Source organism: Candidatus Hydrogenedentota bacterium, from assembly GCA_019695095.1.
GTDB lineage: Bacteria > Hydrogenedentota > Hydrogenedentia > Hydrogenedentales > SLHB01 > JAIBAQ01.
On the sequence record JAIBAQ010000016.1, the window covers coordinates 1 to 57,671 of the forward strand.

A 57,671-nucleotide genomic window follows, 5' to 3' on the forward strand; every position below is an offset into this window, starting at 1 on the left:
TACATGCTGGAAGACCAGACCTACACGGAACGGCAATCCGTTGGCCAACCTGGAACCTGTATCCACTGCCATGGATCGATCTATGTGCCGTACAAGAAGCTGGGCGAAGGCGACCTGATTCGCGGATTCGAGAAGATGAACCAGATGAAGTTTCCGGAAGCGCGCAAGCTGGTGACCCATCCCATCGGATGTATCGACTGCCACGATCCGCAGACCATGGCGCTGCGCGTGACGCGCCCCGGCTTTCTCGAAGGCATAAAGGTCAAGAAGGCGCTGGAAGGCATCAACGACTACGACGTGAACAAGATGGCTTCGCGCCAGGAAATGCGCACCTATGTGTGCGCACAGTGCCACGTCGAGTACTACTTCAAAGGTCCCGAGAAACGCCTCGTGTATCCCTGGATGAAAGGTCTGAAAGCGGACGAGATTCTCGCGTATTACGATGAAGCCGGGTTCAAAGACTGGGCACACGCCGAAACCGGGGCGCCGATGCTGAAAGCGCAGCATCCCGAGTTCGAGATGTGGAGCCAAGGCATTCATGCGCGGTCCGGGGTGGCATGCGCCGACTGCCACATGCCGTATACGCGCGTAGGCGCGCTGAAGATCAGCGATCACCACGTGCAAAGCCCCATGCTCAACATCAACAACGCGTGCCAAACCTGTCACAAGTTCTCCGAGGAAGAGATGCGAGCGCGCGTCGAGAACATCCAAGAGAAGACGTTCGCCATGCGGTCCACCGCGATGGACGCATTGATGCAGCTTATCGACGGCATCAAAGCGGCCAAGGACGCCGGCGCCACCGACGAACAACTGGCCGCGTCGCGCGACTATCAGCGCAAAGCGACCTTCTTGCTGGACTTTGTCGAAGCCGAGAATTCCACCGGCTTCCACGCCCCGCAAGAGGCCGCTCGAATCTTGTTCCTTTCCCTGGAAAATGCCCGCAAAGGCGAGCTGGCGCTACCGGTCATGCAGACCAGCGCCGTCGCCGCCAGCGCTTCCCAGCCCCCTGCGGCGGTCCCTGAAACGGCCGCTCCCGCGTCTTCTATAGGAGGCCAAACGTAAAGGAGTCCTTATGTCCACAGAGACGGTGTCTACGGCGCTTAGCAGTGAAGACGTCGCCTTGGCGCAAGCGTTCGGAGCGCGCACCAAGGAGCTGCTCGAGGAGATCCACAAGGTCATTGTGGGTCAGGACCGAATCGTCATGCAGGTGCTTACCGCCATGTTCGCGCGGGGACACGGACTCATTATCGGTGTGCCGGGTCTTGCGAAGACGTTGCTCGTGCGCACCTTGGCGCAATGCATGGGGTGGGAGTTCAAGCGGATTCAGTTCACGCCCGACTTGATGCCTTCGGACATCACCGGCACGGAGATTCTCCAAACCGACTCCGCATCCGGACAACGTCACATGACCTTTGTGAAGGGCCCGCTCTTCGCGAACCTGATTCTCGCCGACGAGATTAATCGGACTCCGCCCAAGACGCAGGCCGCATTGCTCGAAGCCATGCAGGAATTGACCGTCACATCCGCCGGGCACAGCTATCACCTCGATCCTCCGTTCTTCGTGCTCGCGACGCAGAATCCCATCGAGCACGAAGGCACCTATCCGTTGCCCGAGGCGCAACTCGACCGTTTCATGTTCAGCATCAACATCGCGTATCCGACGCGCGAAGAAGAGTTGCGTATCGTCGAAGAAACGACCGCGCGCGAGATTCCGCCCGTAAGGAAAGTGTTCACAAAGGAAGAGGTGCTCAAATTCCAGGCGCTGGTGCGGCGCGTGCCCGTGTCGGCCCATGTGATGCAGTATGCGGTGGACCTTGCGCGCGCGACGAGACCCGTCGGCGCGGAAGCCGATCCCTTCGTCCGCGAATACGTCGAGTGGGGCGCCGGACCGCGCGCGTCGCAGTATCTCATTCTCGGGGCCAAAGCGTTGTCGCTGCTCCACGGCAAGCCGTCGCCCTCCGCGGTGGAAGTGAGAACGGTCGCGCCGTCCGTGCTTCAGCACCGCGTGATTCCCAACTACAAGGCCACCGGCGAAGGCATAACGTCGCTGCAGATCGTTGAGCGGCTCTTGAAGAACGCCAAAGAGCCCGACTATCGAGGCAAATGATCAACTTTCCAAAACCGCCGCCGCTCCCCTCGCGCAAGCGCGACGCGCCGCAAGACGCGTCCGCCAAGAAGCGCGCGTGGAAATACCTCGGCCCGGAAGAACTGCTGGGTCTGAAGAACCTGTACTTCGCCGCGCGCGTGATTGTCGAAGGAGCGTATGCGGGCGGGCACAAGTCGCCGTACAAAGGTTCCGCGGCCGAGTTCGTGGACTACCGCGAATACTATCCCGGCGATGAGATCCGGAGTATCGACTGGAAAGCCTACGCGCGGACCGACCGCTATTTCGTGAAGCTCTTCGAAAAAGAAACGGACATGACCGCCCATCTCCTCGTGGACCGCAGCGCCTCCATGGGATACGGCGGCAAAGACTACAAGCACGTATTTCCCACGCAGGAAATGTCCAAACTCGATTACGCGGCCTATCTTGCCGCCGCGCTGGCTTACTTGCTGGTGAAGCAGGGCGATCGTGTCGGCCTGACGCTGTTCGACAAGAAGATTACTGGACACGTTCCCGCGGGCAGCAGCTTTGCGCACCTCAACGCCCTGCTGAGTCTTCTGGAACGTCAACGCGCAGGCCGCACGACGTCGATCTCAAAGACGCTTCGAGACGCCTATGCCCTGTTCAAGCGGCGCGGAATGCTCATTGTCATTTCCGATTTCCTGGACGATCCACTCGAGATCTTTCGCGCGCTGGACATGTACCGCCACCGAAACTTCGAGATCATTCTCTTTCATATACTCCATCGCTACGAGGCCAAGCTTCCGCCGTTGGCGAATGTGAATTTCGTCGATGCCGAAACCGGTGAGTTCCTGACCACGACCCCCTCGGACATCGCGGCGCAGTACGAAAGCGAGTTGCAGTCCTTCATGGACACATTATCGTCGTACGCGCAGGCGCGAAACATCGATTACAACTGCGTCAATACCCAAACGCCGCATAGCGATGTTCTGCAACGCTACCTGTTGCGGCGGGGCGGGGTGCAGTGATGAATCTGACGAATCTCATATTCACAAATCCCGCGCTTTGGGCCGGAGCGCTCGCACTGTTTGCGCCGGTTTTGATTCATCTTCTCACGCGGCGAACGCCCCGGCGTCTGGTTTTTCCGACGTTGCGATTCATCAAGGCCGCGCAGGCGAGTCAGTCCTCGCTATTTCGAATTCGCCATCTGCTGATGCTGATTGTGCGCACGGCCTTTGTGTTGTTTCTGCTGCTCGCGTTCTTGAAGCCGGTTATGCACGCCGGTGTCACCACACCACCCGAATTGCGTGGACGTTCCGCACACGTCATCGTTCTTGACGCTTCGCTTAGCATGAGCTTTCAGGCGAGCGGAAACTCGCCGTTTGCCAAAGCACAATCCATCGCGGTGCGCATCGCGGAAAGTCTGGCGCCCGAAGACTCCGCCAACCTGATCATTGCAGGCGGTCGCCCAACGCCGTCATTCACCGCGCCCGCATCCAATCCGATCTATCTGAAGCGCGACATTCTGAGCGCAAAACCGACCATGGAGCGGGCCGATGTCGATGCCGCGCTGGCCGAAGCGGTCAACCAGCTTGGCCAGGCACCGCAGCCGTTCAAGGTGCTGCACATTGTGTCGGATTTTCAGCGCGCAAACTGGTCGGCGGCAGCCTTCAAGAATGTGCCGCCGGAAGTGAAGGTGTTGTTTCTTAATGCGGGCGACACGGCGCGGCCCAATACCGCCATAGCGGAAATCACACTGAGTCCCCGGTCGCCCGTGGTATCGGAAGACACGGAAATCACGTGCAAAGTCGCCAACTACGGGCCGGAAGACCACCGCATTCCCGTACAACTTCAGTTTGGAGAGGATGCGCCGCTGCAACGAGACGTCGATGTCACGGCGGGCGCGACGGCATCTGTCACGTTTCGGGTTCGCGCCGGCAAGCCCGCCTTTTACGAAGGTATCGTCAGCATACCCGACGACGGGCTCCCCGCGGACAACCGCCGGTTCTTCACGATGAACGTCAGCGACCGTGTTCATGTCGCGTTTCTAAACGACACCGGCGCAGGCGACAGAAACGCCGGCAGCCGTGCGTTGTTGCGGGCGCTGGACCCTTATTACGATGACGCAACCCGATCCACGGACACCGCGCAGACGCGAGGCAAGCTTCAGGTGCACGCGATGCCGTCGGACGATTTCGACACGTTTGCCGCGTCGAACGCGCACATTGTTGTTATCGAGGGTGTGCTGACCTTCTCCGAGAAGACCGCGGATACGCTCTTGGAGTACCTGAGAAACGGCGGGGCCGTGGTCTATTTCATCGGCGACGCCGCCGATGCCGCCAATCTAACCCTGATGCAGACACGGGCAGCCAATCAGTTGACCCTTCCCTTCACACCGGGGGCAGTCCGCGATTTTGGAGGCGGAGCAACGGAGCCGGATAGTCCTGCGTTGACCTTTGCGCAGGCGAATTTTGACGATCCCATGCTGAAACGTTTTCGTGACCTGCGCGAGCTTGCCGAGGTGCGCTTCACGCGCGCGCTGCAGACCGAACGGAGCAAGGGCAAAGGACAGGTACTCATACGCTTTAACGACGAGACCATCGCCATGGCCAAAGCTCCGTTAGGCGCGGGGACCATGCTTTTGTGCAACTTCTCCCTCGCGCGCAACGCGAGCGATTTTGCACGGCGGCCCCTGTTTGTGCCGTTCGTGCATGAATTGCTTCTGGGCATGCGTCCCCTCGCGGGTTCGGGTCGAGAGTCACACGTTGGACAAGCGGCTTCGGGCACTATCCCCATGCCCGCCACGGCGCAGTCGGTACGGTTTACCGGGCCGTCGGGCGTTGCGGAAAACGCGACCATCACTCGGAGCGAGACGGAAGCCGCCGTCATCATCACACAGACACGCGAACCCGGTTTCTACCGCGTATACGCGGGCGATAGGTGTATGGGGGCGATTCCCGTGAATATCGATCCGCGCGAAAGCAATCTGGAATCGTTGACCGAGGCCCAGTTGCTGGAATTGACACAGCGCAAGGACGGAGGCGTCGAAGTGGCCTCGGGAAGCGACGCATCGGCCATCATGAAGGCAATCGAAGGAAAACCGCTCTGGCACTACTTCCTGGTCGCGGCTTTGTGCGCGCTTGCATTGGAGCAAGGACTTCTCCTTGCGCTGAGGCGGTGACACGATGCAGGGCTTTTCCATACAACCTCCATTTCCAGCCGCCGCGATTCTCGGGCTTGGCGCGCTCGTGATCGGTCTCGTGGTGGTGGGCTATATGCGCGCCCCCGCCAAGGGATGGGCGCGGACGCTTCTGGCGATTGTGCGGATTGTCGCGGTGCTTGGTCTGACCATCGTGCTGTTGCGGCCCATGCGGCTGGCGCCCGACAAGCGAATCGACGAGAAGCCCGTATTCGCGGTGCTGGTGGATGCATCGCAAAGCATGTGCACGGAGGACATCGACGGCAAAGCGCGGTACCAGGCTGTGACCGACGCGCTTAAGCCCATGCAAGAGCAACTACAGCGAGGTTTTGCGGAGGAGTTCGACGTGAAGGCGTACATCTTCTCCAACGCGTTGACTCCGGCCTCGCTCGGGCAGTTGCTGAACATGCCGTCTCCAACCGGAAGTATCACCGACATCGGCACCGCGTTGACGGACTCCGCCAGCATCGCGGGGAGCCGAAAGCACGCCGGAGTGCTCCTCATTTCGGACGGACGCGAGAATTCGGGCAGCAGTGTGCAGCAAGCGGCCATGGCGCTGAAAGGGATGAAGGTGCCGGTGTGGACCGTGCCCGTTGGTAGCGTGACGCAAGCTAAAGACCTGTACGTGACGGCGCGCCTGTCGTCAAACTTCCTGTTTGTGAAGCAACCCGCGAAACTCAAAGCGGCCCTGTCGCACTCGGGCTACGAGAACTTGTACGCGACGGTCGAACTGTATCGCGAAGACGCGCTTGTCAATACGCAACAGGTGATGTTGAAAGCGAGTACAACCGACGTGGAATTTCCATTGCTGGAGGATCACGAAGGCGTATACCGGTATTGCGTGAAAGTGAAACCGCTTCCGGGCGAAGCAGACGTCAAGAACAACGAGCGCACGGTCTTTGCGCGCGTCGCCGACGAGAAGAACAAGGTGCTGATTGTGGAAGCGCGTCCCTATTGGGACACGAAGTTTCTGCTGCGGGCTTTGCAGAAAGATCCGAACCTCGAAGTGACGGCGGCGTTTTTGTTGAACCGCGAAAAGGTCTTTACCGTGGCGCAACAAGCCGCCAGCGATATCGCGGCAACCGCGCAGGTTACCTCGGGCGTAGCCATGCCGCGAACGCGCGAGGACCTCTTCAAATACGATTGCCTTGTGTTCGGACGCGGAGCCGATACGGCCTTCTCCGCCGAAGAGCTGAAACTGCTGAAGGACTACCTCACGATTCGCGGCGGCAGTGTGTTGTTTTCGCGCGGTAAGGCCTACGGATTCGAGAACATCGATTTGGCGGACCTGGAACCGGTCGAATGGTCGCAAGATGCGCTTCACAATGTGCGATTCGAGTTGACCGCGGACGGCAAGATCAATCCCACGTTTGCATTTGGCGCGGGACTGCCTGCGGACACGGTCATTCGCGAATTGCCTGCCATGGTCAGCGTGACGCGCGTGAAGGCCGAGAAATCACTTTCGGTAATCCTGGCGCGCAGCGCGGACAACACGAGCGGCGAATCGCTCGCCACGATTTCCTATCAGCGATACGGCAAAGGCAAAGTCATGACCGTCGGCTCGACGGGTCTGTGGCGGTGGGCGATGACGCCGCCGGAACTCGACAAATACGATGACGTGTTCGTGCGATTCTGGACGCAGATGATCCGCTGGCTTATTTCGGAATCGGATTTCTTGCCCGGGCAGGACATCTCGTTTCGCACGGACCAGTATTCGTACGCCTTGGGCGATCCGGTGCGATTCATCGTTGAGACCAAGTTTGTCGACACCGCGGCGTATCAGCCGCAAGCGGTTCTTACGCAGCCGAACGGCGAAACGGCCACGCTGACGTTCGAGCCCCTGCCCGACCGGGAAGGCTCGTTCGCGGTGACCTACCCTCCGAAAGACGAAGGCGAATACAGCGCCGAGTTGGCGCCGGGCCCTGCCAAAGATACGGTGCAGCGCGTCCGCTTCACGGTGTATTCGGATAGCGTCGAGAATCGCTTCGTGGCCGCGGACGAGGAACTCATGCGGCAAGTGGCTACCGTGACCGGCGGTGAAACATTGAAGCTGAATCAGCTTCCGGATTTGCCGGACAAGGTTCGCGCATTTGAACGATTGACGCGCATGGAGATAAAGCCCAAAGACGCCTGGGACACGCGGGCGATCTTCACCGTGTTGGTTTGCCTGCTGGCCTTCGAGTGGTTCGTGCGCAGGCGGGCGGGGCTGGTCTGATGAAATGGTATAGTAAGAGAGCACTTCAAAGCGGCGGTCACGCCGCGCGAGGCCGAGCATGGACAGCGAAGCACTGATACTGACGAAAGCGGTAGAAGGGTTCGCAGCCGCGCGGCGCCGGCAAGTGCTTAGGCTGGCGCTGGTTCGAGGAGTGTGGGCGGCCGGCGTGGCCATGCTTGCGCTGGTCTACGCGGATCTGCTCTTGCAGCTTTTGCCCGAAGCGCGGCTTTTCATGACTGCCACCGCCGGCGCCACGATCCTTGCTGTCGTATTCGCCGCGTACCGTTGGGCAACGCGCACGCCATCCGAGCAGCGCATGATCGCGCGAATCCTCGAAGTGCGCGACGACTCGCTTCAGAACGATCTGATCAATGCCATCGACTTCGAAGACGCCTTGAAGAAGGGCGTGACGCCAGACATTTCCAGCGATCTCATGCGCAAGGAAATCGACGTCGCGGCGCAGAAGCTCGGCTCCGTGACCGATCCGGCGGAAGCCTTGAAGCCGCCCGAATTAACGCGCGACTATTGGCGGCTCGCGAGCGTTCTTGTATTATGCCTGGCCTTAACCGCTTTCTTCCCGCGAGTCTTTGGCGCGATCATTCCGCGCTACCTCGACCCCTACGGCGACCATCCGCCCTATTGCGCAACAAACTTCGTAGTCGAACCCGCGGGCGGAACCATCGACTACGGCGAGGATTACACCGTACGCGTGACGACCTCGGGGCGCGACGTGGATAACGTCGATCTCGCCGTGGAAGACATGCAAGGGAATCTTATCTCGCGGCAGCCGATGCTCGACGGCGGCGAAGAAGGATTTACGAAGACCTTCGAGAACGTTCGCGACGACGTGCGTTACTACGCGGCGATCGAGCGAGGGCGAAGCAAGCGGTATGCCCTCACGCTCACCAAAAACCCGCGCTTCGATTCCGTCGTCGTATCGTACGAGTTTCCGCCGTACACGCATATTCAGCCGAAGACGCGCCTGCTCGGAACGCCCGCCGAAGTGAAGGCCTATGCAGGAACCAAGGTGACGCTGTCCGTGACGTCGAACAGGCCGTTGAAGGGCGGACCGTTGAACGTGTACGGCGAGGCATCGGAAATGACGCCGACTACGGACCCTAACACGGTGAGCGGCGCGTTCATGCTGAGCAAGGCCGGCGATTTCTCGGCCAAGCTGATCGACGTGGACGGACTCGAGAGTCGCGCCACGTACACCGGTGCGATAGCTGTTGTTCCCGACGAGAAACCGGAGATCGCCGTCGTATCGCCGGGGCACCATAGTTTCGCAACGCCGTCCGCAAAAGTTCCGTTGATCATTGAAGCGAAAGACGACCTCGGTATCGCGAAGGTTACGCTGTACCGCAACCTCAACGATATGCCGGATTCCTCCAAGATTCTGTTCACAAGCGATGGCGGTGAAGTTTTCGCCAATCCCATCGAGGTGTTGGACCTCGCTGATTTAGGCGTGCGCCCCGGCGACATCATCGATTACTACGTCACCGCAACGGATACGTTGCCGGACTCGCCTCAAACGGCGGCTTCTCCTTCCTATCGGCTCGCGATTATCTCGGACGATGACTACAAGGAGTTCATGCAATCGCAGACGACGGCGCAGGAACTCAAAGATAAGTACGACGCGCTGTTGAATGAGTTGGACGAAATCAAAAGCGCTCAGCAGGCCCTCGCCGAAAAGACAAAGGCATTGGAGGAGAAACTGGCGCGGGAAGGTTCCTTGTCTGCCGACGAGCAAAAGGAATTGCAGGAGGCGCAGGCCGAACAGGCCAAGTTGAAAGAGCGCGCCGACGCCCTCGCTCAGAAGATGAAGGACGAAGCCGCTGCGCCTCCCATATTCGACATCGAGAAGGACTACAAGAAAGCTCTCGCGGATATGGCGGAGCGTGTCGCGCGCGCCGGCGAGATGATGCAATCGAGTCAGGAGAACATGCAGAAGGCGGAAGCCGCGCAGGATGCGGCGCAACGGGCGGGCGCGTTGCAGCAGTCGCAAGGAAATCAGCAAGAGGCGCTGAAGGAATTGGGAGAGACCTCTCAGGAATATCGCGACCAGATACAAAAGGCGAACGAAGAATTGGCGAAGGTTTACGACCTGATGGCCGACGTGGAGGTGTTCAAGCAGTTGTTTGCCGCACAACAGGATGTGGAACGGCAAGCGCGTTCGTTGAAGAGCATAACCACGCCCACCTTGGATGAGCAGATTAGACTCAAGGAACTCGCGGACCTTCAGGACCAGATACGGCAAGGATTGGAGCAGCTCTCCAAGGATCTTCGGACGCACGCGGCGAATGTCGAGAAGGACTACCCAAAGGTCGCGCAGGATGCGCGAGATATCGCAGACGAGATGGAGCAGCGGAAAATCGCCGGTCTGATGAAGGATGCGATGGACCGCATGACCGCGGGTGATGCGCCGCAGGGACACGGCAACGCGCAACGAGCCGTGGAAGAGATGAAGGCGATGGTGAAGTTCGCTCAAATGGGACAAGGAGCAGGCTCGGCCTGCGAATTCCGGTTGCGCATTATGATGGGAATGAATCCCGGCGGGACGATGGGGCAGTTGGGCAAGAGTCTCGGTTCGATGATGGGGCAAGGCCTCGGCATGGGGGCGGGCGGTCAAGGCGGCATGTCGGCCAGTTCGGCGCAGTTCAATGTCTACGGCTCCGAATCGCCCAACGGCAAGCCCGATAAAGAAAATCCCGCGGGTTCGCGCCGTATGCACGATGCGCAGGCGGACCCGGTGGCGCCCGAATCGCTTGCGGGCAGCATCGAAGAAGCACCCATTCCCAAGAGTTACGAACTCGATTCCGAATCGGGCGGCGCGGAACGCTTCATGGATTCGTATCGCTCGCTTATCGAAGCGTACTTCCGGCGCGCCGCCGAGGAGAAATGACATGCGAACAGCGAACAGGATATGGCAAAGCGCGGTTTGGGCTTTCTGCGTAGGGGCCTTGTTGATGGGAGTGGCCGGGGATCCTCCCCCGAATCCCGTACCCCAAGATAATGCCGTGCTTTCCCCTGGGAAAGAAGACTTGGTGCGCTGCGCCAATCTCGTGTATGCGGGCTCGAAGAGTTCAGTGTGCTTCAGTGACAAGTTCATGACCGAGGTTAAGCGGAACACCTTTGTTGAGGTGGACAGTTCGTTTACCCCGGTACGCCTGGCGAAGGAAGACCTGTTCGATTTCCCGTTCGCGATCATGACCGGCGAGGGAACCTTCTCGTTACTGGAACAAGAACGCCAGAACTTGCAGGCCTACTTGAAGCGAGGCGGATTTCTGCTGGCTTCGGCGGGTTGTTCGTCGCGTGAATGGGACCAATCGTTCCGGCGCGAGTTCAAGAAGATTTTTCCGGAGTGCAAGCTTCAGACGATTCCGATCACCCATCCCATTTACCAGACGGTGTATGCGATCAAGCGAGTTAACCTGAAAAACGGAGGCACAACGCTGCTGGAAGGTCTGGAGCTGGACGGGCGGATCGTCCTCGTCTATTCGTCGGAAGGTTTGAACGATACCGGGAGTGTATCCGGTTGTTGTTGCTGCGGCGGCAATGAGGTCAAGAACTCCAAGGACGTGAACACGAATATTTTTACGTACGCATTGACGCATTGAGCTGGCGCCGCAGGGAGACGTTTGCATGAAGAAATGGGTTGTACTCATAGCGCTCACGCTGTCCATCGCGGGCGGCGCCGCCTACCTTGGGCTGGGTGGCGTCTTCGGGCGCGCGCGGACCCCCGTTGCGCCTCCCGTGGCGTTGACGCTCTTCTACACGTGCGACACGCGAGGTCATATCAATCCGTGCAATTGCGAGGCGGGAGTTGCCGGTGGACTTGCCCGGCGCGCCACCTTCGTCAATCAGCGCCGCACACCGCTTTCGCTGTTGGTCGATGCCGGGGACGTGACCTCCGGTCCACGCGAGTGGGAGTTGCTGGAACTGGACTACCTGCTCAAGGGTTATGGAATTCTCAAGTACGACGCAGTAAATGTGGGCGCGCGGGAGGCGTCCATTGCGCTGACCGAACTCAAGAAGATCGCGGCCACGTATCCGTTCTTGGTTTCCGCGAATATCCACGATGGTTCCGGTACGTTGGTGTTCCCGCCGTATCGAGTTGTCGACCTGCCGGAAGGATTTCGCGTGGGTATCCTTGGCGCGCTGGACGAAAAGACGCCAGCCGACGAACTGGGCGCGGGTGTACGTGTTCTTCCGATGCGAGACGCTATCACGCGATACCTGCCGAAGCTGCGGAAGCAAGTCGATTTCGTCGTACTGCTCGCGTTCACGGATGAACAGACCTTGCGCGCGTTGGCCGAGGAGTTCTTCGAAATCGATGTGATTGTCGGCGGAAAAGTGGAGCAACCCTCGGGGACGCCGCTTGAAGTGAACCGATCCACCATTGCGTACATCACCGACAAAGGCAAATCGGTGGGCGAACTGGAATTGAGCTTTGTGGGCGGGCAAAAGGTCGTGACCAAGAACGAAGTCACGATGCTGATGGAAGACGTGAAAGACGATCCCGCCATTGCCGATCTTATTAAAGAGCTTACGAACGAACAGGTGAAGCGCAACTATCCAACGGAGAAGGACGATGAAGAGGGCCTCTCGACCATTGCGCCCGCTGCGTAGTTTTCTGCGCGTGCTTCCGGCACTGGCGTTGCTTTGGACCTCTGCGGGCGATGCGGCGGCGGCCGAGGCCGCGATTACGTGGCAACCGACCTACGAGAAGGCAGTTGAGGAGTCGTTTGTGCAACAGAAGCCGCTGCTGCTGGATTTCACGGCGGAGTGGTGCGGCTGGTGCAAGAAGATGGATGAGGAAGTGTACGCGACGCCCGAGGTATCGGGGATTCTAAAAGACTTCGTCTGTGTGAAGGTGGATATCGAACAGAATCCCGCCGTTGCGCTGGCCTATGAAGTGCAATCCATACCGCGCACGATCATCCTTAGCGCGGATAAACGGATCATATCGGACCAGATGGGGTTCTATACGGCCGATGTATTCGCGGAATTCCTGAAAGAGGCAAAAGACTGGAAGCCGGGTTTAGAACTGCCTCCATCGGCGCCTGAGATTGCCGCAGCGCGCATTGAAGAAACCGTACCCGACACGGTAGACACCCCTGATGCAGCCGCGAAGCTTCTGAGACTGCTGGCGAGTCAGGACGTGGATCTGCGCGCAAAAGCAGAGGCGGCAGTTGTGAAGGCGCTTCCGCAGATGCTGCCAACTTTGGTGAAGGCATTGTCCAGCGAAGTCCTGGCGGAACGCATCGCCGCGCTTGAGGCGCTGCGCAAGAATGGCACGGACGTAGCTCCCTTCGATCCGTGGGCGTCGCGTCCGGAGCGCGACGAAGCCGTGAAGCCATGGCTTGCGTGGCTGGCGCAACAGCCCGCGGTCACTTTGGAAACACCGCAGACACAGACTCCGTGAAAAGGACAACGCCGGTAGTCCATTCATTGACTACCGGCGCTGCCGCTACGAAATCGCCCAGGCCTTCACATTACCGCACTCTTGCGGCCAAAAGACGATCAACTCATTGAAATCATGCGCACGCCAACTGCGCGTCCTTACGCCCGTCCGTGCCGATGGCCTTCAGGTCAAAGGTCTGCTGGAGGATCTTCAACACGTTCGGCGACACGAAGGCCGGAAGCGCGGGCCCGAGCGCGATGCCCTTCACACCGAGGTGCAGCAGGGTAAGCAGCACGGCGACGGCCTTCTGTTCGAACCACGAAATCACCAGAGTCAGCGGCAGATCGTTGACACCGCACTGGAAGGCATTCGCCAGCGCCAAGGCGACCTGCACCGCGCCGTACGCGTCGTTGCATTGACCCATGTCGAGCAACCGAGGAAGACCCGCAACGGTGCCGTAGTCATGTTCGCGAATGCGGAACTTGCCGCAACCGAGGGTGAGGATGATGGACTCCTGCGGCAAGCCTTCCGCGTACTGGGCGAAGTAGTTGCGGCCAGGTTCCGCGCCATCGCATCCGCCGATAACGAAGAAGTGTTTGATCTGGCCCGATTTGACGGCTTCGACGACCTTGTCGGCGAGGCTCAGGATGACGCTGTAGTGGAAGCCGATGGTGGCTTTCTTGGTTGCGGTGGGCTTCAGCGAACCGATTTCCTGCGCCCGCTTGATCACGGCGGAGAAATCGTTGTCCTTGATGCGCTTCGCGCCCGGAACGGCGGTCACACGCGTGGTGAAGAACTTGTCGAGGTACGTGTTCACCGGACTCGGAATCAACACGCAATTCGTCGTGGCCAGGATCGGTCCACCGAACGCCTCGAACTCCATGCGCTGCTTCTGCCACGCGCCGCCGAAATGGCCAACGAGATGCGGATAGGCGCGGAGCTTAGGATACGAATGTGCTGGCAGCATCTCGCCGTGCGTATAGACTTTGACGCCGGTTCCGGCCGTCTGATCGAGAAGGTCTTTAAGGTCGACCATGTCGTGACCGGTCACCAGGATCCCCGGGCCGTCCTGGATGCCTTCAGTCACTTCCACGGGCGTTGGCACGCCGAACTTCTCAATGTGCCCGTCATTAAGCATCTGCATGGTTTTGAGATTCATGCGACCGCATTCAAGCACGAGTTCGAGCAGACTTTCGATGTCGAAATTTACGTTTGTCACCGTTGCGAAGAGAGCTTCTTCGACGAAGGCGTCAATCTCGGAATCGACCTTGCCAAGACGGCGCGCATGATGCTTGTACGCGCACATGCCCTTCAAACCGTAAAGCAAAATCTTCTGCAGAGACTCCATATCCGGGTTCTTGCCGCAAAGCCCCGATTCCGTACAGGCAACTCCGTTTTCCGTTTGTTCACATTGGTCGCAGTGCATGAGGCTCATACGTAGTCTTCCTTTCGACGGAGTGTTCCCGAATCCGTAGCGGGCGTTCGAAACCTGCCCGCAGGGATCTCAGGCTGTTTTTGCTTATCCGCGCGCCACTCATGGCTTCACGGGTTCCTTTTTTTTGTGCTGGACTGGCGCGCCCGAATCGATGCACGACATCTTGCAGCGCACCAGTCCACGCAGGGGGGGAGATGGAAGCGTTTTTTTCTCGATATCTTCAACGGTCCATCGGCCCAACGTGCCGATGATCGCTTGGTGCAATTCCAGCATGGCCGCGTGAAACGCGCATACGACCTTGGAGCTCGCGCCGTCTTGGCAGTAATCGCCGAGAATTCGGCCTTGGCACGCTTCCACAACCTCCAGCAACGTGATCTGGCTGGTCGGACGGCTGAGGCTCACTCCCCCGTGCACACCCCGGTGCGCCAGGAGGAGATTCGCCTTCACGAGGAGCCCCGTGACCTTGGCCATATATGTGGGCGATGCCTTGAGATGAGCAGCCAATTCGCGAGGGGATACCGGTGTGATATCGTTCCGCCTGCTCAGGATGATGAGGGTCTGTACGGCGATCTCAGAAGTCTTCGTCAACATGGGGTGTCTCCAAAGTCTGACAAAGTGTATCCTATTTATACGAAAAATTCAAGCCCCTTCTTTTTTGGGGCCATTGAGCCTAAAAGACGATCTCGCCGAAAGCCTTTGTGCCACGCGGCAATTCTATAATCTTGACCAGCTTTCCCCCGAAAAATCAGATTGAAAACGCATCTCAGCCCCCCGCGCGCATCGGGACTCTGCGGCCCTCGAAGAGCGGCTTGCTTAAGGCGTCGGCAGGAGAAATTGCAGCCCCCTGAGCAAGGGCGTTGACAAACTCTTCTATCTCTGATAACCTATATCTGCTTTGTATGAAATTGCCGCGCGGTACAGTTCGCCACTCCGATGTGTTGAGCCGATCTCTTGAGAGATTGCTGATGCACTCGGACAAGAGGACGCTTCGGGAGTGACCGAAGTAATCTGGTGGGTCCTTCGAGGCGACGGGCTGAGGCGGGGCAAAAATCGGACCGCGGCGAGATTCCCGAAATACGGGACCGCCAAGGGGGTAGACATGCTACTGTCCGAGTCCGGGTCCGGCGGGAGGAGGATCATAGAACCGGGGGGCCGTCGAGGCGTCAATACGCTCGCGGCGGCGGAAAACCCCTTCCGGCGCGTGATGCGCCGCGCGCTCCCGTTCGCGGCGATGAGCGCCGTCCTCCTCATTGCAACTTCCTGTGATTCGCCAACGCCGGGAGTCGAAGCCGCGAGTCTCTTCGAACGAAAGGTTGAAGGCAATCTGTTCGACACGACCCCCGTTCGCGGCGAACTTCGTCCATTGCGCCATCGGCGCAGCGGTTTCGAATACCGTTGCAGCGAGTGCCACACGTCCATTCAAAGCCCTCGCCATCAAAACGAATTCTTGGGCGAACACCGGAATATCGTGCTTGACCACGGGGCCAATCTCTATTGCGTGAACTGCCATCACCCGGTCAATCGAAACGCTTACGTCGATCACGACGGAAGCGAAATCTCATCGACTACACCCGCTCTCCTGTGCCGCAAATGCCACGGTCCCACCTATCGCGAGTGGGAACTCGGCATTCATGGACGCCAGAACGGCTACTGGGACAAAGAAAAGGGGGAAAGGACAAAGCTGCTCTGCATTCAGTGCCACGACCCCCACAGTCCGCGCTTCAAAGCCATGAAACCGGAACCGGCCCCCGCGCGGACTCGGTTCGACCGTAAGGGCGAGGAGTCTCACTCATGACAGAAGAACCTCGAGAGGAAAGCAAGGAAATGAGCCCCAAGGGAATCGAAGTCCCTCGGCGCAATTTCCTCAAGGCCGGCTTCGGAACCATGGCGGCCATAGCCGCACTCGCGGGAGTCTCTGCCCCCTTGGCCTCCCTGACGAAAGGCTTCACCAGTGTCGACGCGTTTCTGCAGCAACACTACAAACGGCTAACTTCGGACGACCTTGACCAGATCCTGCGCCGTCTGGAAGCAGAGATCGCCCGCGACTATGGAGCGCGGGTTCATGTGAACGATGTTCGCCCCATGGATGGCGTCGAATACGGGTATGCGCTCAATCTGAGCCGCTGCAACGGTTCCCGCCGCTGCGTGGAAGCGTGCGTCAAAGAAAACAACCAGACCCGGGACCCGCAGATGCAGTACATCAAGGTCCTGGAAATGTCGAATGGTTCGCTCGACGTCGAGAAGTCCGACCACTACTACGATGTACCCGAAGTCCCCCGCGAAGGGAAATACTACTTGCCCGTACAGTGCCACCAGTGCAAGAACCCGCCCTGCACGAAAGTCTGTCCCGTACAAGCGACATGGACGGAGCCCGACGGCATCACTGTGATCGATTACAACTGGTGCATCGGGTGCCGGTACTGCATGGCCGCGTGCCCTTACGAGGCGCGCCGCTTCAATTTCAGTAAACCTGAGATTCCCGCCGAAGAGATCAACCCGGACATGGCCTATCTGGGCAACCGCATTCGGCCCGCCGGCGTGGTTGAGAAATGCACGTTCTGCATTCATCGGACACGCCGAGGCAGGTACCCCGCCTGCATGGAGGCATGCCCAACAGGAGCGCGCATCTTTGGCAACTTGCTCGACCCCAACAGCGAGATCAACTACATCCTGAAGAATAAGCGCGTGTACATCCTTAAAGAAGAGGCAGGGACCATTCCCCGCTTCTACTACTACTTCGATGTATAGGGAACGCCGATGAGACTACTTAGAAGCTACGTGGCCTTTCTGTTGCGAGCGACTCTATTGAGTTTTACGGGCTCGTGGCGCTTCTACGCGTGGATGACCGTGCTAACCCTGATAGCGGCGGCGGGCGCCTTCGCCTACGCGCGCCAACTCGAACAAGGGTTGGCAATCACCGGCATGACAGACCAGGTCTCCTGGGGCGCGTACATCGCCAACTTCACATATCTCGTAGGCGTGGCCGCGGCCGCGGTCATGCTCGTGATTCCCGCATACATCTACCGGAACAAAGACATGCACGACGTGGTCTTGTTCGGCGAGCTGCTCGCTATCGCGGCCATCATTATGAGTCTGCTCTTCGTCGTCGTAGACCTCGGACGTCCCGATCGGTTCTGGCACCTGATTCCGCGGCTAGGTGTCTTCAACTTCCCCGGCTCCATGCTCTCCTGGGACGTGATCGTTCTGAACGGATACCTGGCGCTGAATCTTCACATCTGCGGGTATCTTCTGTTCATGAAGTACATGAACCGCAAACCCACCCTTGCCTTCTACATGCCGTTTGTGGTCGTCGCAATCGCATGGGCGGTTAGCATCCACACGGTAACGGCCTTCCTCTACGTCGGCCTTGTAGGACGGCCCTTCTGGAACACGGCGATCGTTGCTCCGCGTTTCCTGGGTTCGGCCTTCACGGCAGGTCCGGGAATTCTCATTATCGCCTTCCAGGTTATTCGCCGCCTGACCCATTACGAAATCAGCGATCGGGCGATTCACATGCTGCGCAACATCGTGACGGTGTCGCTGCTGGTCAACCTCTTCCTGTTGGCTTGCGAAGCGTTCAAGGAATTCTACTCCGCCTCCCTGCACAACAGTTCCGCGCGCTACCTGTTCTTCGGACTGCACGGCCACGATGCGCTGGTGCCATGGATCTGGGCGGCAATCGGTATGGAACTGGTTGCGGCCGTAGTCCTCATCGTGCCGCCCCTCGCGCGCCGCATTTCCTTTCTCAACGTGGCTTGCGTGCTGTCGATCGTAGGAATCTGGATCGAGAAGGGCATGGGACTGATCGTACCGGGTTTCGTGCCCACGCCTCTTGGAAACATCGTGGAATATGCCCCCAGCCTCAATGAAGCAATGGTGTGTGTGGGTATTTGGGCATTTGGGCTACTGCTGTTCTCGTGGATGTTGCACATCGCCATACCAATCATGTCGGGCGAGTTCCGGCACGAAACGGCGGAAACGCGCGCCTGATCGGCGGCATACAGGATCGGGAGGAATCGGAATGCGCAAGATGATGGGGTTCAAATGGGCCGTGGCGGCAGCGTTGTGGACGCTTGCAGCGGCCGCGTGGCCGGAGACCGTGGCAGGAGCCGGCTACATGCTGCCCGAACTCTCCGCGGAATCCAAGGCGTGCGCGGAGTGCCACAAGAAGGAGAGCCCGGCTATCTACGAGCAATGGGGCTCCAGCAAACACTTCCGGGGCAACATCGGCTGCATGGAATGCCACCGTGCGGAACCGGACGATCCGGATGCCTGGGTTCACGAAGGCCAGACCATCTCGGTCATCGTCAGCCCGCGCGACTGCGCCCGCTGCCACCCGCGCGAGGTCGAAGAGTTTACGGCGTCGCATCACTCCAAGGCGGCGCGCATCCTTGGTTCTCTCGACAACACCCTTGCAGAGGTTGTCGAAGGAAACCGCGGCTTCATGACGGAAGCTTTCCCGGAAGGCGTTTCCGCGGCGGCGGTGAACGGGTGCTGGCAATGCCACGGTACGGAAGTGAAAGTGCTGCCCGGCGGAAAGCTCGATCCCGCGACGTGGCCGAACACGGGTATCGGCCGCATCAATCCGGACGGGTCAGAAGGCTCGTGCTCCGCTTGCCACTCCCGGCACGGATTCTCCGTGGAGCAAGTGCGCCAGCCCGAGAACTGCGGCAAATGCCACATGGGTCCTGACCATCCCCAGATCGAGATCTACACGGAATCCAAGCACGGCATCGCGTTCCGCGCCAACATCGACAAGATGAACCTGGGCAACGCCAAATGGGTGGTCGGCGAAGACTATAGCGCTGCCCCAACCTGCGCGACGTGCCACATGAGCGCCACGAAGAAGCTTCCCGTTACCCACGACGTAGGGACGCGAATCAGTTGGAACAACCGCCCCGCCGTGTCGGTGCGTCCCGAAGTTGCGGACGCAAAACTCGGCCTGCCCGGCAAAGACTTGACGTGGGAGACACGCCGGGCGCAGATGAAAGAGGTCTGCCTCAGTTGCCACAACACGGTCTTCTTCGACAGCTTCTACAAGCAGTACGACGGGCTGATCGAGCTGTACCATGACAAGTTCGCGAAACCCGGCCTGGCGCTCATGGAAGCCGCCAAGCCTCTTCTTAAGCCGGCTGAGTTCTCCAACGAACTCGACTTCGTCTGGTACGAGATTTGGCACCACGAAGGCCGCCGCGCTCGCCACGGCGCTTCGATGATGGGACCTGATATCACTCACTGGCACGGAACCTACGAGGTTGCCAAGCATTTCTATTCGGAGTTCATCCCGCAGTTGGAGCAACTCGCGAAGGAAGGGCAGGAATCCAGCGACGCCGCCCGGCAGAAGGCGGGGCACGATCTTGCCGCAAAACTCGAGGAGGTCCTGAACAGCGAGAATCACAAGTGGTATCTCGACAAGATGACCCCCGAAGAACGTGAAATGCGCAAGAAGCGTCAGGAAGAGTTCAAGGCGCGTTACGAAGGCCAGGGCGCAGGGAAACCCGCGCAATGACAACGGCGCAGACCGAGGCAGGATGCTGCGAAAGCCCGCCGCTGGGTGAGTGTCTCCGAGTACACGCACTCCTTGCCGCGCGGCGGGCCGTGGCCCGGCTTCATTCGCCGTTAAGCGCCGACAACCTAGGCCAATTCCTGTTGGATTCCGCGTGTCTGCGGTACCCGACCACGCTGGAGTTTGACTCGGAAGGACTTGAGTCGAATCAGTTTGCGCAGCCTTTCCTGGAGGAACGCGACGGCGTGCGATGCTGTGTATTGCGCGTGCATCCGCGCTACGAGTCGAATGCCGAAGCGATTCCCTATTTCGTGGCGTACATGGCGGCGGCGATCAACTACGGACCCTTAGCATCGCCGGACTTGTGCGAGGAGTATGGGGCATCGCTCATGGGACTGGAGACCGACGCGTTCTATACGACGCTGCTTGGATGGGTGGACGGCTAACCGTTCCAGCAAATAACGCAAAAAAGAGGGCCTTGTACCGGCAACAATCGATGCTGGCACAAGGCCCAAACGTTTGTGAGCTTACGGCGCGATCACGCCATCTCCGTCGGCATCCGGGAACGGCAGCACGAAGATCTGCTGGCAGTCCTTGCCTGCGTAGGTCTTGACGAGTGCACCCTGACGATCATACGTCGGTACCGGCTTGACGTACGCGAACAACGAACCGTCTTGCGACCAGACCAACTCCGTGCGCGGCGTATCGCCTTGCGGAGTCAGGAAGACCGATTCGCCGAATCGCGGCCCCGGCGTCACGCACGTGACCACGATGCCGCCGTTGCTCGTACACGCGATGGAATTACCCGAGGGGTGCCAACGAAGTCCCGGACCCGCGCCTTTCGGAAGACGGGTGGCTTGCACGGGGCGATTTGCAGGATCCGGGTCTTGATCGGACCCGTGCGACGGAATGATGAAGATTTGGGTGGTTCCGTCATCCGCCTTGCCGTAGTAGGCGATTCGGTCCCCTTGAACCGTGCCGCGAACAACGCCTTCGGCGTGCGTGTGGGTCAAGCGGCGAATGTTCAATCCCTTGGGCGGAGAAGGATAGCGGGTCGCGGACCCGGAGTCGGCCGTGGTGATATCAACACCAGCCGGCACGTCGACTACAAAGAGCGACTCCTCGTAATTGACCCCATCCGCGGCGCGCACCTTGCCGATGAAGGCCCGCATCAGACCGTGCTTGCCTACCCACGAATCTCCGTATGCCTTCTCGATTTCACCGGGCTTCGCCGTACCCATGGGAACCGGTTTCACCAGGACCGCGAAATAACAACGCGCGCCGTTCGGAGCCTTGGCGTTCGCTTCCATGTAACCAATCGTCCGATCGTACTTCGGTAACAGGAAATCGTCGTAGGTGAAGCCAACACGCTTGCCGTCCAGGGTGTACTCGTGCCGGTGCGTGCCACCGCGGTGGGCTCCCGGAAGCGTGTCGCGCGAGGTGTCAATGTCGCGATAGTCCAGCCAGATTCGCGCACCCGAACCATCGGCCTTAACCTGCGCACCCGTGCGGTTGGGCTTGCCATAGGGTCCCCGCGCCGCCACTTCCTCGAGCAAAGGACCGTGAATGAAGACGACTTCGTCAGTGATGGGGGCATACGACACCGCGCCCACTCCCGGAGCCGGTTTCTCGCCCGTGACCGAAGGAGGCGCGTAGAGAACGGTTTCGATACCGGTCGCAATCTCGACCTTCTCGATGCTCAGCGAATTGTCGATTCCCGGCCCCACTTGTTCGCGCGTGTCATAGCACAGAAACCGCATGTCCGGAGAGAAATTGTCGTTGTTGTCCAGGCTATGGTTATTGGGTGAATACGTGACCTGGCGTTCTTGAGCGTAGAGAGTCGAGTTCATGAAGAAACATCCTGCTGTAGTCGCGAATAGAACGAAGTTGACCAAGGTGGAATAAGGCTTTCTCACACAATTATCCTCGCGGTTGCCACCCAAACCGTTACAATTGCCCGAAATGGCGCGCCTGGGCGCGTTGCGCCGATTATACGCCCGGCGCAACCCAAGTGCACGGAACAGCACGTACTACGCGGTCGAATGGCTCGCCTGGACCGGGGGCGGCCCACAATGCGCATACTACCAGCGCATACAATAACCGTTTGATACAATGGCCGAGCGGGGATATAATTCCCGCTTATTTCGTCAAGGAAAATCGCCCTATGATCAAGGTTGGAGTAGTTGGTACCGGATATGGCGCGCGGGAACTGATCCGCCTGTTGGGCGGACATCCTGAGACGGAACTGGTCGCGGTTACATCGTCGAGTGCGGCCGGTAAGACGCTGGATGAGGTTCTGCCGGCATTTCGCGGCATGTACTCCATTGTGCTGGAGGCTTTCGACGCGAAAGCGCTCAAGGCGAAGTGCGACCTCGTGTGTATCGCGGTGCCGAGCAAGCAATCGATGCCGATGGTGTCTGCGCTTCGGCAGGAAGGCGTCCGGGTATTCGATCTTGGCGGCGATTTTCGGCTGAAAGACCCGGCCCTTTTCGCGAAGTACTACAAGGCCGAGCACACGGCTCCGGAGTTGCTCGCGGATTGCGTGTATGGCCTGCCGCCGTTCTACCGGGAAGAGCTCAAGACCGCACAATTGGTATCGGTACCCGGCTGCTATCCGATTAGTGTCATCCTTCCTCTTCGGCCACTCCTCGAAAATGTCGGCACAGACATCCCGGTAGTGGTCGATTCTATTTCCGGGATATCCGGCGCGGGACGCACACCCAGCGAGGCATACCACTTCCCGGAAATGAACGAGAACCTGAAAGCCTACCGCCTCGGCAATCACCAGCACATTCCCGAGATCGAGCAAGAACTCGGCAACAAGGTAATGGTTCAATTCACGCCGCACGTCGCCCCGCTGACGCGCGGGATATTGACGACGATTACGTTCCGGCCCAACGGCCCCGTGAATCCGGAGGCGGTTTACCGCTGTTACGATTCGGAACCGTTTGTACGTATTCTTCCCCACGGGCATCTGCCCGAGATTCGGTATATTCGTGCGTCCAATTACTGCGATATCGGCTGGACCATGGACGAACGGACGGGCAATTTGCTGATTGTCAGCGCAATCGACAATATGATGGGCGGTACCGCGGGCATGGCGTTACAATGCCTCAACGTAGCGTACGGTTTTGACGAACGCACGGGCCTGAACTTTGGAGGCATGGTTCCATGAAGACCATTCCGGGTGGTGTGACAGCTCCCAAGGGGTATCGCGCATCGGGTGTGGCGGCAGGTATCAAGCCCAAGTCGACCAAGAAAGACTGCGCCCTCATCGCCAGCGATGCCATCGCCACAGTCGCGGGCATGTTCACGAAGAACGTGATGAAGTCCCCGCCGGTCGTGTGGAACCAAAGTGTTTGCGCGGCAGGGTGCGCCCAATCGGTGTTCATCAACAGCGGCAATGCGAATGCGGCAACCGGGGAATCCGGTGCAGCCGATGTGCGGAAGACGGCCGACCTTGTAGCCGATGCGCTGGGCACGCAGCCCGGCACCGTGTGCCTTTGCAGCACGGGAGTCATCGGTGTGCCATTGCCGATGGACCGCATCGCGAAGGGTGTGGTGGAATGCGCTGCCGCGCTGTCGCCCGCAGGCAGTGCCGACGCCGCCGCGGCGATCATGACGACGGACACCGTACCCAAGGAAGTCGCCTACGAAGTACCTCTATCCTCGGGCGTTGTGCGGATGGGCGCAATCGCCAAAGGTTCAGGAATGATTGCGCCGAATATGGGCACGATGATTTGCGTGATCACGACGGACGCGACCATCGCGGCGAAGCCGTTGGCCAACCTCTTGCGCGACGCCGTCAATCTGTCGTTCAACTGCATCAGTGTTGACAACGACATGAGCACGAGCGACACGGTGTTGTGTTTTGCGAACAGCGCAGCGAACCTGCCGAATCTGGAACCGGGCACGGCGGATTACGAAGCGTTTGGAGACGCGCTTACGATCTTGTGCAGAGACGTTGCGCGGAGGCTCGTGCTGGACGGCGAAGGCGCCACCAAGTTTGTGGAAATCGTCGTCGAAGGTACGTCCACCGATTCCGATGCGAAAACGATCGCGCGGGCAATCGCGTTCTCTCACCTATGCAAGACCGCGTTCTTTGGTGAAGACCCCAATTGGGGACGAATCGTATGCGCGGCGGGGTACGCAGGCGTGCCGTTCGATCCGAACGACGTTGCCTTGTGGCTGGACGAGGTACAATTGGTTGAACGCGGGGCGGCCACGGACTACCGCGAATCGGATGCGGCAGCCGTAATGAAGAAGCGGGAATTTCGAATCCGTTTGGATGTGGGGACTGGGCCCGGCCAGGCGCTGTTCTGGACAAGCGATCTCAGCAATGAATATGTGCGCATTAACGCGGATTACCGGTCCTGACGAATTCGCATTGAAGTAAACCGCCGGGCATACCGAGATTCTACCGGGTTAAAACCCGTCTATGAGAGGGACAACGAGATTGAAAGCTATGGACGAGTATATTCAAAAGGCAGCGGTGCTGATCGAAGCGCTGCCGTACATTCGAGAATTCGAGGGCAAAACCGTCGTTATCAAATACGGCGGAGCGGCAATGGAGAATCCCTCGTTGCGCCGGAGTACAACCGAAGACATCGTCCTCATGAAATACGTGGGGATGAACCCGGTGATTGTGCACGGCGGCGGACCAGAAATTAACCGCACGCTTACTCGTCTTGGCGTGGAAACCAAATTCCAAAACGGTCTCCGCGTGACCGATGAAGAAACGGTGAAGGTCGTCGAGATGGTGCTGGCGGGCACGATCAACAAAGAGATCGTAACACTCATCAACAAGGCGGGCGGCAATGCCGTCGGTTTAAGCGGCAAAGACGCCAACCTGCTGCACGCGAAAAAAGTGCAGATGCCGGACGGTTCGGATATCGGTTTTGTTGGTGAGATCGCCAGTGTTCATTATCAGATTATCAACGTGTTGTGCGGCGCGGGCATGATTCCAGTCATTGCGCCGATTGCCACCGACCCGCAGGGCGCGACCTGGAACGTAAACGCGGATACGGCAGCGGGTGAAATTGCCGGAGCGATTCAGGCGGAGAAATTGGTGTTCCTTACCGACACGCCCGGGTTGCTTCGCGACCCGAAAGATCCGAGCTCGCTGATCCACCAGCTTTGTTACAAAGACATCCTGGAACTGACCGCGCAAGGCGTCATTGCGGGCGGAATGATCCCCAAGGTCGAAGCATGCCTGAAAGGACTCGACTACGGAGTCGTGAAGACTCACATTATCGATGGGCGCGTCCCGCATTCCTTGTTGCTGGAGATCTTTACCGATCACGGCATGGGCACCTTGGTAACGCACTGAGGTCGTTCCGCGAGACGTGGTAGGTTTGCTGTCATGTTGAGCGCGGCGGGCCTTCCGAGTACGCTTCTTGAAGCGATCCTGGATTCGATTTTCTCAACCCAACAGCGCAGGTCGAATAGATCCCGCCGGGGAATCTCCGGCGATGATGAACACCAGACGTAATCGGCGTGCTCCTTGCGCCGAGGAGGTAGTGCATGTCGTTGACGGATTATGGCTTTACTTCTCCGATGGACATCATGGAGAAGGGGGGTGTCCTGATGTGGCCGATCCTGGCCACGTCGGTCGTTGCATTGGCCATCGCGCTCGAGCGCTTCTGGTCGTTGCGCCGCGCCACGCTGGACACGCGGGAGTTCATGGATGCCATGCGCGGCACCTTGCGACAGAACCGCATCCAAGAAGCGATTGGGATGTGCGAGGAAGCCGACGCGCCGGTTGCGCGCATCATTCGCGCGGGACTGTTGAAACACGACCGCGGCAAGGACGAAATTCGCGAGGCGATTGAGAATGCCGGTCAGCTTGAGATTCCGCGACTGGAGCGCTTTCTCGCGGCGCTCGCCACGTGCGTGAACATCGCGCCGTTGTTGGGCCTGTTGGGCACGGTGCAGGGCATGATTCTGTGCTTCGCGCGCATTATGCAACGCCAGGGGCAGGTGGTTCCGGCAGACCTCGCCGAAGGTATCCAGAATGCGCTGTTGACGACGGCCTTCGGGCTGACCGTCGCGATACCCGCCATGATTGCGCACAATTACTTCATTACGCGCGTCGAAGGCATGATCCTGGAGATGGAAGTCAGTTCAACGGAATTGTTGGATATTCTGACACAGACTCGCGGCGAGCGAGACGTTTAACAACATGATACTCATCGGAAATCAGGGACTGACCCAAGCGCAGCGAAGCGGAGACGGGTCTGTCCCCGATTTCTGGGTACGGTGAGGGTATGAAATTTCAACGAGTCGGAAGCGGAAAACACCGGGTGCGCGCGAGTCTGGATCTCACGCCCCTGATCGATGTCGTGTTCAACCTCATCGTTTTCTTCATGCTGTCGTCGACATTTGTTGTGCAGACGTCCATTCCGATCGAAACACCGGAGGCTCCGGGTACAGTCAAAATGGAGAACCGGGAGCTGTCCGTGACGCTTCAGTACGGCGATGGCGGGCCAGACGGCAACGGACGCGTGTATGTCGAGAACGATGAGGTGACGACGTGGGACGATCTGTCGCGCAGGCTTGCGGAGGAAGTGGCAAAGAAACCGGATGCGCTCGTACTAATTCGTCCGGATGAGCGCGTGGATACGGGAAGGCTTGTGTATGTGCTGGGCATTGCCACGAGCGTGGGCATCCAGCGATACGGAATCGCCGCGGTTCCGCCGAAGGAACAGTGATGGTCCGCGTGGGCAGGCATAAGCCCGCCGTTGTGGCGTTTGCGTTCTCGGCGGCGCTTCACTTGTCCATGGTGACGGTGTTTACCATCTACATCGACATCCCTGTGCCCCGTCTTCGTTACTACACCTTCGACATAGTTAATCCCACGACGCACGAATCCTACCTGGGACCAATCGAGCCAGATATCTTGCCCGACGCCTCGTTGCGCGAAACGCTGCGCCTGGATACCGGCGTTCAACCCCTGGCCGACGTCGCCGAGAGCATTCCGGCCGGGGTTGCTTCGGAATTCCCCACGATTACGCTGCCCACGTGGGCCGTGCCTGAACTGGAGCGGCTTCAACTACGCCAGGAGAGTCTGCGTCTTCGAGCAGAGTTCACCCGCAAGCAGAAGCAAAGTCCGTTTTCGTTCTTGCTGGGCGAATCCGGGTTCCTTCGCGAGACGCTGGGGCGAATCACGGACTCAGACGATGAGACAGCGGCGCCTCCCACGACCTCGGCCATTCTGGTGGGGCGGCCCGTGGAAGGTGTCGTGATGTACATCGAGTGGATGGCAGACCCGCGTAACCGCGAGATCCTGTTTTCGCCACCCGTTGAGAGCCTGTGGCGGCTTGGGCCGTCCTCGCTGCAACAGCCCTTGAGCCTGCTGTTTAAGGTGGCGGCTACGGGCGAAGTCACCGAAGTGCTGACGCCTATCGAAGACGACAACGAACTGGCGGCCAGCGCAGGCAAAGCCCTGCTCAAGTACCGGTTTGCGCCGCTTCTCGAAGGCGGCGAGAGGGAACAATACGGGACGCTGATCATCGCGCCGGAAAGCAAGGACTCGCCGTGATCGCGATCGAGCTGAAATGGGCCTTGCTGCTCTACGCGAGTATCCTCGGCGCGATGGTGCTCTTCGTCTGGGTGTACACCCAGGTGACCGTGTGGCGTCCGCACCGGTACCTGGGGCAACAGTTCCTGTGGCGATGCTCCTTCTGCGGATACACCTACCTCGACGAATCGCACGAGCACATCTCGCAGTGTCCGCGGTGCCAGAGTTTCAATTCCGCTACCGACGCCAATGTGAGGTTCGTGCCCGCGAGGGGAGAGACCGCTCCGGAAGCCATGACCGACGACGCCCTCGATTCGCGCCGGAACCCATCGCGCCGAAAACGTCCCCACCAACGCCGCCGGGGTCCTCGCCGCAGGTAGTCCTCTCGTGATCGCCGTTTGCTCGTTGGTTGCATGCGACGCCCAAGTCGGGTACCGTCTCACGTGCTGGTCCAGTCCTCAAGCTGCAACCCAAGATGGAGGCCCCTATGCCGGCCAATCCCGTGCAGTACCGTACCGAGCATCGCATGGTAGGAGATCTGTTTCGAGCCGAGGCGGCAAGTCCCCCGCAGCGTTTTGCGCTGAGTGCGGCGCAGGTCGCCGAGTACCGGGAACGCGGATACGTTCGTGGGCCGCGCGTGTTGGACGACCGGCAAATCGAAGCGCTGCGCGCTGGGCTAGAGCAGATTCGTACCGGGACAAATCCCCGGCTAGCGGAACTGTACGAAATCGACGACGCGTGGAAGAAGGCGCCCGAGAAGAACGTCTTCCATTTTCTAGGCGCGTGGCGCATCGACGAGGCATTCCACGATCTCCTGTTTCATCCGGCGATTGCCGTTCCCGTCAGTCAGTTGCTCGACACGCCGCGCGTGCGTTTCTGGCACGACCAGGTGTTCTACAAACCGCCGCGGCATCCCGGCGTTGTCGCGTGGCATCAGGACTACTCGTACTGGACGCGAAGCGTGCCCGCGCGTCATCTGACGGTCTGGATAGGGTTGGACGATTCGACCTTGGCGAACGGGTGCATCCATTTTGTGCCGGGAAGCCATCGCTGGCCGTTGCTGCCAAAACTGCAACTGCTCGAAAACATGGATGGCATCAGGGACGTGCTTACGCCGGAGCAGTTGGAGCAGTTCAAGCCGGAACCGCTGGAGTTGAAGGCGGGCGAGTGTTCGTTTCACGATTGCATGACCTTGCACGGTTCGTACGGAAACAATTCGGATATCCCTCGGCGCGGCGTTGTGCTGAATTTCATGCATCCGGAAACGAAGAGCGCGGATGGGAAACATCCGCTGTTGGTACACACACCTGTTATTCCTGAAGGGGCGATAATTGAAGGGGATGACTTCCCGATTGTGTATGATGCGGCATCCAAGAAGTAGTGACCGGTAATTCGATGGAGAGCGAACGATGATCTCAAAAGAACGCAGACAGGAAATCTTCCAACGCGGCAAGTCGACGATTCACTGGCAGGGGGAGCCGAGACTGGGGAGTTCCTACGGCGAGGAAGAGGTCGAAGCGGCGGTCAGCGCGATTCGCGATGCGACCGTGCCGAGCCGTGGATTCGGATTTAGCGGGTATCCCATTCCCGAGTTCGAGAGAGCTTTTGCCGATCACGTTGGCACGAAGCACGCCGTTGCGTTGAACAGTGCCGGTCCGGGCCTGGACATCATGATGAACTACCTCGACCTGCAACCGGGCGACGAGGTAATCGTGCCCGCCATCAATTTTGTGGCCGCGCCGCTGGCGGTGTTGGGCGCGGGCGGGCAAATCGTCTGGGGCGAGGTAGACCCCAAGACCTTGCAGCTCGATCCCAGCGACGTGGAGAAACGCATCACGCCGCGAACCCGCGCCATCTTCCCGGTACACATGAACGGGCTTAGTTCGCCGATGGATGACCTTATCGAATTAGCGCAACGGCATCCGCACGAGAAGCACGGGCCGTTGAAGGTCATCGGCGACGCGGCGCGCGCCTGCGGCGGCGGGTACAAAGGCGAACAGATCGGGAAGAAAGGCGTCGCGACGGTGTTCTCCTTCCACACGATGAAGAACATGACGACGCTCGGCGAAGGCGGCATGGTTACCACCGACGACGACGACGTAGAAGCGTACTGCCGCTCGACGCGGTTCTATGGAATGAACACCGACATCTGGGGGTCGTCGTACGTAATGACGACGGTGCAAGCCGCAGTTGGTCTCGTGCAATTGAAGAAGCTCGACGGCTTCATCGATGCGCGGCGGCGGCTGGCGCAACGTCGCAATGAGCTACTTGCGGACGTCCCGGAATTGGCGCTTCCACACGAACCGGCGGACTGCCGCCACTCCTACTACCTGTACACGTGCGTCGTATGCGAAGAATGGCGCGGCGAGAAGCGCGACCGGTTGATGAAGATGCTGGAAGAAGAATACGACGTGCGATGCATCGTGGCGAATCCGCCCGCGTACAAGGCGCGGCGCGTGTTGCGCGATTGTACTCCCGGGCAGTCGCTGCCGTTGTCCGAATCGTTGGGCGAACGGCTCTTCTGCGTACCCATCCACCCCGCGATGACCGACGAAGACAACGAGTTCATGGCAGCAGCAGTCATTGAGTGCGTGGAGCGGCTGCGGTAAGAGACGACGGTCGAGATTCACTTCTTCTGAGAAAAACGGCAATCTTCTTGCCATGTCTCTTACCCCGCACGGACAGCGTGTGCTCTTGTTCACTGCTCACACCGTCTGTTCCTCCTGCGCGCCGCACGGCGCAAAAACATAACAGCCTGGGGCAGAGTCCTCCGAAGCCCCGAGACGCAGTCGAGGGGCGAAGGAGGACGCCGCCCCAGGTAAGCAACCCACCCTAACGACCGCTCTAAAGGAGCCCCACATGCAAGAGGTTCTGCTTGTTTCTTAGGAGAGGCACGGAAGAAGACAGGCCGCACACACGGCGATTGGCACGGATTTCTTACAAGCGCACAAGTCTCAAAATGGGTTTACGTGTGCTCATCAAGAACGCGAATTAGGCGAGAAGGACTTCGAAACCAGCTTGCGCGAAATGGTGGTCGGCGGTCAGTGCGCTTTTCAAATGGAGCGTGTTCATCACTGCGAACGACGTACAATCCGTCAACGACCACCTTTTGTCATTTCTAATAGCGAATAATTCGACCGCATCGGACAGGAGCTTCGTCGAGCACTCGACAATTTGCGTGTAGCTATCCGACCTCAATTGAGAAAACAGATCGACGAACAGCTGCCGCGTTTCGGTAGACGAAAAGAAATTGCCCACTTCAACAAGTACGAACTCTGAAGTCACGGTCCGCCCTCGAAAGCCTTGACTGAATTCAAGTGCTGCGGAGTGAAGTGAATCCCTTGGATTTGCCAATGCCACGTAAAACGAAGTGTCGGCAAAGACAGCTCTCATAGAGAATCTTGGCTACGGGGAGCCCCATACAAATAGTGGTCGTGCTCTCGGGCGGCGTCAATGGGCAACCCCTCGGCCTTTCCGATTATGCCAGACATACGCTCGGCGAGGGTTGGGACGTTCACTTCGTCTTCCGATTGCTGCGGCGTCTCCCAGATCTCTATCTGGACGGGGGTGCCGTCCGGAAGATCGATGAGTTCCTCTACAACTATCTGTCCTTCTTTGACCAAGCCCCTATAGGTCATGCGTCACCTCGTCTCCGGCGCGGCTCGCGAACCTCGACAGTCACAGTGGTTCCGTCAGGCAAATTGACGGTGCTTTCGAGGACGATGCGTCCGTCCACTATCGTACCGCGATAGGTCATGTTCATGGCCTCCGTTCTTTGCGCTAGACTCATAATACCACGATGCGCCATTTCCATCGGATTTGAAGGCCTGCCTGCAAAACGCCCGCGCTTGCCCCGGCGAATACTGTCGGCTCGAAGACGCGCCTTGGTCTCATGTCCGCGAGAAACACCAAGATGGTCAAGACAGCAGGAGTCAGCAGAACAGGCAAATTTGCCGAGGTCCCTTTGGCCGTAAATGCACCAACTGCGTTTTACCCCCTTGACCCGATCATTGCTGCATAGTTTAGGCTTGTGTTCGAGTGTTCGGGATACACGTGGCTCGGGCGCTCGGATACCCCGGCCGGGTAGAGAAACGTCAGGAGTGAGTGCATGAGGATTGGGCAATTGGCGCGTGCGTTTGGGCTGAGCCGAGGCACGTTGCTCCACTACGACGCCATCGGCTTGTTGACTCCGTCGGCGCGAAGCGATTCGGGCTACCGGGAGTACACCGAAGCCGATGTGGAACGTTTGCGTCGCATCTGCACGTACCGCGCGGCGGGCGTGCCGTTGGCGGAGATACGGAGCGTGTTGGATACCGTCGAGCCGGAAGGATTCCGGCGGGTGTTAAGTTTCCGGCTTGCTCAATTGGGCGAAGAGATTGCACAACTTCAAGGACAACAACGCCTTATCGTGCGGCTGTTAAGGCCGTCCGAGGCGAACGAGGAACAACCGATGTTGAACAAAGACCAATGGGTGGCGCTCATGCGCGCAACCGGATTGACGGACGACGATATGAAGCGGTGGCACAAGGAATTCGAGAAGATGTCGGGTAGCGCCCACGAAGAGTTCCTGGTGTCGCTGGGAATCGGCGCGAAGGAGATAGCCGAAATCCGCGAGTGGTCGCGTAAGTAGTCGGTCGATCCAAAACACTGGCGCCCCGGGACTTACCACCCCGGGGCGCATCTATCTGAAAGCCCACCTAACGAGGCGGCGCTACTGAGGTTTTTGCGTTTCCGTTGGTTTGCTGGGGACCTTCTTGGGAAGCGTCACAGTAAACACGCCATCTTTGTAGGCGGTCTTCATGCCGGCCTCGTCGACGGCCTCGGGTAACGGCATGGACCTCTGAAACTGTCCCGACACGCGCTCCTGGCGAAGAATACGTCCATCCTTTTGCTGCGACACGGTCTGGTCACGCTTGCCGGTTATCGTCAGCGTTTGGTCCTTGATCTCGACACGGATATCCGACTGTTCAGCCCCGGGCATGTCGACCGTTATCACATACTTGTCCCCCTGATCGGCCATATCGATATTGGGACTCGTGACTAGGGTCGAGGACTGGGCCAGATTGCCGAAACGCGGGCTATCCTTAAACCGGTCAAGGGACTGGTTAAACAACTGATCCATCTGCTGTCGCATCTTGGCCATTTCCTGGAACGGGTCCCAGTTCGTGGGATCGGACATCGATCCAAATGGATCGGGCAAAGAGCCCATATTCGGAAACGGGGTGTCGGGCTTGCCGTTGCTGTCCTTGTTGGGGTTCGGAATGACCGTCCAGCCGTCATCCGACTTGGCCGTCGCCATGGCTTTCGACAGTTTCTCGTGCATGGACCACATGTACGCGCCTTGAATACACACGGCGACGATTAAGGCGCTCAAGACACCGACGAGGAGCTTTGAGCGCTTTTTCTCAGAAGTTTCGTTCTGAACTTCGCTCATGGCACGTATCCTCCTAACATCAGAACAAGGTCAAGAAGCGGGGCAATGGGTTGCACGCTCCTTACGTGTTGGGATATAGCAATAGATTTGCCAAGATCGTGTGAGAGGCGTCCTGAAGTTCTAAGATACTGTAAAACAATATGTTACGAGTTGCGGGCTGCCCGCGCGAAGTCTTTGGCCGGGTGTCGCAAATGCCGAAATCGGGAAACGGAGCCGGAGGATACCCGATTTGGGGAACGGAAGAGGTTGAATGTGTGCTTGGGCTACCGGTGTTCAAACCGGCCGAAACTTGCCTGAGGAACCGAAGATCTACTCGTTGGCGGCCGCTTCTTTGGGAACCAGCTTGGCATAGACGCGCGGATAGTCAGCATTGACCCATTCGGCAAACGGCTTCGATCCATCGTACAGGTCGAGAAGGGTGCCTATGGGGGCATTGTCGAAAAACGGCCCAAACTGCTTACGGGCCTCGTCTACCGTTTTTCCCTGCAACAAGAGGTAGACGGCAGAAGCGACGCCGCTACGGTGGGTGCCTCCCTGGCAGTGAACGAGAATGGGCTTCTCGGCCGATAAACACCATTTCACAAACTGGGCGAGGGACTCCGGCTCCGGGAGCTTCTCCTTCGACCACGGTAGGTCAAAGTGAGCCACGTCATGACGTTCGCACGCTTCACGTTCTTCCCGGTACCATCGCGAGTCCGGGTCAGGGTGCCGGAGACTGATCACCGTGCGGATGCCATCGTCCTCGATTGCCTTCTCCAGCCGGGAGGCGGGAAGTTGGCCCGACCTGTACAGTGTTTGGGCTTCTACCGTCCGAAAATTGTGATCGAGGTACGCGCAGCAGACAAGGTGCGTGACAGCAAGCGCGGCAACTACGGCAAATGAGGATCGCACGGGCTTGCGGAGAGTATACAATGAGCGGTACTGCATGAGGATTCCGCAACTCCAGAAACCGAAACCGAAGGAAGACTGCTTTGATACTACAATCCAAAGTGTCATTTATAACGCTGGCGGCATTTCTGGCTTTGAGCGCAGCCGGCCAAGAGAGCATAGACCAGTCGCGCCGGACGGCCATTGTCACGGCGATTGAGAAGGTTTCCCCGGCGGTCGTGTCCGTGAATGTCATCGAGCTTCGCGCTCAGCGGCAGCTTCCCCCGCGCCTGCGCGACTTTTGGGACATGTTCGACCTTCCTGGCCCCTACACGGTGCAACAGCGGCGTTTGAATTCGGTCGGAAGCGGGTTCTTCTACCGGGAAGGCTACATCATCACGAACTACCACGTCGTGGAGGAAGCGGATCAAGTAGCCTCGGTGACATTACCTGATGGCCGGGAACTCGAAGTCGCGCTGGTCGGGATAGACGAACGCACGGACATCGCTGTTCTGCGCGCCAGTGGCGCAAACCTGCCCCCCGTTTCGCTGGGGAACTCGGATGACTTACTGACCGGCGAGTGGGCGATAGCCATCGGCAATCCGTTTGGCCCGCTGATGAGCGATTCCCAACCGACCGTCAGCGTCGGCGTGGTATCCGCGAACCACCGCCGGATCAGTCCGCGCGTGGGAGGCGGGGAACGGCTGTATCAGGGGATGATCCAGACGGACGCGGCCATCAATCCAGGCAACAGCGGCGGTCCGCTGGTGAATTCGCGCGGCCAGGTAATTGGCATCAACACCATGATCTTCAGTGAAAGCGGCGGAAGCGTGGGCCTGGGATTCGCCATTCCGATCAACCGCGCGAAGCGCGTGGCCGAAGAGATCATTCAGTACGGGCGCAGGCGCGATCCCTGGGCGGGATTCAAGGTTGAAGACGTCGCAAACCTCACCCAAGGGATTATCTCCCAGCTTGGCATCCAGTCGCATGCGGGGTGTGTCATTCAGAACATTCTCAAAGACTGCCCTGCCTACGCCGCGGGATTGCGGCCGGGAGATGTGGTCATCGGCGTGAATGGGCAACGCGTCGAGACGAGCAGCGATATCGACTTTGCAGTTTGGGATTTATTCGTCGGCGATCCGATCACCGTGACCGCAGAGCGCTCGGGGCAGGTGAGTGAGTTTAAATTCGTCATTCAGGAACTGGCCAAATAGACTCAGGCTCGCGCACGTGAACCAGATTCACCGGGAGGGAAGGAATGAGGGAGGAAACCAGTCGGCTGGATAGACTGCGTTCCGAAGGAGATCTCAATCTGTCGCCACTTCGAGCCGCGTGGGCGGTCACCAACCTCGGCCATGAAACCGAGGAATTGCTGGATCGAGATGCCGACTATTTTCTCCACCAGTCGCTTTCCACGCCGTGTTTGAATGTGCTGAAAGGCTGCGAAGGAATCTACCTCGAAGACCTTCAAGGCCGGCGAATCATGGACTTCCACGGCAACAGCGTCCATCAGGTGGGGTACAAGAACCCGCGCGTGATGGCAGCCATCCATGAACAACTCGAGACGTTGCCCTTCTGTCCCCGACGATATACGAACCGGACAGCAATAGCCCTTGCCGCCAAACTCGCGGAACTCGCCCCCGGCGACCTGAACAAGGTGCTGTTTGCGCCTGGAGGGACTACAGCAATCGGGATGGCGTTGAAGCTGGCGCGAGCGGCCACGGGGCGCTTCAAGACCATATCGATGTGGGAATCGTTTCACGGGGCCTCGCTCGACGCGATTTCCATCGGAGGCGAGGCCATCTTTCGCAAGGATATGGGGCCGCTGCTTCCGGGCGCCGAGCATGTGCCTCCGCCCGACCCGGCGCACTGTCCCTTCGGTTGCGGCAAAGAATGCACGCTGAAATGCGCGGACTACATCGAGTACGTGCTCGAACGCGAAGGGGACGTCGCCGCGGTCATCGCCGAGACCGTGCGGTGCACGCCGTTCATCCCCCCGCGCGAATACTGGACGAAGGTGCGCGCCGCATGCGACAAACACGGAGCCCTGCTGATTCTCGATGAGATCCCGACTTGCCTGGGGCGTACGGGAAAGATGTTCGCGTGCGAACACTACGGCATCGTGCCCGACATGCTCGTCATTGGCAAAGGGCTGGGCGGCGGAGTCATGCCCTTGGCCGCGCTCATTGCGCGGGAAGGGCTCGACGTGATGAAAGACCGCGCACTCGGCCACTACACCCACGAGAAGAATCCCGTGGCGTGCGCGGCGGGTCTCGCCACCATTGCGTGCATCGAAGAAGACGGATTGCTGGAACACGCAACGCGCCTCGGAGAGCACGCGCTCAATCGCATGCGCGGGATGATGGACCGCCACTCGATTATCGGCGACGTACGCGGACTGGGGCTTTTGCTCGGCATCGAACTCGTGAAAGACCGCGCGACTCGCGAAAAGGCCAACGAAGCCGCGGAGCGTGTGCTCTACGCCGCCTTGGCGCGGGGACTCAGCTTCAAACTAACCATGGGCAACATCATTACCCTGACCCCGCCGCTTACGATTACACAAGTGGAACTCGACACGGCGCTGGACATCATCGAGGAGTGCCTGCCTTAGGCATAGTCTCAGTCAACAAGTCATGGGTCTGGCCTGCGCAAGCAGAAGTGTTGGGCGAGGCTCCGAAGAGCCTCGCCCTCCGCCTTAACTCAAGTACCGGACGATGTTGCTTGTGTTGAGTGGATTCTCCGAAGGACTACCGCAGTCCCAATCAGTAGCAGCGCAACCAACGCGAGCCCCGGATACAACGGAACCGGCGGGACATCATTTGCATCCGTGGGACTGGCTCCTAACGCGACTTCGAGACCATCCGAGAAACCGTCGCCGTCGCTGTCTGTGACAAAAGGATCTGATCCATACTGCAGAATCTCATCACCGTCGTTGAGTCCATCGTCATCGGTGTCCGCTACATACGGATCTGTCCCTGTGTCATGAGGCCCAACGTAATGCCCCGTGTTTGATTCATGGATGTCCAGCAGACCATCCCCGTCCGCATCGCCCCATTCACCCGCCAAGATGAAGTACGAGTAATCTCCACTTGAGGTCGCTTCAATCTTGTTTGTCGTAGGTTTAACACTGGACGGCAATTCGACGAATGGGCCCTCGGACGAAGTTGCTCCATACACTTTCAGAGTGGCTTCTCCAATGCCAAAGACTTCGGAGTTCAGGTACGTAAATCTCAACGTGCGGCTTCCCGCATTCAGACGATTGGAATTCACGTGCCATGTAACATCCGCAACCTTTGTTAAGTCGGGCATGTTCACGTCCAGGTCATTTCGCGTGAGCAGAACCGTGGTCTGGCTGCTGGCATCTCCCTGCGCGAAATCAATCGATGCGCGTGCAGTCCCGAACGCTTGTGGGAGAGGATCGCCAGAGTGGCTCCAACGGCGAACCTCGGCGGTATCGGGCAAAGCGTCCCTGCTGAATGCGGTCGAGCCAAAGATCACGAATGCTTCACCGGCGGCCGTTCTGTTGTTGAGAGGTCCGTTGCCGCCGTAGTCTCCAATCACGAGATCGTTCATCCCGTCGGCATTGACGTCACCGCCCATGCGATAGGAATGATAGGGCCCAACGCCATTGTAAAAGCGCATGTTCTCATCGCCTGCGGCGAAATCGATGCTTGCAGGAAGGTCGGATGAGCCGAATACAACGAATGCCTCAAAGAAGATCGAGCCATTGGGTTCATGGGCCGCCGCAAAAATATCTGCCACTCCATCCGCATTGATGTCTCCGGACGTGATCCATCCGTCATGCCCCAAATAAGCGGCCAATCCTCTTCCGTAGAAGCGTGTGTCCGGAGGGGTGGTGGCGAAGTCTACCGAGGCAGGCCATGTGGGCCGTCCATACATGATTAGCAGTTCGCCGCAATTCGAGCGTGCATTATCCGGACCGTCCGCTTCCGAGGCGGCCATGATTAGATCCTCGATGCCGTCTCCGGTGACGTCGGCTATGTCTATGCCGGCCTCGTCGGTCAGATAATCACGCTGATCTGCGCCGATGAGCGTAACGTCGGCGCCGCCATCTACAACGTTTAACGTTGAAGGAAGGCTCGGCGAACCGAATATGATGCACGCTTCACCGCAGTTGTACTTTGTTCCAGACAGGCCGTCGTACGAGTCCAATCCGAATACGATGTCTTCGATTCCATCGCCATTTAGATCGCCCAAATTGACGTTGGCCCATCCGTTCACGAAATGCACATCGCTTTCTCCACCGATTACGTCGATCAGGGCGGGCAAGGTTCTGGACCCGTAGACTGCATACGCGTTGGAAGAGTTTCTGCTGCCTAAAACGAGATCGTTGCCGCCGTCTCCGTTAATATCGCCAGCTCGCAGCACACCGGAGCACCCCAGCATCCACACGTCTTGCTCATTGTTTGCCAGGTCGACAACCGAAGGAAGAGCAGATGAACCATAAATCACGTAGGTACATCCGTCCTGTGGATGGGTATTCCCAGGACCATCCGCATACTCGGCAGCAGCAATAAGGTCTTCAATACCATCCAAATTGAGGTCTGCAAGCAACATCCAGCCCGGACTGGAAACATGGCTGGGATAAGCCAAATGGTCGTCGGTCTCCGCGCCGTAAATCGTGACGCTTTGCTCATTCGCGGCAATGCTTATGGTCGATGGCCAGGAAGTCCTACCGTAGAGAACGTATATCTCCCCGGCATCTTGCCGCGCATTGGATGGCCCATCCGCCCACGGGGCGCCGAGCACCACGTCCTTGATCCCATCGCCGTTCAAGTCCCCGAGCTTTACCAGGCCGGAGGTAGCCATCAAATCCATGGTATTCGCACCGGTAATTATTACGTCGGGTTTTGGACCAAACTGCCCGTAGACGTCGCGAGTGCCGGAGAAACCAGGACCGCCAAAACAGATGTAGGCGTGGCCGCCAGAGGTCGGCCCGGAGGTGTCCTCCTCAGCGCCCAAGACGAGATCGTCGTATCCGTCGCCGTTTACGTCGCCCATGGCGATGGCTCCTCCCATCGTCATGCGGTCTTGATCCGGTCCACCGTAAACAACGGAATCGCTGTCCGTCTGCAGGTCGAACTCGTTTTCAGCCTTGGCAGTGTAGGTCACTCGGTTGTCGACGCTCGTTGAGGGCGCGTTGGGATTGCCGCCGACATCAGAACAGGCTCCTGCCGGAACGGACGCTATAATCTGGCCACCGTGCTCCGCCCCGGTGATAGAGATTCGGAACCGGTCATTCCCGCTGATCGTCGTTACGGTAAACGTGACCTGTCCGGCTGTCCCCGAAATAACCACATCCGACGCATCGAAGCCGGTGACATCCTCACTGAATGTCACGTCAAATAGAATTGGAAACACGAAAGTCGGATCTTCCTGGCCAAAGGACTGTTCCACCGTAACCGTGGGCGGAACCGGATCGACATATGCAACACTGTTGTCGGCGCTTGTCGACGCCAGGTTGGTATTTCCCGCCAAGTCAGTACAACGGCCAGAAGCAATACTGGGTACTAGCGTGCCCGGAGTTTGGGCGCCCGTAACGAGGAGTGTGTACGCCGCCGAAGGCCCTGTCGGAGTGACACTAAAGGCGACACCTGTGGCAGTACCCCCCATTGTGATGTCGATTTTGTCGAAGTTCGTCACGGCCCGTTCAAACTGAATATCGAACCGGATGGGCACGTCCGAGGTCGGATCCGCCTGACCAGCGCCTTGCTCGACAGTTACATGGGGATGCGCCGAGGTTGTGATGCTGAAGTCCGCGTTACTGAGGTCATTGACGTGCGAATTACTCTCAGAGACAACCTTGATTCGATAATCGTTGCCCAGCACTACGTCCGAGGGAATACTCCAGTTCCAGCTCCCCGCCGAGGCAGCAACGCCCGAGCCGAGAGTGCGGACCACCGCACGATGTTTCAGCAGATCAATACGAATCGTGCCCGTCACTCCGGAATTGGCCCATGTGATTGCATAACTCTGGCCCAAATTCCACGTTTCGGATCCGTTTGGAGTCGTGACGGACAAAGGATGCGCGTCAACGATTTGCGGATCCGTTCCATTTCCATACTCTTCCGCATTGCCGTAGCCGTCTCCGTCCGGATCGGCGTCAGGCCCGTTTGCGCCAGTACCCACATACGGATCCAGTCCCTGTTCAGATTCCCATTCGTCGGGCATTCCATCGCCGTCGCTGTCTGTATCCATGAAATTGGGTAGCGCGTCTCCATCGGGATCCGACGCCCCCTCTGAGCTGTCAGGCAGCGAATCGTCGTCAGAATCCGGATCAAGATAATTGGGAGTTGTATCGCCGTCGGTGTCGAGCGTGGATTCGATTACATCTGGGATGCCGTCTGCATCAGAATCGATCTGCGTTGCATCGAACACCCACAACTCCTCGCCATGCACACCGTCGTTTGCCAGGAAGTACACAAGATTCCCGATAGTGCAAAACGCATACGGGTTGCTATTGAATACGCCCGGGGCAATGTCTTGGAGCAATCGCGTACCCGCGGGTGTCCCGTCGGTCCACCAGAGTTCCACCCCGCTGTCGCCATCACTGGCGGCGAACAGCGCAAAATCCCGGTGTGTGCCGACAGTGCCTACGATGATCCGGGCAATCGGGAGCGGTATGGGGAGTTCTGGGTATTGGATAGAGCTGGAGGCGCCGGAATAGATGTCTCCAAGCAGAATCGTGCCCGCTGATGTGCCATCGGTTACCCAGACTTCACGGCCATGATCCGGATCGTTGGCCGTGAAGAGGAGCCTATTGCCCAGCCTTGTCAGATCCCGCGGATCGCCAGCCGTTGCGCCAGGGAACAAGTCTGCAACCATTGCGGTGCCCGCTTGGGTGCCGTCTGACTTCCAGAGTTCCCGTCCATGTGGATTCGGTGCCCACGGAGATAGGCCGTCCTCTGCAGAGAAGTAGACCGTGTCGTTTACTTGCGTAAATTTGTCGGGTCGCGAATCCAATCCATCCGGGGCGATATTCTTCACCAGAACGGTCCCGGTGGCCGTGCCATCGGTTTTGAACAATTCGATACCGACGTTGTTGCCGCCATCCCCCTCGAAGTAGATGGAATCGCCGATCGCGGTAAGCAGATCTCCCGCGCCCAAGCGCTTGACGAATCCCGTTCCCAAGGCTGTCCCGTTACTTCGCCAGAGGTCGAATCCCGATCCTCCTCCATGCGCGTCAAAGTAAAGATAACCGTTGAGGTAAGTCAAATTTGATGGCGACGAACCTTCCCCGGCGGTCCGGTTAATATCTTTGACGAGAGTGGTGCCTGCGGCAGTTCCGTCACTGGACCAGACTTCATAACCGTGGATGCCGTCGTCGGCGGCAAAATATGCCTTTCCATCCACATCGGTGAAGTCGGGCGTATATGTGCTCAGGAACGACGCCACGGAACTCTCGCTCCCGGAGCGAATGTCTTTTACGATACTTGTTCCCGCCGAGGTGCCATCGCTGGCGTATACTTCGTATCCAGTTGCGGGCTCGTATGCAGTGAAGAATACTTTTGAGCCAACTCGTTGCAGGTATTGCGGCCCCGAAGAATCGGTCCCCGGTCTCAAGTCCTTGACAATCAGAGTGCCGGCCGCCGTTCCATTACTGCGCCATAACTCGGTGCCGTGTGTGAAATCGTTTGCGGAGAAATAGAGATTTCCGCCCATATCGATAAGACCGCTAATATAGGATCCCGGTGCGCCGGACCGAATATTGCGCACGCGAACCGTACCTGACACGGAGCCGTCCGTCTTCCACAGTTCGATCCCCCTTGTGCCGTCATCCGCGGCGAACATGACTGAAGCTCCCACGGTCGTGAGTTGAGTCGGAATAGAAGCGGCAGTCCCCGGGAAAATGTCCTGGACTCGTGCGGTTCCAGCGGAGGTGCCGTCAGTACGCCAGAGTTCGCGGCCCCCCGAAGCGTCCGCCGCGGGAAAGTAGAGGTAGCCGCCCAACACCGCAAACGAGGGAGGAAAGTGCGTAGTGTCCAGCGAGCTACTGCTTCCGGCGGCGATATCTTTCACCATCGCCGTTCCCGCGACCGTCCCGTTACTGATCCAGAGTTCGCGCCCGTTGGCGGCAGTACCTGCCGCGAAGTACACATTGGAGCCAACAGCGTAGAGATTGGTGGCCCCACTACTGCCCGTGCCGGCCACTATGTCGGAGACGAGAACCGTTCCAGCAGAGGTGCCGTCGCTTTTCCAAAGTTCCTGCCCAGACGCTTCGTTTATTGCCGAGAAGAAGAGCGTTCCGTTCGCATTGACCATATCGCGAATATACGAATCCGCTGCGCCAGGGTTGATGTCCTTGACCATTACCGTCCCGGCAGATGTACCATCGCTTTTCCAGAGTTCGAAACCATTTGTAAAGCCGTCTGCAGCATAAAAGAAGAGCGTGTTGCCCACCACAGTGAAGTTTTCGGGTTGAGAAATGGCAAACGCCTTTACAGATACGGTGCCGGCCTCGGTTCCATCGCTTTTCCAAAGTCCAATTGGCTGGCTGACGCCATTGTGGGCGGCGAAGTAAACAGTCCCATTCATAACGGTCAAGTCGCGAGGATCGCTGCTGCCGGTAGAAGAAACGTCTTTCACAAGGACAGTACCAGCTTCCGTGCCGTCCGTCTTCCAGAGCTCGCGACCGTGCGTGCCATCGTTGGCAACGAAATACAAAACCCCGCCCGAAAGGGCAAACTCGGCCGGTTCCGAACCGTCGGGGCCAGGGAGTATGTCCTTTACACGGACAGTCCCAGACCGGGTACCGTCGGTGCGCCACAACTCCTTACCCGATACGCCATCGTTCGCACAGAATAGTACGTATGGCGTAAGTGCAATGAGACGTGTGGGTTCCGAACTTGCCGTGCCCGGATAGATGTCGCGAACAAGACCGGTGGTGCCTTCTGTTCCATCGCTTTTCCACAGCTCGCGCCCCTCTCCGTCCGTTTGACTGCTGAAGAATAGGCGGTTTCCCAAGACAGCGAACTGTTGAGGAGACGATCCGAGGTCCGAAGTCGGCTGAGGCAGAATATCCTTGACGAGAGTCGCCGATTGGGCCCAAGCGACGGTTAGTGTGGAGACGCACAAGAGAATGAGGAGTCTCAAAAGAAACTTACACGGTTTGGGCCGAAGGATATACGGCGACACAATGACACGAAATCCAATTTTATAAGGCATAAATCCCCCTAATCAGCGAGCGATCAGATCCACACAACCCGGTTCCACTCGCGTTGACTGCACCGAGGCGAGGCCCCCAGACTTCTGAGTGGCAAATTCCCCTTAAGAGCAACGTATAAGTACTTCGGCGTCCCCAGAATCTGCCAATAGCAGCCGATTACGTTGGACAAGTAATACTGTAGCGTGGCCCAGACTCTGCAGGAACACATCAATGGCGTCTGGTATATGGCAGGCGAACGAGCTTACGATCAAACTACTTTAGTCCGCCATTTGCGGCGGCGCGATTGGACGCCGACGCAAGTTGCTCACGTGCAAGACTTTGAGCTTGTGCCATGAGGACTTTTCGCGAACGCACCCTGCTTTCGGGATCTGCAATGCCCTTCACCGTACGTCCCGCAAACGACCTGAATACGAGAGCAGGTTCGCGGGAAATCCGAGTCGGGCAGTGCGCGGAGACCGCGTGGCAAATTGCCTACACGTTTCCCGATTCGATGCTCGCGATGGCCTTCTGGCCCAGGATGCCGACCATGAAGATCATGGAAGCGAAACGGGGGTCGTGGGTGAGGCCCTGTTTGTAGCGGTAGTAGATCTGTTGGACGATGACGGCGAGTTTGAAGAGCGCAAAGACGTAGTAATAGAGGATGTTGGAGATATCGCGTCCGGTGCGCGCGGCGTAGGCTTCGGCAAGTTGACGGCGCGTGAGTGCCCCGGGCTCGGTGGTCAGGAAGCACTGGACGACCTTCATGGCATCGTCGTTTGGTTCGATCCAGTACGCGAGGGATGCGCCGAGATCGGCGAGCGGATCGCCAATCGTTGCCATTTCCCAATCAAGCACTCCGATGATGCGAGTGATGTCGCTGGGATCCAGGACGATGTTATCGAACTTGTAGTCGTTGTGGACGAGGACCGCGGCCGTGTCTTGGGGGATGCGTCGCATCAACCATTCAATAACGGCTTCGATGTCGGGGATGTCGTCGGTCTGCGAATCCTTGTACCGCTTTGCCCAACCGGTAACTTGGCGTTGGACATATCCTTCGCCTCGATAAAGTCCATCCAACCCGAGCGCACGGTAATCGAGCGCATGCAGATCCGCAAGATTGGCTATGAACGACTCGCAGCACTTCCGCACCAGCGCGGGCGTTGTCTCAAGGTCGCCTGGTTTTGCCGCGCGAAGGATGACGCCTTCGATGCGTTCCATGACATAGAACTTCGCGCCGATGATGGATTCGTCGTCGCAGAAGTGCAAAGGCTTGGGCGCGGCAGGGTAGGCGCCGGATAGACGAGATAGGACATCGAATTCGCGGCCCATGTCGTGGGCGGACTTGACTTTGCTGCCGAACGGAGGGCGGCGTAGAACCAACTCGCGCGATCCGCACCGCAGCAAGTACGTGAGGTTCGAGTGACCGCTGGGGAATTGTTCAATAATCAAATCGCCATCCAGTCCGAAGACGGATTGACGGAGATAGTGTCCGAGCGCCGACGCGTTTAACTCCTCGCCATGGCGGACCGGGGCCGTACGGTCGAGGGGAGCGGTCATGCGCGGCCCCCCGGGCCAATCGTGATGCCGTACTTTCTGAGGATGCGCTTGGCGATGGATTGTTTATGGACTTCGTCGGGACCATCGTAGATTCGCGCGGCGCGTTCGTGGCGATAGTAATACGACAACGGCGTATCGTCCGAGACACCCAGTCCGCCGAGCGCCTGAACGGCGCGATCCACGACGCGGTGCAGCGTATTGGCTACGAAGAACTTGATCGTCGAGATTTCGTCGCGGGCATTCTTCTGTCCCACCTGCTCGATCATCCACGCCGCGTGCAAGGTCATGAGGCGGGCCGCGTCGATCTCGGCGCGGCTCTCGGCGATCCACTGCTGCACCATCTGCCGGGTGCCAAGGGGCGAACCTGGAGCGAGCTCGCGCTTTACGGCGTACTGGCACATGATGTCGAAGCTGCGTTCGCAGATACCGATCCAGCGCATGCAATGGTGAATGCGGCCGGGTCCGAGGCGTTCTTGGGCAATGGCAAATCCCATGCCTTCACCGCCCAACAAGTTCGACTGCGGCACTCGGCAGTTCTCAAATCGGACTTCGGCATGGCTGGCCCAATCGTCGCCCGCATCACCCATAACCGAGATATTGCGGACAAACTTGTAGCCGGGATTGTCGAGGGGCACGAGAATCATGCTCGCGCGAAAGTGCGGGTCTTGATTGGGATCGGTGACGGCCATGACGATGGCGAAGGACGCGCCTTCCGCAGAGGACGTGTACCATTTGTGGCCGTTGATGACGTAGTCATCGCCGTCTTTAACGGCGGTCGTGCTCATCCACACGGGATTCGAGCCCGCGTGCTCCGGCTCGGTCATGGCGAAACAACTGCGGATGTCGCCGCGCAACAACGGTTCAAGCCACGTCTTCTTCTGTTCGTCCGAGCCGAACTGGAGGAGGACCTCCATGTTGCCGACGTCGGGCGCCTGGCAATTGAAGCAATAGTGGGCCAGCGTGCAACGGCCCAGCTCCGCGCTGAGCATACCGTGTTCGACAAGGCTCAGACCCATTCCGCCGTGTTCCTTGTCGATGTGGGGAAGCCACCAGCCGCGCTGCTTCACCTCGTCTCGCACGCGGTTGAGTTCGGGCAGCAGCGATTTGAAGCCGACGCCGTGATATCCGTCTTCAAGGGGGACGATGCGTGTAGTGACGAATTCGCGGACTTCGGCCAGGAATTGCTGCATCTTCGGCGAGATTGAAAAATCCATACTACCTCCAGTGCGTTGCGAACTGCAGGTCCACCAATCGAATTCCCGCGACGGGAATCCGTCTTCACTCAAGACAGCCTCTTATGACGCGCCGCGTCCGGCGCGGCGCAATTACACGGCCACCATTTTGCCCGATGCAACCGACTTGTGCGCGGCGACCGTTACTTCGACGGCCTTCAGTCCGTCGTATCCCGTGATGGCAGGGTCGCGGTGTTCGTCGATGGATTGAGCGAAATCGCGCACAAGTCCCGTGTCGCAATTGTCGCCCCAGCCAACCCACGTGCCCTTCATGTCGTCATCGCTGTATACATCAAGTTTCTGGTTGAAACCGTCGACAGACACATTGCCCTTTTCGCCGATGAACTCCAGCGTGATATCGCCCCACGTTGCGAAGCTCTTGGGGCGGTTCCAACTCGCGATATGCGAAACCTTGACGCCGTCTTCCATCTCGAAGTGCAGGCTGCCAACGTCGTCGGTCGCGATGTCGGGTTTGATGAGCTTGCCATTTTCGCAGTAGACCTTGACGATCTCCTTGCCCAAAATCCACCGCAACAAATCCGCCACGTGGACCGTATGGTCCATGGTCGCGCCGCCGCCAGACCACGTGGGATCGGCGAACCAGCCACCCGGATAGCTGCCGTTGTTCGTGCACGCGGCTGCATAGATCTTTCCGTATTTGCCGGCGGCGATGTCATCCTTCACGGCCTTGATCGGGGTGATGTAGCGGCAGGGGAAGGCTGTGCCGAGCCCGACGCCCTGCTTCTTGCACAAGTCGACCATCGCTTTCGCGTCTTCAACGGTCGTCGCGAGCGGCTTCTCGCACAAGATCCACTTGCCCGCCTTTGCGGCCGCTTCGACCATGGCGCGATGCTTGACGTTCTCCGAACAGACAACGACACCTTGCACGTCCGAAGCCAAGAAGGAATCGAGATCGGCGATGAACTTCGTACCGTACTGCTCCGCGGCGGCCTTACCGCGAGCCGGATCGTCGTCCCACACGGCGGTCAGGGTCGCTTCAGGCAACGCGTTGATGCTGGCCGCGTAGCTGTAGGCGTGCATGTGGGCGAAACTCATGATTCCGATCTTGGCCATGGTCAATACTCCTTCAGGCGCTCTTCTCTTCACGGATGCGCCGCATTGTTCGAAAGAAGACTTGAATAGCAACGGCCACAAAGGGGCCGGGCACGGTTAACACAATCGTCCAGAGAATGGCGGCAATGAGCCGCTTGGTTCCTATCTCCGATGTCATGTCCAGCGGCAGGTTTCCCTCAATGAGACCGCGAACGTATTCGCCGTAACCGGAAAACCGGAGGGCAGGATAGACGCCGATAAACAGCGCCAGCAGCGCACCGGAGATTAGCGCGCTGGGCAGCTGGTCCTTCCAAGCCGACCGCATGAGCATGACGAAGCTCAACACCATACAAGCGCGCACAACCCAGTGAAAGGTCATCCAAGCTGTAGCGTACGACATCTTCGTATACCTTCGTCGGTATCCAGGAGCGGCGACTCCGCTCCCACATCCTAAAACGTTACCGGTTGACCCGTCTTGGCCGATTCAAGCGCACCAAGCGCCATGCGCACGGCCCAAACGCCGTCGTCAACACTCACGCGCGGCGTGGCGCCGCCTTTCAGCCAAGCGGTGAACTCCTGCCATTCCAGCAAATACGGACTCTCTGCGACGGGATTGCCCGGGATAACCAAGCCTGCTTTGCCGTCGCCGGAATCGCGCATGATCGCCGTGATGGGCACATCGTTGCTGTCGAACTGAATCATCCCCTTCTCGCCGCAAATCTCGACCTTCACACGGAACCCGGAAGGCTGCGCCCATGTGCCGGTCGTGCTGATTATGATCCCGTTCTGCATGCGGAACGTCACGACGGAGTAGTCAATCCCTTTGTTCAAGTGCTCGGGGATGTTCTGGCAGAAGACGCGTTCAGGATCGCCGAACATGTAGCGGTACCAATCGAAATCGTGAATGATGGTGTCCATGGTGACGCCGCCGCTTTGGGAATAGTCGCGGTACCATCCGCCTTCGCCGACAGGACACACGCCGCCACGGCTGGTTTTCACGAAACCGACCTTGCCGACCTTGTCCGCCAGGACTTGCGCGCGGATCGCCTCGAATTCCTGGAAGTAGCGGACGACGTGCGCAACGAAAAGTTTTACGCCGGCCTTATCCGCGGCGGACTGAGCTTTGGCGCATTCGTCGAGCGTGCGGCAGAACGGCTTCTCGCAGAAGATCTGCTTGCCCGCTTCCGCGGCGGCGATGACGTACTGCACGTGGGCGGGCGTCGGCGTCAGTATCGCGACCACATCCACATCCGCGCGCTTGCACAGCGCGAGGCAATCCGTCGTGGCTTCAGCGCCGTATTGCTTGGCGAGCGCCTCGGCGTTGGCTTTGTTGGTGTCGCCGCAAGCCACAATGCGATAACCGCACTGCGCCGCAAGCGGGGCGTGGTGCCGCCCCATGATTCCGCATCCGACGATGGCAAGGTTCATACCGCTTCTCCTGCGCTTCTATCGCCCGCGAGGGGCGCTGGTTGCTGTCTTCGTGCTACAACGCAAGCATACTGCGTTGCGCTGCGCGAATGTGCTCGAGCATGGGCTCCATCCCGTGCTTGTACCCAAAGTACTCGGCGGTCAGAGCCCGATTGTAATCGATCCCGCGCAACGCTTTCATAACGGCGGGCCAGTTCACGTCGCCCTCCATGAGCATGACGAATCCATCGAGGGTGCCGACCCCCGCTCGATAATCCTTGAGATGAATCGCGCGGATGCGTTGGCCGAGGATCTCAATCCACTGCTCGGGATATCCGTAGAGCACGATGTTGCCGGTGTCGAAATACGCGCCGACGTATTCGCTATCGAATTGATCGATGAAGTCGCGCATTTCGACCGGACTTAGCAGGAACTTGTTCCAGACATTCTCAATCGCCAACGAGACTTTCAGCCTTTCGGCCGTGGGCGCCAGATCCTGAATGCACGCCATGGCATTCTCCAGGGCTGCGTCATACGGGGTACCCGGATCGCACATCCCCGGCACAACGAGCAACGCGTCGCATCCCAGCCACTGCGCGATCTGCAACGCGCGGGCATTTGCTTCCTTGGCCTTGTCGCGCTCCGCGCGGTCGGCGGACGTCATCTTGTACTTCCACCCCATGCCCGATGCGAGGCTGCACAGAGCGATGCCCTCCTTTTCCGCGTGCGCGCGGATAGCGGATGCTTCTTTCTCGGAGATGTCGAGCGATGTGGGTCCTTCGTCGCCGACGCAAACCTCGAAGGACTCGAATCCAAAGCGCTTCGCGGTTGAAATGCAGTCGATGGCGCTCAGATTCGCCGGAAATGCCCACTGATTGATGCCTGGTAACATACGCTGTCTCCCCCGTTGCGTTGGGTGGTGGGTGATGGCAAGTAGCTAGTATAGCGCTTGGCGAGGTGAAAGGAGCAAAAGAACTCAAAGGTTCAAGCAAGTTGATATCGAACCGGACGACTTGATAGGTTCCTGCCTTGGTGTCTCTGTTCGGGCTAGGGTACGAGGGGCATGACCACAAACACATCGGGCGGTGAGGACGAAATGTCCGCAACCGTGGCGAACACTCCGTTTTTCCCCGCTGCGACCATAGGAGATGCTTCCACCTCGCAATACTACCAACCAGAATTGGATTGGTTGAGATTCATCGCGTTTCTCGCGGTTTTTGCGAGCCACGCCTACTTTCGGCCTGATTCCCCCCTGCCAAGTTGGACGGCGCCGTATCCGGTCGAGGGGCTACTCATGCCGTTTGTGCGTGCGGGTGGATATGGCGTGGACCTCTTCTTTGCGCTGAGCGCATTCCTGATTACGAAACTCCTCCTGTTAGAACGAGAGCGCACGGGAAGAATACACGTAAGTCAGTTTTACCTCAGGCGAATCCTGCGAATCTGGCCACTGTTCTTTACATCTGTTCTCGCTATGTATCTTATCGACAGATTCGTGCGCAACTTGCCGACCGGTTATTACGGGGCATTGGCCGTTTTCGTGGGAAATTGGTTTGCCGTATACAACACCACCGCCCTCAGGACTCTGGCGCTACCTATGTGGAGCGTCTGCATCGAAGAGCAATTTTATATTCTGTGGCCTCATCTCGTGCGTTGGACGAATCCCATCCGCTTTGTAATGCTCATGGGTGCTCTCCTCACTTTTTCTGTGCTCTACCGGACGATGTATGTAATGGGATTGCCACCACACGCGGATTCGGTCTGGATGAATACGCTGACTCGGCTTGATCCGTTCGCGCTTGGTGGTCTGCTGGCCATCGTGTTGCACAAGCGAGACATCGTTCGCAATCGCATTCAGCGCGCACTCATTCTGGCGGCAAGCATCGGGCTCTTCTGGTTCCTGGGGAACCACATAATTTGGATAGGGACCGAACCCGCTTCCATTTGGTCCAGTCCTATTTCTTACTTGCTTGCGGCAATGGGGAGCGTTCTACTTCTTACGGTATTTGTCACGCTTCCCCCCCGCAGCTCGTACCCGCCTTACCTTAATTTGCTCTCGTATCTCGGAAAGATCTCATATGGCCTGTATGTCTTCCACTATCCAAGTCTTTACTTAACAGACTACTTCGTATCCGACGCCGTATCATCCGGTCCATTGGCGTTCTGTCTTAACGCGGGCACGGGCGGTCTGCTGACGTTTATGTTGGCGGCAGCTTCATACAAATGGCTGGAGAAGCCATTTCTCAAGCTAAAGCGTCGCTTCACGTATGTGGATTCGCGACCGGAGTAGTGAAAGCGGTGACAGCTTGGGGTCCTTGCTCCAAGAATCACCTAATCTTGAACGATGAAGCGGGCGAGATTAGTCTTTCGGTGAATCTTTAATGAGCACGGGCACGAGTTCTTCAGGGGAGTACAGTACATGATGGGGACAAGCAGGCTCTTTACGGTATGGGTTGCGGCGCTGGCGGTGGCTGGCGCGTGCCACGCGGCGTCGCTGAAGATCCAAGATGACCGCATGGCGGAAGTGGACGGGAAGCGTACATTCATTCTGGGGTTGTATGGTGCGCCAAAGGGGGATAGTTCGCTGGACCAAGCAGCGGCAGCCGGATTCAATCTGATCAACGCGCAACCGGACAAGGGGCAATTGGACACGCTGCAAGCGAAAGGCGTGTGGGGATGGATTAACACAGGCGCGGCGATTGACTTCAGCGAAGCGCGTGAAGATCGAGAACAGCAACTCCGCAAGCTCGTAACGGACTTTGGCGGGCACCCCGCGATGTTGGTCTGGGAAGTGCCCGACGAGGCGCTGTGGAACGTGTGGTACGGCGCGAACCAATGGCGCATGGGTGCGGAGAGGTCGCAGCTCAAGCAGGCGATCGACGCGCTCACCGACGCCGAACTGCAAAAGAAACTGCTTGCAGACCGCGACCGCGCCGGACAATTGTACGGCGAAGGCAAGTACGCGGAAGCCGAGCAGGTCACCGATAGCATTTGGAAAGCCCTCGGCAAAGAACAGCCACAGCCCGGACTAAACCTCTCGAACGCGCCGGAGCGCGCCACCAAGATGGCAAACGGCATGATCGAAGGCTACAAACTGCTGCGTGAAATCGACACCAATCATCCCGTGTGGATGAACCACGCGCCGCGCAACACCATCGAGCAGTTGGCCGAGTTCAATCGCGGGGCCGACATCGTAGGTTGCGACATTTATCCCGTGCCGGCGCGCGTGGGCGGACATTCCGATTTGATGGACGTGACCGTTACCTCCGTTGGGGGGTATACGAAGCGCATGCAAGACGCCGCGCCCGGCAAACCAACGTGGATGGTGTTGCAGGGATTCGGGTGGGCGGATCTCGGCGAGACGAAGAGCGATCCGAAGCGCGACGAATTTCGGCGTCCGACATTCGATGAGTCGCGGTTCATGGCCTACGATGCGATAGCAAACGGCGCGCGCGGCATTCTGTACTGGGGCTCCGCGTATATCGAAGCCGACTCGCAACTGTGGGCCGATTTGCAGAAGCTCGTGCGCGAATTGGCCGATCGCCAGCCGCTGTTGTCCGCGCGCGAAGCGACATTGCCTATTCGAGTGACCACGGCGCAAACGTGGGGCTCGCAAGACCGCACTATTCGGATTGTCCCCAAACAAGTTGGCGACACGGTGTCGTTTATCGTCGTGAACGAATGGCGCGAACCGCTGACCTATACGATCGCGGGCCTCGAATCGCTGAACGGCGTGACATACAGCGACGGCCCGGATATCACCGCGACCGTTACCAACGGCTCGTTAACGCAGACGATCAAGGGTCAGAGCGTACACGTGCTGGAACCGGGCGCGAAATAGACGCAGTGCATACGTAACCGGGATGACCTGCTCCGAGCCAACCGTCCCAGAATTGTGTAAAGGCGGAAAGCCGGATCTTCGCGGAACACGGCTGGTAAGAGAATCTTTAGCGTGCGAGGGCGCTCTCGCCAGGCTTCGCCTTCCCCGGCATTGGCAACAGTGAAGTCATTCCGGAGATCCCTGCCTGGAGCCCGGGGAGGCTGCTTTCGCTTTTGCTCGCTTCTCGAGAATGCCCAGGACTGCTGCCACGACAACAGAAACCGCGACTCCAGCCAGAAATCCGCCAATCATGTCCCAGTTTACGGTCCATCTTCGGCGGCTAGCGTACTTTTCGAGTTCAAAGCGCCGTTCGTACATGCCATTGAAGACATTGCGCGCCGAACTGGCCATTTCCGGATAGGGCTCATCGGCGACGGTAACGAAACCGATGTTGTAGTTCTCGCCATCGTACCAGCGTCCAGTGACCGGGTCGTCGAGATACTGAAACCAGTGGCAGCCCACGAATGACGGATTCTCAAGCACGCTGTTGACATACCGCTCGAAGGACGCCGCGCGCTCGCCCTGATTGACGGTATCGACGAGACCCGTGTGGAACATGCCGCGGTCGAGCGCACCGAAATGAAACTCGCCGATCATGAGCGGCTTTCCCAAGTACGTGTACGCGTCAGGGGGGAGTTCGCGGTAATAGAGATCAAAGCTCACGACATCGGCGACGTCGGCACAAGCACGCACGGCCGGATCGGGCATGACGCAGAAGCGGCAGCCCAGATAGAGCTGATTCGGCGCAACCTTCTTCAACGCGGTGTTAACGATCTCGAAGTACCGGTGCGCAAATGCGTACAGGTAAGCATCGAGGTCCGCTTTGCATGCGTACGTACGGTTGGCAGGGACACGCAACGAATCCCAATCGGCGGCAGTTGTCTCCCACGCCTTGTTCAACGAGGCTATATCGCCGTACCTCTGCTTGAGCAATTCGATTTGCGCGACGCGGCACGGCTGATCGGGCGGACTCGCCAAGGTCCCTGTTACGACATTGTCCCACGAGATCTCGTTGTCCACGAAGTAGCCGATGCATAGCGGATTTGCGGCCCACTTTTGCACCGCGGGCCCTATGCTGCTTTCGACGGTCTCGGCAAAGGACGGCGCATAGGCGTCGACCACTTTCGACCAATACCCGCCGCCGCCTTCGATGCGCTGGAGACCGCCGTGCACGCTCACCGAGACGGTGAACGGCATAGGGCTGTTTTCCAGCACGTCCGATTGTGACCAGTTGCCGATGGTGTTGAACCCCCAGTCCTTGAGCCGGGCGTACGCGGCCTCGCGCCATTTCAACCGCCAGTCTTCGTCGTACTTTCGGATGAGATTGGCTCGATAGAAATTGAACGTGAGCCCTTTGCCCCCTACGGTATCAGCCATGCTGTGCGCGCCCTCGACGCGCTCGTAACAGACTCCGTAGAGGGGGTCGTCCTCCGCGGGGAGCCATTCAAACCAGTTGGGGCGCCGATCGACAAAGGTCTGTTCCCCTGCAATGACGCAGTCCATGCCTGCCGAGAAAAAAAGATGACCTTCCGGAGTGATCAGCCACCATTTACCGTCCAGATAATCGGTGCGAAACCAACCGGTGGCCCTTCGTTGGGGTCCGCCCGCCCATCCGCCGAACCGGTCGCGCCGCTTAATCGCAGGCTGGCGGTTCCTCTTGTTGGATTCGCGTTCCGCGTTTGTCTCGAGCTCGCGAACGTCGCCAGCTTTGCCGGGCCAGTCGCCGTGCCGGTATTGGCCGAAGCGGTCCACAAAAGGAAAGGGGATTGCCGAAGCTTTGAGCAGGGATTCGCCGTAGAGCCGGACATTGTCAATCAGAAGCGTGTGCTCCGTCTTGGGCTGGGGCAGGAAGACTTGATACGCCACAATCTTGCTTGCGTCTATGTTTTTGCCGTTGCCCAGCGGCCCAACGACCGGGATGCCGCGCATGCCCCAAAAGGGTCCCGCGTCGGTCGGCCGGAACATCGCTCGCAGCGTGGTCCATTCTTCCGGCGGGGCAACACCGTCTACGGTAACGAATCCTCCCGTATCGGCGTCCGCATTGTCCACGCGCAGGGACACCTCCACGGACGCCGCCTCGGGGTTGTACACATCCACTGCGAGACCCTTCGACTCGCTCCAGTCCCATGGGTCTCCGTGATGCGTGAACGTCACATTGGGCCAATCGACAACGCTGAAATGCACTTCCAGAACGCGCTCGCCTTCGTGTCGCGCAATGGATGCCTCGACGTGGTTTTGCGTTATCGCCGTCGGCAACTCAGGGCCGTCGAACGTCTCGATAGGTCTTTCCTGTGCGATGACGGCCGCCGCAGAAATCGCGATAGGCATAAGTAATCGCAAAACCACGCTACTTCTCCCTGTATGCACTCGCATTTACGACAAGCGACAGATGAGATTTATGGCCCCGCCGGAGTCTCTCCGATCGGTCTCCGGTATTGCCCAATTGCCTCCTAGTTGCCGAAGCGCCGTTGATACATTTCATTGTGCACCTTGCGCGCGGCGCGGACCATCTCCGGGTATGGGGTGTCGGTGACGGTGAGGAAACCGATGTTGTAGTTCTCGCCGTCGTACCAGCGCCCGGTGATGGGTTCGTCGACGTATTGGAACCAGTGGCAACCGACGAACGACGGGTTGTCGATGACGCTGTTTACATAACGCGCGTAGGCGGCCGCGCGGTCTTTCTGGTTGCGCGTGGCGACGAGTCCCGTGTGGAACATGCCGCGGTCGAGCGCGCCAAAATGAAACTCGCCAATCAGAATGGGCTTGCCCAGGCTGTTGCCGCCCACGTACTCATCCTTGCCGATGCTGCTGCGATAGAAATTGAAACTCACGACGTCGACGACGTCGGCACACGCCCGGACGGCGGGTTTGGGCGCGGAGGAGAAGCGGCAACCCAGGTAGAGGTGATTGGGCGCATAGTTCTTCAGCACGGTATTGATGGTCTCGAAATACCGGCGTCCAAACGCATACACGAAGTCGTCCAGGTCGGCTTGGCACGCAAAGGTGCGCTTGCCGGGAACGCGCAACGAATTCCAATCGGCGGCGCTCGTATCCCACGCCTTGTTGAGCGACGCGAGATCGCCGTACTTCTGCTTGAGCATCTCCACGTGCGCAATGCGGCAGGGTTGATCCGGCGGACTCGCGAGTGTGCCGACTTCGATGGCTTCCCACGAGATTTCGTTGTCGACGAAGTAGCCGATGCACAGGGGATTATCCGCCCACTTCTTTGCCGCCGGGGCAACGCTCTTCTCCACCGCGTCCGCGAAGGAGGGGTCGTAGGCGTCGGCCATCTTCGCCCAGTACCCGCCGCCGCCTTCGATCCGGCGAATGTCGCCGTAGATGCCCGCGGTTGCCGTGAACGGCATCGGGCTATTCTCAACAACGTCATGTTGCGCCCAGTTGGCAACGGTGTTGAAGCCCCAGGACTTCAAGCGCGTGTACGCCGAATCGCGCCAAGGCGCTGAAAAGTCCTTGCCGTATTTGCGGATGAGATTCGCTCGATAGAAGCTGAAGGTCCGGCCCTGTCCGCCGATGCGCTCCGCCATGCTGTGTGCGCCGGACACCTTACCGTAGGCAGCGCCAAAGACCGGGTCATTCTCGGCAGGCAGCCATTCGAACCAGTTATCACGCTGTTCGACAAAGGTCTGTTCCCACGTGCCGACACAATCCATGCCAACGGAAAAGAACAGGTGCCCCTCCGGCGTGATCAGCCACCATTTGCCGTCGACGTTCTCGGTGCGAAACCAGCCGGTGGCTTTCAGTTGCGGGCCATCGGCCCAGCCCCCGAAACGGTCGCGCTGCGGCATGGATTCGTGCCGTTTCCAATCGCGCGCTTCACGTTCGGCACTCTTCGCGAGGCCGCGCTCGTCCTTTATCTTGCCGGGCCAATCCGCGCGCTTGTATTGCCCGAAGCGATCCACAAACGGAAACGGTATCGAAGCGCCATCTAGCGTAGACTTCCCGGCCAGGCGAATGTTGTCGATGTAGAGCGTGTGTTCTTCCGCCGGTCTCGGCAGAAAGATCTGGATTGCCACGATACACGCCGGATCGATGCTCTTCCCCTTGCCCAACGGGCCGACGCCGGGAATGCCGCGCATGCCCCAATACGGGCCGGAATCGCTCGGGTTAAACAGCGCGCGCAGCGTCGTCCACTTGCCCGGGCCGGCGGAAGTCTGGGCCGTCACGCAGTGGTTCTCGCCGTCGGCCCCCGCGTTGTCCACGCGCATGGACACCGTTACCGGCAGGTCCTCGGGGTTGTACACGTCAATGGCGATTCCCGATGCCTCGCTGAAATCCCACGCACCTTCCCTCGGCGCGAAGTAGACATTGGGCCAATCGCTCTTCTTGAAACGCACTTCCAGAACGCGCTCACCTTTCACACGCACAACGGACGCGTCGACGTTGTTCTGTTTCAACGTCGGCGGAAGCGCGGAGCCGTCGAAAGTCTCGATAGGCTTCTCCTGCGCAAACGCTCCCATTACGCCAACCACTGCAATCGCCACAAGACGAAGCATGCTTACTCTCTCCCGTCGATATACGCGAACGTCTTCGAACGTCCGATTGTGCGCGCGCCGTATGTTCTGCCGGTTCTTCAAAGCAACGTGGCGAGAGCCGTCGCCGCGTTCGCGGTGGGGTCGTTGGGGAAGGCGCGAAGACCCGCTTCTCGCACACGCCGCCTGCCTACCTCGTCCCTGAATACGTGCTCCAATCGCTCCACCAACTCTTCGTCGCTCACCGATTCGCCGAGCCCCAGATCGAACGCTAACCCATCGGCGGCGAATTGCACGGTCTCCGTGGCTTGGTCCTCGTTTTGAGAGACAACAGCGCAGGGCAGGCCCAAGTACGCCGCTTCATACTTGGTGAGACCGCCGCCGCAAATGCAGAGATCGGCATCACACATCGCCGCGGCAAGACTCGGCAGTTGCACGTCCACGCGGTCTCCTTCCCGGAGCACACGTCTCAAGCCGTCGAGGTCTTCGTAACTGGCCCCGACGACAACATGCAACGCGCCTTCGTAGTTCGATGCGCGCAGCATTCGCGCAACGCGAAGCGTGAGGTTTTGGCGGTCGCTGCCGCCGATGCACACCAGCACGTGGCGCAATGCGCCCTTCGCGGGCACGCGCTTCTGCCGGGCGGTGCGCAGTGCCCGGCGGACCAACAGATATTCCAGCCCTAAGAGCCAACGCTTCGCGCTGCCGCGATACGGAAGCTGCGTCGCGGCGACCCCGAAGTTGAGTACCGCAGTGCAATCGTAACGGTCGAGTCGCGCAAAATCGTCGATAACCACGACGGGCACACCCGCCGTTCCAAGAATGGACACGTCGTGCGAGTCCACGGCATAGCTGTCGACGACCAACGCGCACGGTTGATGCGCGACTAGCGCGCGAACCAGCGCGGGACGGTCGCATTCGCCGAGCGTCGAATCGATTGCCTCATACGCGAATCCGGCCTGCTGAATCAGGTCGGCCGCTCCGGCCTCGAGCTTGCCATGAAACAACGAACGTTTGCCCTGCTCCTGGAACGCTTCCGCAAGCGCTACACACCGGCTCACATGGCCCAGGCCGATCTCCGGCGTGGCATCGCACAGAAAGATGACAGGCGGTGCGTCCGTCATCGGTAAAGCCTGTAAGAGGCGCATGCCCCGCGGGAAGCGATTAGAAGGTCGTCAATACTACTCATGAGAAGATCCCCTTGGGAAAGATCATACCCACTTGCAGTGTCATTCGCACGTGATT

The 57,671-nt window shown here is 58.8% G+C and carries 45 protein-coding genes; 28 read left to right on the top strand and 17 right to left on the bottom strand.

What is annotated here, in order from left to right; translation table 11 throughout:
* The 9 genes from K1Y02_04545 to K1Y02_04585 form a co-directional block, all read left to right on the top strand.
* Positions 1-1,062: ammonia-forming cytochrome c nitrite reductase subunit c552 (locus K1Y02_04545; GenBank protein ID MBX7255612.1), on the top strand; the 1,062-nt coding region annotated here is incomplete at its 5' end.
* A gap of 10 nt (positions 1,063-1,072) precedes the next feature.
* Positions 1,073-2,107 carry a MoxR family ATPase gene (locus K1Y02_04550; GenBank protein ID MBX7255613.1) on the top strand — a complete coding sequence of 345 codons (1,035 nt, stop codon included), beginning with the start codon at positions 1,073-1,075 and terminating at the stop codon, positions 2,105-2,107.
* Complete coding sequence (locus K1Y02_04555; protein ID MBX7255614.1) at positions 2,104-3,093, top strand: DUF58 domain-containing protein; 990 nt, start codon at positions 2,104-2,106, stop codon at positions 3,091-3,093. The genes K1Y02_04550 and K1Y02_04555 overlap by 4 nt, the downstream gene beginning before the upstream one ends.
* Positions 3,093-5,246 carry a BatA and WFA domain-containing protein gene (locus K1Y02_04560; GenBank protein ID MBX7255615.1) on the top strand — a complete coding sequence of 718 codons (2,154 nt, stop codon included), beginning with the start codon at positions 3,093-3,095 and terminating at the stop codon, positions 5,244-5,246. Before K1Y02_04555 ends, K1Y02_04560 begins: the two co-directional genes overlap by 1 nt.
* A gap of 4 nt (positions 5,247-5,250) precedes the next feature.
* Positions 5,251-7,479: a VWA domain-containing protein gene (locus K1Y02_04565; GenBank protein ID MBX7255616.1), complete on the top strand. Its 2,229-nt coding sequence runs from the start codon at positions 5,251-5,253 to the stop codon at positions 7,477-7,479.
* Positions 7,480-7,537: 58 nt separating this feature from the next.
* Positions 7,538-10,381, top strand: a complete 2,844-nt coding sequence (locus K1Y02_04570) for a hypothetical protein (GenBank protein MBX7255617.1) — start codon at positions 7,538-7,540, stop codon at positions 10,379-10,381.
* A 1-nt stretch (position 10,382) separates the two neighbouring features.
* The gene (locus K1Y02_04575) at positions 10,383-11,096 is read left to right on the top strand and encodes a DUF4159 domain-containing protein (GenBank protein MBX7255618.1); all 714 of its coding nucleotides are present in this window, start codon (positions 10,383-10,385) and stop codon (positions 11,094-11,096) included.
* 25 nt (positions 11,097-11,121) lie between these two features.
* The gene (locus tag K1Y02_04580) at positions 11,122-12,108 is read left to right on the top strand and encodes a hypothetical protein (protein MBX7255619.1); all 987 of its coding nucleotides are present in this window, start codon (positions 11,122-11,124) and stop codon (positions 12,106-12,108) included.
* Positions 12,071-12,904 (top strand): thioredoxin family protein, encoded by an 834-nt coding sequence (locus tag K1Y02_04585; GenBank protein MBX7255620.1) that lies wholly within the window; start codon positions 12,071-12,073, stop codon positions 12,902-12,904. Before K1Y02_04580 ends, K1Y02_04585 begins: the two co-directional genes overlap by 38 nt.
* Positions 12,905-13,016: 112 nt before the next feature.
* Here K1Y02_04585 and hcp read toward each other — a convergent pair whose 3' ends face one another.
* Together hcp and K1Y02_04595 are read right to left on the bottom strand one after the other, a co-directional pair.
* Positions 13,017-14,309, bottom strand: a complete 1,293-nt coding sequence (hcp, locus tag K1Y02_04590) for a hydroxylamine reductase (GenBank protein MBX7255621.1) — start codon at positions 14,307-14,309, stop codon at positions 13,017-13,019.
* 108 nt (positions 14,310-14,417) lie between these two features.
* The gene (locus K1Y02_04595) at positions 14,418-14,909 is read right to left on the bottom strand and encodes an Rrf2 family transcriptional regulator (protein ID MBX7255622.1); all 492 of its coding nucleotides are present in this window, start codon (positions 14,907-14,909) and stop codon (positions 14,418-14,420) included.
* Between the two features lie 508 nt (positions 14,910-15,417).
* Here K1Y02_04595 and K1Y02_04600 point away from each other — a divergent pair.
* The 5 genes from K1Y02_04600 to K1Y02_04620 all read left to right on the top strand — a co-directional run bounded on the left by K1Y02_04600 (position 15,418) and on the right by K1Y02_04620 (position 20,270).
* Complete coding sequence (locus K1Y02_04600) at positions 15,418-16,113, top strand: hypothetical protein (protein MBX7255623.1); 696 nt, start codon at positions 15,418-15,420, stop codon at positions 16,111-16,113.
* Complete coding sequence (locus tag K1Y02_04605) at positions 16,110-17,066, top strand: 4Fe-4S dicluster domain-containing protein (GenBank protein MBX7255624.1); 957 nt, start codon at positions 16,110-16,112, stop codon at positions 17,064-17,066. Before K1Y02_04600 ends, K1Y02_04605 begins: the two co-directional genes overlap by 4 nt.
* Before the next feature lie 9 nt (positions 17,067-17,075).
* The gene (gene nrfD / locus K1Y02_04610; GenBank protein MBX7255625.1) at positions 17,076-18,308 is read left to right on the top strand and encodes a polysulfide reductase NrfD; all 1,233 of its coding nucleotides are present in this window, start codon (positions 17,076-17,078) and stop codon (positions 18,306-18,308) included.
* A 127-nt stretch (positions 18,309-18,435) separates the two neighbouring features.
* Complete coding sequence (locus K1Y02_04615) at positions 18,436-19,827, top strand: hydroxylamine oxidoreductase (GenBank protein ID MBX7255626.1); 1,392 nt, start codon at positions 18,436-18,438, stop codon at positions 19,825-19,827.
* Positions 19,824-20,270 (top strand): hypothetical protein, encoded by a 447-nt coding sequence (locus K1Y02_04620; GenBank protein ID MBX7255627.1) that lies wholly within the window; start codon positions 19,824-19,826, stop codon positions 20,268-20,270. The genes K1Y02_04615 and K1Y02_04620 overlap by 4 nt, the downstream gene beginning before the upstream one ends.
* An 81-nt stretch (positions 20,271-20,351) precedes the next feature.
* Here K1Y02_04620 and K1Y02_04625 read toward each other — a convergent pair whose 3' ends face one another.
* On the bottom strand, positions 20,352-21,674 hold the full coding sequence (locus K1Y02_04625; protein MBX7255628.1) for a DUF3748 domain-containing protein: 1,323 nt from the start codon (positions 21,672-21,674) through the stop codon (positions 20,352-20,354).
* Between the two features lie 314 nt (positions 21,675-21,988).
* Between K1Y02_04625 and argC the strand changes: the two genes are divergently transcribed.
* The 9 genes from argC to K1Y02_04670 all read left to right on the top strand — a co-directional run bounded on the left by argC (position 21,989) and on the right by K1Y02_04670 (position 29,952).
* Entirely contained in the window at positions 21,989-22,999 is a 1,011-nt protein-coding gene (gene argC / locus K1Y02_04630) for an N-acetyl-gamma-glutamyl-phosphate reductase (protein MBX7255629.1), read from the top strand.
* A complete protein-coding gene (argJ, locus tag K1Y02_04635; protein ID MBX7255630.1) occupies positions 22,996-24,201 on the top strand; it encodes a bifunctional glutamate N-acetyltransferase/amino-acid acetyltransferase ArgJ in 1,206 nt (401 codons plus the stop codon). The genes argC and argJ overlap by 4 nt, the downstream gene beginning before the upstream one ends.
* Positions 24,202-24,289: 88 nt before the next feature.
* Entirely contained in the window at positions 24,290-25,153 is an 864-nt protein-coding gene (argB, locus tag K1Y02_04640) for an acetylglutamate kinase (GenBank protein ID MBX7255631.1), read from the top strand.
* Between the two features lie 194 nt (positions 25,154-25,347).
* Positions 25,348-26,001, top strand: a complete 654-nt coding sequence (locus K1Y02_04645) for a MotA/TolQ/ExbB proton channel family protein (GenBank protein MBX7255632.1) — start codon at positions 25,348-25,350, stop codon at positions 25,999-26,001.
* A gap of 89 nt (positions 26,002-26,090) precedes the next feature.
* Complete coding sequence (locus K1Y02_04650) at positions 26,091-26,534, top strand: biopolymer transporter ExbD (GenBank protein MBX7255633.1); 444 nt, start codon at positions 26,091-26,093, stop codon at positions 26,532-26,534.
* A gap of 8 nt (positions 26,535-26,542) precedes the next feature.
* A complete protein-coding gene (locus K1Y02_04655) occupies positions 26,543-27,364 on the top strand; it encodes a hypothetical protein (protein MBX7255634.1) in 822 nt (273 codons plus the stop codon).
* Positions 27,361-27,723 carry a hypothetical protein gene (locus tag K1Y02_04660; GenBank protein ID MBX7255635.1) on the top strand — a complete coding sequence of 121 codons (363 nt, stop codon included), beginning with the start codon at positions 27,361-27,363 and terminating at the stop codon, positions 27,721-27,723. The genes K1Y02_04655 and K1Y02_04660 overlap by 4 nt, the downstream gene beginning before the upstream one ends.
* Positions 27,724-27,830: 107 nt before the next feature.
* The gene (locus tag K1Y02_04665) at positions 27,831-28,724 is read left to right on the top strand and encodes a phytanoyl-CoA dioxygenase family protein (protein ID MBX7255636.1); all 894 of its coding nucleotides are present in this window, start codon (positions 27,831-27,833) and stop codon (positions 28,722-28,724) included.
* A gap of 28 nt (positions 28,725-28,752) precedes the next feature.
* Positions 28,753-29,952, top strand: coding sequence for a DegT/DnrJ/EryC1/StrS family aminotransferase (locus K1Y02_04670; protein ID MBX7255637.1), 1,200 nt, complete (start codon positions 28,753-28,755; stop codon positions 29,950-29,952).
* Positions 29,953-30,334: 382 nt separating this feature from the next.
* Here K1Y02_04670 and K1Y02_04675 read toward each other — a convergent pair whose 3' ends face one another.
* On the bottom strand, positions 30,335-30,736 hold the full coding sequence (locus K1Y02_04675; GenBank protein MBX7255638.1) for a PIN domain-containing protein: 402 nt from the start codon (positions 30,734-30,736) through the stop codon (positions 30,335-30,337).
* Entirely contained in the window at positions 30,733-30,981 is a 249-nt protein-coding gene (locus K1Y02_04680; protein ID MBX7255639.1) for a hypothetical protein, read from the bottom strand. Before K1Y02_04680 ends, K1Y02_04675 begins: the two co-directional genes overlap by 4 nt.
* 470 nt (positions 30,982-31,451) lie before the next feature.
* Here K1Y02_04680 and K1Y02_04685 point away from each other — a divergent pair, with 470 nt between their 5' ends.
* Complete coding sequence (locus K1Y02_04685; protein MBX7255640.1) at positions 31,452-31,973, top strand: MerR family transcriptional regulator; 522 nt, start codon at positions 31,452-31,454, stop codon at positions 31,971-31,973.
* Between the two features lie 81 nt (positions 31,974-32,054).
* On the opposite strand, the gene K1Y02_04690 is transcribed toward K1Y02_04685, so the two are convergent.
* Together K1Y02_04690 and K1Y02_04695 are read right to left on the bottom strand one after the other, a co-directional pair.
* Complete coding sequence (locus K1Y02_04690; protein ID MBX7255641.1) at positions 32,055-32,777, bottom strand: Hsp20/alpha crystallin family protein; 723 nt, start codon at positions 32,775-32,777, stop codon at positions 32,055-32,057.
* Positions 32,778-33,086: 309 nt separating this feature from the next.
* A complete protein-coding gene (locus tag K1Y02_04695; GenBank protein MBX7255642.1) occupies positions 33,087-33,704 on the bottom strand; it encodes a tyrosine-protein phosphatase in 618 nt (205 codons plus the stop codon).
* Positions 33,705-33,748: 44 nt separating this feature from the next.
* Between K1Y02_04695 and K1Y02_04700 the strand changes: the two genes are divergently transcribed.
* Positions 33,749-34,858 carry a trypsin-like peptidase domain-containing protein gene (locus tag K1Y02_04700; protein MBX7255643.1) on the top strand — a complete coding sequence of 370 codons (1,110 nt, stop codon included), beginning with the start codon at positions 33,749-33,751 and terminating at the stop codon, positions 34,856-34,858.
* A 44-nt stretch (positions 34,859-34,902) separates the two neighbouring features.
* Positions 34,903-36,255, top strand: coding sequence for an aspartate aminotransferase family protein (locus K1Y02_04705; GenBank protein ID MBX7255644.1), 1,353 nt, complete (start codon positions 34,903-34,905; stop codon positions 36,253-36,255).
* Between the two features lie 89 nt (positions 36,256-36,344).
* On the opposite strand, the gene K1Y02_04710 is transcribed toward K1Y02_04705, so the two are convergent.
* The 7 genes from K1Y02_04710 to K1Y02_04740 all read right to left on the bottom strand — a co-directional run bounded on the left by K1Y02_04710 (position 36,345) and on the right by K1Y02_04740 (position 48,951).
* Positions 36,345-42,830: a hypothetical protein gene (locus K1Y02_04710; GenBank protein MBX7255645.1), complete on the bottom strand. Its 6,486-nt coding sequence runs from the start codon at positions 42,828-42,830 to the stop codon at positions 36,345-36,347.
* Positions 42,831-43,302: 472 nt separating this feature from the next.
* Complete coding sequence (locus tag K1Y02_04715) at positions 43,303-44,367, bottom strand: phosphotransferase family protein (GenBank protein MBX7255646.1); 1,065 nt, start codon at positions 44,365-44,367, stop codon at positions 43,303-43,305.
* The gene (locus tag K1Y02_04720; protein ID MBX7255647.1) at positions 44,364-45,581 is read right to left on the bottom strand and encodes an acyl-CoA dehydrogenase family protein; all 1,218 of its coding nucleotides are present in this window, start codon (positions 45,579-45,581) and stop codon (positions 44,364-44,366) included. Before K1Y02_04720 ends, K1Y02_04715 begins: the two co-directional genes overlap by 4 nt.
* Before the next feature lie 111 nt (positions 45,582-45,692).
* Positions 45,693-46,673: a Gfo/Idh/MocA family oxidoreductase gene (locus K1Y02_04725; GenBank protein MBX7255648.1), complete on the bottom strand. Its 981-nt coding sequence runs from the start codon at positions 46,671-46,673 to the stop codon at positions 45,693-45,695.
* Between the two features lie 13 nt (positions 46,674-46,686).
* Positions 46,687-47,052, bottom strand: coding sequence for a hypothetical protein (locus K1Y02_04730; GenBank protein ID MBX7255649.1), 366 nt, complete (start codon positions 47,050-47,052; stop codon positions 46,687-46,689).
* Between the two features lie 50 nt (positions 47,053-47,102).
* Positions 47,103-48,080, bottom strand: coding sequence for a Gfo/Idh/MocA family oxidoreductase (locus tag K1Y02_04735; GenBank protein MBX7255650.1), 978 nt, complete (start codon positions 48,078-48,080; stop codon positions 47,103-47,105).
* Positions 48,081-48,135: 55 nt separating this feature from the next.
* Positions 48,136-48,951 carry a sugar phosphate isomerase/epimerase gene (locus tag K1Y02_04740; protein ID MBX7255651.1) on the bottom strand — a complete coding sequence of 272 codons (816 nt, stop codon included), beginning with the start codon at positions 48,949-48,951 and terminating at the stop codon, positions 48,136-48,138.
* 171 nt (positions 48,952-49,122) lie between these two features.
* Here K1Y02_04740 and K1Y02_04745 point away from each other — a divergent pair, with 171 nt between their 5' ends.
* Both K1Y02_04745 and K1Y02_04750 read left to right on the top strand, forming a co-directional pair.
* Entirely contained in the window at positions 49,123-50,346 is a 1,224-nt protein-coding gene (locus tag K1Y02_04745) for an acyltransferase (protein ID MBX7255652.1), read from the top strand.
* A 129-nt stretch (positions 50,347-50,475) separates the two neighbouring features.
* Positions 50,476-51,897, top strand: coding sequence for a hypothetical protein (locus tag K1Y02_04750; GenBank protein ID MBX7255653.1), 1,422 nt, complete (start codon positions 50,476-50,478; stop codon positions 51,895-51,897).
* 165 nt (positions 51,898-52,062) lie between these two features.
* Here K1Y02_04750 and K1Y02_04755 read toward each other — a convergent pair whose 3' ends face one another.
* The 3 genes from K1Y02_04755 to pseG form a co-directional block, all read right to left on the bottom strand.
* Positions 52,063-54,282 (bottom strand): beta-galactosidase, encoded by a 2,220-nt coding sequence (locus K1Y02_04755; GenBank protein ID MBX7255654.1) that lies wholly within the window; start codon positions 54,280-54,282, stop codon positions 52,063-52,065.
* A 104-nt stretch (positions 54,283-54,386) separates the two neighbouring features.
* Positions 54,387-56,450, bottom strand: coding sequence for a beta-galactosidase (locus K1Y02_04760; protein ID MBX7255655.1), 2,064 nt, complete (start codon positions 56,448-56,450; stop codon positions 54,387-54,389).
* A gap of 77 nt (positions 56,451-56,527) precedes the next feature.
* On the bottom strand, positions 56,528-57,550 hold the full coding sequence (pseG, locus tag K1Y02_04765) for a UDP-2,4-diacetamido-2,4,6-trideoxy-beta-L-altropyranose hydrolase (GenBank protein MBX7255656.1): 1,023 nt from the start codon (positions 57,548-57,550) through the stop codon (positions 56,528-56,530).
* Between the last annotated feature and the right edge of the window lie 121 nt (positions 57,551-57,671).

What these genes read in the sequence shown, in the direction of transcription:
- K1Y02_04550 (MBX7255613.1), top strand. Translation starts at nt 1,073, where the DNA reads ATGTCCACAGAGACGGTGTCTACGGCGCTTAGCAGTGAAGACGTCGCC.
- K1Y02_04555 (MBX7255614.1), top strand. Translation starts at nt 2,104, where the DNA reads ATGATCAACTTTCCAAAACCGCCGCCGCTCCCCTCGCGCAAGCGCGAC.
- K1Y02_04560 (MBX7255615.1), top strand. Translation starts at nt 3,093, where the DNA reads ATGAATCTGACGAATCTCATATTCACAAATCCCGCGCTTTGGGCCGGA.
- K1Y02_04565 (MBX7255616.1), top strand. Translation starts at nt 5,251, where the DNA reads ATGCAGGGCTTTTCCATACAACCTCCATTTCCAGCCGCCGCGATTCTC.
- K1Y02_04570 (MBX7255617.1), top strand. Translation starts at nt 7,538, where the DNA reads ATGGACAGCGAAGCACTGATACTGACGAAAGCGGTAGAAGGGTTCGCA.
- K1Y02_04575 (MBX7255618.1), top strand. Translation starts at nt 10,383, where the DNA reads ATGCGAACAGCGAACAGGATATGGCAAAGCGCGGTTTGGGCTTTCTGC.
- K1Y02_04580 (MBX7255619.1), top strand. Translation starts at nt 11,122, where the DNA reads ATGAAGAAATGGGTTGTACTCATAGCGCTCACGCTGTCCATCGCGGGC.
- K1Y02_04585 (MBX7255620.1), top strand. Translation starts at nt 12,071, where the DNA reads ATGAAGAGGGCCTCTCGACCATTGCGCCCGCTGCGTAGTTTTCTGCGC.
- hcp (MBX7255621.1), bottom strand. Translation starts at nt 14,309, where the DNA reads ATGCACTGCGACCAATGTGAACAAACGGAAAACGGAGTTGCCTGTACG.
- K1Y02_04595 (MBX7255622.1), bottom strand. Translation starts at nt 14,909, where the DNA reads ATGTTGACGAAGACTTCTGAGATCGCCGTACAGACCCTCATCATCCTG.
- K1Y02_04600 (MBX7255623.1), top strand. Translation starts at nt 15,418, where the DNA reads ATGCTACTGTCCGAGTCCGGGTCCGGCGGGAGGAGGATCATAGAACCG.
- K1Y02_04605 (MBX7255624.1), top strand. Translation starts at nt 16,110, where the DNA reads ATGACAGAAGAACCTCGAGAGGAAAGCAAGGAAATGAGCCCCAAGGGA.
- nrfD (MBX7255625.1), top strand. Translation starts at nt 17,076, where the DNA reads ATGAGACTACTTAGAAGCTACGTGGCCTTTCTGTTGCGAGCGACTCTA.
- K1Y02_04615 (MBX7255626.1), top strand. Translation starts at nt 18,436, where the DNA reads ATGCTGCCCGAACTCTCCGCGGAATCCAAGGCGTGCGCGGAGTGCCAC.
- K1Y02_04620 (MBX7255627.1), top strand. Translation starts at nt 19,824, where the DNA reads ATGACAACGGCGCAGACCGAGGCAGGATGCTGCGAAAGCCCGCCGCTG.
- K1Y02_04625 (MBX7255628.1), bottom strand. Translation starts at nt 21,674, where the DNA reads ATGAACTCGACTCTCTACGCTCAAGAACGCCAGGTCACGTATTCACCC.
- argC (MBX7255629.1), top strand. Translation starts at nt 21,989, where the DNA reads ATGATCAAGGTTGGAGTAGTTGGTACCGGATATGGCGCGCGGGAACTG.
- argJ (MBX7255630.1), top strand. Translation starts at nt 22,996, where the DNA reads ATGAAGACCATTCCGGGTGGTGTGACAGCTCCCAAGGGGTATCGCGCA.
- argB (MBX7255631.1), top strand. Translation starts at nt 24,290, where the DNA reads ATGGACGAGTATATTCAAAAGGCAGCGGTGCTGATCGAAGCGCTGCCG.
- K1Y02_04645 (MBX7255632.1), top strand. Translation starts at nt 25,348, where the DNA reads ATGTCGTTGACGGATTATGGCTTTACTTCTCCGATGGACATCATGGAG.
- K1Y02_04650 (MBX7255633.1), top strand. Translation starts at nt 26,091, where the DNA reads ATGAAATTTCAACGAGTCGGAAGCGGAAAACACCGGGTGCGCGCGAGT.
- K1Y02_04665 (MBX7255636.1), top strand. Translation starts at nt 27,831, where the DNA reads ATGCCGGCCAATCCCGTGCAGTACCGTACCGAGCATCGCATGGTAGGA.
- K1Y02_04670 (MBX7255637.1), top strand. Translation starts at nt 28,753, where the DNA reads ATGATCTCAAAAGAACGCAGACAGGAAATCTTCCAACGCGGCAAGTCG.
- K1Y02_04675 (MBX7255638.1), bottom strand. Translation starts at nt 30,736, where the DNA reads ATGAGAGCTGTCTTTGCCGACACTTCGTTTTACGTGGCATTGGCAAAT.
- K1Y02_04680 (MBX7255639.1), bottom strand. Translation starts at nt 30,981, where the DNA reads ATGACCTATAGGGGCTTGGTCAAAGAAGGACAGATAGTTGTAGAGGAA.
- K1Y02_04685 (MBX7255640.1), top strand. Translation starts at nt 31,452, where the DNA reads ATGAGGATTGGGCAATTGGCGCGTGCGTTTGGGCTGAGCCGAGGCACG.
- K1Y02_04690 (MBX7255641.1), bottom strand. Translation starts at nt 32,777, where the DNA reads ATGAGCGAAGTTCAGAACGAAACTTCTGAGAAAAAGCGCTCAAAGCTC.
- K1Y02_04695 (MBX7255642.1), bottom strand. Translation starts at nt 33,704, where the DNA reads ATGCAGTACCGCTCATTGTATACTCTCCGCAAGCCCGTGCGATCCTCA.
- K1Y02_04705 (MBX7255644.1), top strand. Translation starts at nt 34,903, where the DNA reads ATGAGGGAGGAAACCAGTCGGCTGGATAGACTGCGTTCCGAAGGAGAT.
- K1Y02_04710 (MBX7255645.1), bottom strand. Translation starts at nt 42,830, where the DNA reads ATGCCTTATAAAATTGGATTTCGTGTCATTGTGTCGCCGTATATCCTT.
- K1Y02_04715 (MBX7255646.1), bottom strand. Translation starts at nt 44,367, where the DNA reads ATGACCGCTCCCCTCGACCGTACGGCCCCGGTCCGCCATGGCGAGGAG.
- K1Y02_04720 (MBX7255647.1), bottom strand. Translation starts at nt 45,581, where the DNA reads ATGGATTTTTCAATCTCGCCGAAGATGCAGCAATTCCTGGCCGAAGTC.
- K1Y02_04725 (MBX7255648.1), bottom strand. Translation starts at nt 46,673, where the DNA reads ATGGCCAAGATCGGAATCATGAGTTTCGCCCACATGCACGCCTACAGC.
- K1Y02_04730 (MBX7255649.1), bottom strand. Translation starts at nt 47,052, where the DNA reads ATGTCGTACGCTACAGCTTGGATGACCTTTCACTGGGTTGTGCGCGCT.
- K1Y02_04735 (MBX7255650.1), bottom strand. Translation starts at nt 48,080, where the DNA reads ATGAACCTTGCCATCGTCGGATGCGGAATCATGGGGCGGCACCACGCC.
- K1Y02_04740 (MBX7255651.1), bottom strand. Translation starts at nt 48,951, where the DNA reads ATGTTACCAGGCATCAATCAGTGGGCATTTCCGGCGAATCTGAGCGCC.
- K1Y02_04745 (MBX7255652.1), top strand. Translation starts at nt 49,123, where the DNA reads ATGACCACAAACACATCGGGCGGTGAGGACGAAATGTCCGCAACCGTG.
- K1Y02_04750 (MBX7255653.1), top strand. Translation starts at nt 50,476, where the DNA reads ATGATGGGGACAAGCAGGCTCTTTACGGTATGGGTTGCGGCGCTGGCG.
- K1Y02_04760 (MBX7255655.1), bottom strand. Translation starts at nt 56,450, where the DNA reads ATGCTTCGTCTTGTGGCGATTGCAGTGGTTGGCGTAATGGGAGCGTTT.
- pseG (MBX7255656.1), bottom strand. Translation starts at nt 57,550, where the DNA reads ATGACGGACGCACCGCCTGTCATCTTTCTGTGCGATGCCACGCCGGAG.